Annotated in this window: 48 protein-coding genes and 1 pseudogene (2 of these 49 cut by a window edge); 29 read left to right on the top strand and 20 right to left on the bottom strand. The window is 73.9% G+C overall.

Going from position 1 to position 57,671, the window contains the following annotated elements; translation table 11 throughout:
* Positions 1–788, bottom strand: partial view of an enterochelin esterase gene (gene fes / locus OG937_12120; protein WUD72371.1) — the 5' portion only. 565 nt of this gene lie to the left of the window's left edge; the window shows 788 of its 1,353 coding nt (coding positions 1–788); the start codon lies at positions 786–788; the stop codon falls past the left edge of the window.
* A gap of 172 nt (positions 789–960) precedes the next feature.
* Between fes and OG937_12115 the strand changes: the two genes are divergently transcribed.
* The 3 genes from OG937_12115 (at position 961) to OG937_12105 (ending at position 4,532) form a co-directional block, all read left to right on the top strand.
* A complete protein-coding gene (locus OG937_12115) occupies positions 961–2,886 on the top strand; it encodes a DUF5107 domain-containing protein (GenBank protein ID WUD72370.1) in 1,926 nt (641 codons plus the stop codon).
* Positions 2,887–2,959: 73 nt separating this feature from the next.
* Complete coding sequence (locus OG937_12110) at positions 2,960–4,030, top strand: RNA ligase (ATP) (GenBank protein WUD72369.1); 1,071 nt, start codon at positions 2,960–2,962, stop codon at positions 4,028–4,030.
* A gap of 88 nt (positions 4,031–4,118) precedes the next feature.
* On the top strand, positions 4,119–4,532 hold the full coding sequence (locus OG937_12105) for an SseB family protein (protein ID WUD72368.1): 414 nt from the start codon (positions 4,119–4,121) through the stop codon (positions 4,530–4,532).
* A gap of 78 nt (positions 4,533–4,610) precedes the next feature.
* On the opposite strand, the gene OG937_12100 is transcribed toward OG937_12105, so the two are convergent.
* Both OG937_12100 and OG937_12095 read right to left on the bottom strand, forming a co-directional pair.
* A complete protein-coding gene (locus tag OG937_12100; protein ID WUD78718.1) occupies positions 4,611–6,080 on the bottom strand; it encodes a phosphatase PAP2 family protein in 1,470 nt (489 codons plus the stop codon).
* 101 nt (positions 6,081–6,181) lie between these two features.
* Complete coding sequence (locus OG937_12095; protein WUD72367.1) at positions 6,182–6,562, bottom strand: DUF2795 domain-containing protein; 381 nt, start codon at positions 6,560–6,562, stop codon at positions 6,182–6,184.
* A 152-nt stretch (positions 6,563–6,714) separates the two neighbouring features.
* Between OG937_12095 and OG937_12090 the strand changes: the two genes are divergently transcribed.
* Positions 6,715–6,975 carry a DUF6158 family protein gene (locus tag OG937_12090; GenBank protein WUD72366.1) on the top strand — a complete coding sequence of 87 codons (261 nt, stop codon included), beginning with the start codon at positions 6,715–6,717 and terminating at the stop codon, positions 6,973–6,975.
* A gap of 89 nt (positions 6,976–7,064) precedes the next feature.
* Here OG937_12090 and OG937_12085 read toward each other — a convergent pair whose 3' ends face one another.
* The gene (locus tag OG937_12085) at positions 7,065–7,226 is read right to left on the bottom strand and encodes a hydrophobic protein (protein ID WUD72365.1); all 162 of its coding nucleotides are present in this window, start codon (positions 7,224–7,226) and stop codon (positions 7,065–7,067) included.
* A 167-nt stretch (positions 7,227–7,393) separates the two neighbouring features.
* On the opposite strand from OG937_12085, the gene OG937_12080 reads away from it, so the two are divergent.
* Entirely contained in the window at positions 7,394–8,629 is a 1,236-nt protein-coding gene (locus OG937_12080; GenBank protein WUD72364.1) for an aminotransferase class I/II-fold pyridoxal phosphate-dependent enzyme, read from the top strand.
* A 751-nt stretch (positions 8,630–9,380) separates the two neighbouring features.
* Here the strand turns inward: OG937_12080 and OG937_12075 are convergent.
* The gene (locus OG937_12075; protein WUD72363.1) at positions 9,381–10,049 is read right to left on the bottom strand and encodes a VTT domain-containing protein; all 669 of its coding nucleotides are present in this window, start codon (positions 10,047–10,049) and stop codon (positions 9,381–9,383) included.
* Positions 10,046–10,828, bottom strand: coding sequence for an MBL fold metallo-hydrolase (locus tag OG937_12070; GenBank protein ID WUD72362.1), 783 nt, complete (start codon positions 10,826–10,828; stop codon positions 10,046–10,048). The genes OG937_12075 and OG937_12070 overlap by 4 nt, the downstream gene beginning before the upstream one ends.
* A gap of 154 nt (positions 10,829–10,982) precedes the next feature.
* Here OG937_12070 and OG937_12065 point away from each other — a divergent pair, with 154 nt between their 5' ends.
* A complete protein-coding gene (locus OG937_12065) occupies positions 10,983–13,199 on the top strand; it encodes a phage holin family protein (GenBank protein ID WUD72361.1) in 2,217 nt (738 codons plus the stop codon).
* A gap of 186 nt (positions 13,200–13,385) precedes the next feature.
* On the top strand, positions 13,386–13,817 hold the full coding sequence (locus OG937_12060; protein ID WUD72360.1) for a hypothetical protein: 432 nt from the start codon (positions 13,386–13,388) through the stop codon (positions 13,815–13,817).
* 11 nt (positions 13,818–13,828) lie between these two features.
* On the opposite strand, the gene OG937_12055 is transcribed toward OG937_12060, so the two are convergent.
* Together OG937_12055 and OG937_12050 are read right to left on the bottom strand one after the other, a co-directional pair.
* Entirely contained in the window at positions 13,829–14,932 is a 1,104-nt protein-coding gene (locus OG937_12055) for an ionic transporter y4hA (GenBank protein ID WUD72359.1), read from the bottom strand.
* A gap of 62 nt (positions 14,933–14,994) precedes the next feature.
* Positions 14,995–17,379 carry a SpoIIE family protein phosphatase gene (locus OG937_12050; GenBank protein WUD72358.1) on the bottom strand — a complete coding sequence of 795 codons (2,385 nt, stop codon included), beginning with the start codon at positions 17,377–17,379 and terminating at the stop codon, positions 14,995–14,997.
* 145 nt (positions 17,380–17,524) lie between these two features.
* Between OG937_12050 and OG937_12045 the strand changes: the two genes are divergently transcribed.
* Positions 17,525–18,535, top strand: coding sequence for a WYL domain-containing protein (locus OG937_12045; protein ID WUD72357.1), 1,011 nt, complete (start codon positions 17,525–17,527; stop codon positions 18,533–18,535).
* A gap of 88 nt (positions 18,536–18,623) precedes the next feature.
* On the opposite strand, the pseudogene OG937_12040 reads toward OG937_12045, so the two are convergent.
* A pseudogene (locus tag OG937_12040) lies at positions 18,624–19,754 on the bottom strand (MFS transporter).
* A 7-nt stretch (positions 19,755–19,761) separates the two neighbouring features.
* Here OG937_12040 and OG937_12035 point away from each other — a divergent pair.
* The 3 genes from OG937_12035 to OG937_12025 all read left to right on the top strand — a co-directional run bounded on the left by OG937_12035 (position 19,762) and on the right by OG937_12025 (position 21,700).
* Positions 19,762–20,265 carry a DinB family protein gene (locus OG937_12035; protein ID WUD72356.1) on the top strand — a complete coding sequence of 168 codons (504 nt, stop codon included), beginning with the start codon at positions 19,762–19,764 and terminating at the stop codon, positions 20,263–20,265.
* Positions 20,266–20,339: 74 nt separating this feature from the next.
* On the top strand, positions 20,340–21,194 hold the full coding sequence (locus tag OG937_12030; GenBank protein WUD72355.1) for a hypothetical protein: 855 nt from the start codon (positions 20,340–20,342) through the stop codon (positions 21,192–21,194).
* A gap of 107 nt (positions 21,195–21,301) precedes the next feature.
* Entirely contained in the window at positions 21,302–21,700 is a 399-nt protein-coding gene (locus OG937_12025) for an OsmC family protein (protein ID WUD72354.1), read from the top strand.
* A gap of 15 nt (positions 21,701–21,715) precedes the next feature.
* Here the strand turns inward: OG937_12025 and OG937_12020 are convergent, their stop codons facing one another.
* The 3 genes from OG937_12020 to rhaI all read right to left on the bottom strand — a co-directional run bounded on the left by OG937_12020 (position 21,716) and on the right by rhaI (position 26,619).
* Positions 21,716–23,203: a rhamnulokinase gene (locus tag OG937_12020; protein WUD72353.1), complete on the bottom strand. Its 1,488-nt coding sequence runs from the start codon at positions 23,201–23,203 to the stop codon at positions 21,716–21,718.
* Positions 23,204–23,340: 137 nt separating this feature from the next.
* The gene (locus OG937_12015) at positions 23,341–25,386 is read right to left on the bottom strand and encodes a bifunctional aldolase/short-chain dehydrogenase (protein WUD72352.1); all 2,046 of its coding nucleotides are present in this window, start codon (positions 25,384–25,386) and stop codon (positions 23,341–23,343) included.
* A 66-nt stretch (positions 25,387–25,452) separates the two neighbouring features.
* Positions 25,453–26,619: an L-rhamnose isomerase gene (rhaI, locus tag OG937_12010; GenBank protein ID WUD72351.1), complete on the bottom strand. Its 1,167-nt coding sequence runs from the start codon at positions 26,617–26,619 to the stop codon at positions 25,453–25,455.
* Positions 26,620–26,930: 311 nt separating this feature from the next.
* Here rhaI and OG937_12005 point away from each other — a divergent pair, with 311 nt between their 5' ends.
* The 5 genes from OG937_12005 (at position 26,931) to OG937_11985 (ending at position 32,759) form a co-directional block, all read left to right on the top strand.
* A complete protein-coding gene (locus tag OG937_12005; protein ID WUD72350.1) occupies positions 26,931–28,451 on the top strand; it encodes a sugar ABC transporter ATP-binding protein in 1,521 nt (506 codons plus the stop codon).
* A complete protein-coding gene (locus tag OG937_12000) occupies positions 28,448–29,503 on the top strand; it encodes an ABC transporter permease (protein ID WUD72349.1) in 1,056 nt (351 codons plus the stop codon). Before OG937_12005 ends, OG937_12000 begins: the two co-directional genes overlap by 4 nt.
* The gene (locus tag OG937_11995; protein ID WUD72348.1) at positions 29,496–30,527 is read left to right on the top strand and encodes an ABC transporter permease; all 1,032 of its coding nucleotides are present in this window, start codon (positions 29,496–29,498) and stop codon (positions 30,525–30,527) included. Before OG937_12000 ends, OG937_11995 begins: the two co-directional genes overlap by 8 nt.
* A gap of 107 nt (positions 30,528–30,634) precedes the next feature.
* Positions 30,635–31,720: a rhamnose ABC transporter substrate-binding protein gene (gene rhaS / locus OG937_11990; GenBank protein ID WUD72347.1), complete on the top strand. Its 1,086-nt coding sequence runs from the start codon at positions 30,635–30,637 to the stop codon at positions 31,718–31,720.
* 10 nt (positions 31,721–31,730) lie between these two features.
* Positions 31,731–32,759 (top strand): LacI family transcriptional regulator, encoded by a 1,029-nt coding sequence (locus OG937_11985; protein ID WUD72346.1) that lies wholly within the window; start codon positions 31,731–31,733, stop codon positions 32,757–32,759.
* Positions 32,760–32,924: 165 nt separating this feature from the next.
* On the opposite strand, the gene OG937_11980 is transcribed toward OG937_11985, so the two are convergent.
* Positions 32,925–34,277: a diacylglycerol kinase family protein gene (locus OG937_11980; protein ID WUD72345.1), complete on the bottom strand. Its 1,353-nt coding sequence runs from the start codon at positions 34,275–34,277 to the stop codon at positions 32,925–32,927.
* A 153-nt stretch (positions 34,278–34,430) separates the two neighbouring features.
* On the opposite strand from OG937_11980, the gene OG937_11975 reads away from it, so the two are divergent.
* Entirely contained in the window at positions 34,431–34,781 is a 351-nt protein-coding gene (locus tag OG937_11975) for a hypothetical protein (GenBank protein WUD72344.1), read from the top strand.
* Between the two features lie 28 nt (positions 34,782–34,809).
* On the opposite strand, the gene OG937_11970 is transcribed toward OG937_11975, so the two are convergent.
* Positions 34,810–36,012, bottom strand: a complete 1,203-nt coding sequence (locus tag OG937_11970; protein WUD72343.1) for a glycoside hydrolase family 3 protein — start codon at positions 36,010–36,012, stop codon at positions 34,810–34,812.
* A 63-nt stretch (positions 36,013–36,075) separates the two neighbouring features.
* Here OG937_11970 and OG937_11965 point away from each other — a divergent pair, with 63 nt between their 5' ends.
* The 6 genes from OG937_11965 (at position 36,076) to OG937_11940 (ending at position 45,700) form a co-directional block, all read left to right on the top strand.
* Positions 36,076–36,564, top strand: coding sequence for a TIGR00725 family protein (locus OG937_11965; protein WUD72342.1), 489 nt, complete (start codon positions 36,076–36,078; stop codon positions 36,562–36,564).
* Between the two features lie 359 nt (positions 36,565–36,923).
* Positions 36,924–40,793: a S8 family peptidase gene (locus OG937_11960; protein WUD72341.1), complete on the top strand. Its 3,870-nt coding sequence runs from the start codon at positions 36,924–36,926 to the stop codon at positions 40,791–40,793.
* 177 nt (positions 40,794–40,970) lie between these two features.
* On the top strand, positions 40,971–41,972 hold the full coding sequence (locus tag OG937_11955; protein WUD72340.1) for a LuxR C-terminal-related transcriptional regulator: 1,002 nt from the start codon (positions 40,971–40,973) through the stop codon (positions 41,970–41,972).
* A gap of 75 nt (positions 41,973–42,047) precedes the next feature.
* On the top strand, positions 42,048–42,887 hold the full coding sequence (locus tag OG937_11950) for a serine/threonine-protein phosphatase (GenBank protein ID WUD72339.1): 840 nt from the start codon (positions 42,048–42,050) through the stop codon (positions 42,885–42,887).
* On the top strand, positions 42,884–43,885 hold the full coding sequence (locus tag OG937_11945) for an MASE1 domain-containing protein (GenBank protein WUD72338.1): 1,002 nt from the start codon (positions 42,884–42,886) through the stop codon (positions 43,883–43,885). The genes OG937_11950 and OG937_11945 overlap by 4 nt, the downstream gene beginning before the upstream one ends.
* 87 nt (positions 43,886–43,972) lie before the next feature.
* A complete protein-coding gene (locus OG937_11940) occupies positions 43,973–45,700 on the top strand; it encodes a GAF domain-containing protein (GenBank protein ID WUD72337.1) in 1,728 nt (575 codons plus the stop codon).
* Here OG937_11940 and OG937_11935 read toward each other — a convergent pair whose 3' ends face one another.
* The 3 genes from OG937_11935 to OG937_11925 all read right to left on the bottom strand — a co-directional run bounded on the left by OG937_11935 (position 45,701) and on the right by OG937_11925 (position 48,349).
* Positions 45,701–46,594 (bottom strand): hypothetical protein, encoded by an 894-nt coding sequence (locus OG937_11935; GenBank protein WUD72336.1) that lies wholly within the window; start codon positions 46,592–46,594, stop codon positions 45,701–45,703. It lies immediately after the preceding gene.
* A gap of 383 nt (positions 46,595–46,977) precedes the next feature.
* On the bottom strand, positions 46,978–47,679 hold the full coding sequence (locus tag OG937_11930) for a response regulator transcription factor (GenBank protein WUD72335.1): 702 nt from the start codon (positions 47,677–47,679) through the stop codon (positions 46,978–46,980).
* 205 nt (positions 47,680–47,884) lie between these two features.
* Positions 47,885–48,349: a cyclic nucleotide-binding domain-containing protein gene (locus OG937_11925; GenBank protein ID WUD72334.1), complete on the bottom strand. Its 465-nt coding sequence runs from the start codon at positions 48,347–48,349 to the stop codon at positions 47,885–47,887.
* A 112-nt stretch (positions 48,350–48,461) separates the two neighbouring features.
* Between OG937_11925 and sulP the strand changes: the two genes are divergently transcribed.
* Positions 48,462–50,240, top strand: a complete 1,779-nt coding sequence (sulP, locus tag OG937_11920) for a sulfate permease (GenBank protein WUD72333.1) — start codon at positions 48,462–48,464, stop codon at positions 50,238–50,240.
* 91 nt (positions 50,241–50,331) lie between these two features.
* Positions 50,332–52,326, top strand: a complete 1,995-nt coding sequence (locus tag OG937_11915; protein WUD72332.1) for an ABC transporter ATP-binding protein/permease — start codon at positions 50,332–50,334, stop codon at positions 52,324–52,326.
* A gap of 57 nt (positions 52,327–52,383) precedes the next feature.
* Here the strand turns inward: OG937_11915 and OG937_11910 are convergent, their stop codons facing one another.
* Both OG937_11910 and OG937_11905 read right to left on the bottom strand, forming a co-directional pair.
* Positions 52,384–52,737, bottom strand: a complete 354-nt coding sequence (locus OG937_11910; protein ID WUD72331.1) for an OB-fold domain-containing protein — start codon at positions 52,735–52,737, stop codon at positions 52,384–52,386.
* Between the two features lie 49 nt (positions 52,738–52,786).
* Positions 52,787–53,491, bottom strand: coding sequence for a TetR/AcrR family transcriptional regulator (locus tag OG937_11905; protein ID WUD72330.1), 705 nt, complete (start codon positions 53,489–53,491; stop codon positions 52,787–52,789).
* A 103-nt stretch (positions 53,492–53,594) separates the two neighbouring features.
* On the opposite strand from OG937_11905, the gene OG937_11900 reads away from it, so the two are divergent.
* The 3 genes from OG937_11900 to OG937_11890 are packed head-to-tail and all read left to right on the top strand — an operon-like array spanning position 53,595 to position 56,564.
* Positions 53,595–54,746, top strand: coding sequence for an acyl-CoA dehydrogenase family protein (locus OG937_11900; GenBank protein WUD72329.1), 1,152 nt, complete (start codon positions 53,595–53,597; stop codon positions 54,744–54,746).
* A gap of 31 nt (positions 54,747–54,777) precedes the next feature.
* Positions 54,778–55,563: an electron transfer flavoprotein subunit beta/FixA family protein gene (locus tag OG937_11895; GenBank protein ID WUD72328.1), complete on the top strand. Its 786-nt coding sequence runs from the start codon at positions 54,778–54,780 to the stop codon at positions 55,561–55,563.
* 38 nt (positions 55,564–55,601) lie between these two features.
* A complete protein-coding gene (locus OG937_11890; GenBank protein WUD72327.1) occupies positions 55,602–56,564 on the top strand; it encodes an electron transfer flavoprotein subunit alpha/FixB family protein in 963 nt (320 codons plus the stop codon).
* A gap of 82 nt (positions 56,565–56,646) precedes the next feature.
* Here the strand turns inward: OG937_11890 and OG937_11885 are convergent, their stop codons facing one another.
* Entirely contained in the window at positions 56,647–57,279 is a 633-nt protein-coding gene (locus OG937_11885; protein WUD72326.1) for a TetR family transcriptional regulator, read from the bottom strand.
* Between the two features lie 90 nt (positions 57,280–57,369).
* On the opposite strand from OG937_11885, the gene OG937_11880 reads away from it, so the two are divergent.
* On the top strand, positions 57,370–57,671 hold the 5' portion of the coding sequence (locus tag OG937_11880) for a GH1 family beta-glucosidase (GenBank protein ID WUD72325.1). 1,075 nt of this gene lie beyond the right edge of the window; only the first 302 of its 1,377 coding nucleotides appear in the window; its start codon is at positions 57,370–57,372; the stop codon falls past the right edge of the window.

Here is a 57,671-nt window from a genome sequence, read left to right as displayed (position 1 = left end):
ACGAGCGGGGGCAGGGCGCCGGCCGCCACGAGCCCGTCGAGCAGCGCCGAGACGTCGAGGTGCTGCTGCCACACGTCCCCGTCGAGCAGCACCACCACCGGCAGCCCGGCGAGGTCCTCGTAGCCGGACGGGGCGTAGGCCCACACACGGCGCCAGTTGCGCAGGTGGGCGCTGCGCATGGTGTGGACGGATACCTCGCCCACCGGCGTCCCGGGCCGGTTCCGCCCCGCGCCGAGCGGCGCCGGTGCCGCGGGGAGGGCGACCACCGACAGCGGCTCGGTGCCCCAGCGGGTGGGGAAGTCCGTCCGGTTGAGCGGGTCGCGCCGCGGGTTCCGCCGCAGCCCGCGCAGGTACGCCTGGCCCTTGGGCCCCGAGGGGGCCACGCCCGCGCCGTCTCCCTCGTCCACGCAGAGCGCGTACGTGGCGCGCCAGTCGGCCCGCATCCTTATCGTCCAGTGCCACACGTCCGTGCCCGGCACGCGCGACATCAGGTTCCCGGCCAGGTCGTCAGGGTCGAGCACCTGGTTGGGCAGGGCCAGTACGGCGCGCGTCGCGGCGGTGCCGCGCCAGAGGAAGGTGACCGCGGCGTGTCCGGGGTCGCCGTCCAGGCGCTCCACCAGCGGTGTCCCCTCGGCCTCCACGGCCCGCCAGAACTCGGCCTCGCGCTCGGGGCGGGCGGCGAGCGCCGCCAGCCGCGGACTGTGCGCGCGTTCGACCGGGGCGGGACGCGGAACGCGGGGCGCGCGCGAGGGCGTGCCGTTCGGCGGGCTCCACAGCGTGGACAGCATGATCGGCAAACCCTCCCGGACCGGTCCGACGGCAAAAGAAGGCCAAAATGACGTTCACCATATATTGAAGTCCGCACGCGGCCCGTTCCATGAGGTCCAAACCCCTGACGGCGCAGGCCGAAAGGGGGTTCCATGTCCTCACCCGACCACCGGTGACAGAGAGAGGGACCTCTTGGCCACCACCGTGCGACGCACCACCCTCACCCTCCCGGCCAGCCCGCTCGGCCCGGAGAACCCCCTGCCCGCGCTCCGCGCGTCCGGGGACCCACACGTCCTCGACCCCGCCGAGAGCGCCGCGCTCCCGCCGGGCATGGCCCGGCGCATCGCCTACGGGCAACTGCGCACCCTGCTCCCCGTACCGCGTCTCGACGGCTACACCCGCGAGCGCGTGCCCACCGCGCTGGACGCGGTCGTCCTGGAGAACGACCGGTTGCGCGCCACCGTCCTGCCCGGCCTCGGCGGCCGCCTGTACGCGCTGCACCACAAGCCCACGGGCCGTGAACTGCTGCACGCCGACCCCGTCCTGCAGTACGCCGACTTCGGCCTCGCCGGCGCCTGGTTCTCCGGCGGCGTCGAATGGAACCCCGGCGCCACCGGGCACACCACGCTCAGCTGCGCCCCGCTCCACGCCGCCCGCGTCCCGGCCCCCGACGGCGGCGAGATGCTCCGCCTCTGGGAGTGGGAGCGGCTGCGCGACCTGCCGTTCCAGATCGACCTGTGGCTCCCCGAGGGCTCCGACTTCCTCTACGCGGGGGTACGCGTCCGCAATCCTCACCACCGGACCGTTCCCCTCTACTGGTGGTCCAACACCGCCGTACCCCAGACACCTGGCACCCGCGTCGTCGCACCCGCCACCCATGCCTGGCACTTCGGCGCCTCCCGCACCCTCCAGCGGGTGCCCGCCCCCGAGGCGCCCACCGCCTCCGAGCACCCCGCGGACTGGTTCTACGACCTGCCCGACGGCACCCGCCCCTGGATCGCCGCCCTCGACACCGACGGCCGCGGCCTCGTGCAGACCTCCACCGACGCCCTCGGCGGCCGCAAGCTCTTCGTCTGGGGCCGGGGTCCCGGCGGACGCCGCTGGCAACGCTGGCTCGCCGGGGACGAGGGCGACGCCCCGGGCTACCTGGAGATCCAGGCCGGACTCGCCCCCACCCAGCTGGAACACCTCCCCCTGGCTGCGGGCGCCGCCGTGAGCTGGCTGGAGGCCTATGGCCCGCTGGAGACCGCTCCCGGCGCCGGCTCCCGCGCCGTGGCGGAACGGCTGGAGGCGGTCCTGCCGCGCGAACACCTGCGCGCCGCCCACGAGGCGTGGCTGCCGGCCGCCGACACCGAGCCCAAGGACGTCCTCGCCACCGGCTCCGGCTGGGGCGCGCTGGAGGTCACCCGCGGCCGCTTCGACCTGCCCGGTACGCCCTTCGCCGCCGACACCATGGGCGAGCGGCAGAAGCCCTGGCTGGAACTCCTGCTCGCCGGGGTCTTCCCGCGGCTCGGCGAGGACTCCGTCCCCGGCCCCGCGCTCGTCTCCCCGGAGTGGCGGGAACTGCTGGAGACCGCGGCCACCTACGAGGGCAACGGCTGGGCCCTGGACTACCACTTGGGCCTCGCCCAGTGGCACGCAGGTGACCGCGCCCAGGCCGTGCTCAGCTGGGAGCGGGCCGCCGCGGGGTCGGGTTCGTGCCTGCCGCTGCACTGCCTGGCCGTCGCCGACCAGACCGACGGCAATCCGGAGCGCGCCGCCCAGCGCCACCTCGACGCCTTCAGGGCGGTCCCCGGGGGCGACGCCTGGGCCACCGCCGCGGGCGCCCTGGCCCGCGAGGCCGTCCCGGCCCTCCTGGCCGCCCGCCGCCCCGGCGACGCCGCCGCCGTGCTGGAAGCCCTGCCCGGCACCCTCCGCGCCCGCGGCCGCTTCCGGCTGCTGCACGCCCAAGTCCTGCTCGCCGCAGGCGACATCGCGGCCGCGCGGGCCGTCTTCGACGAGGGCTTCACCGTCGACGACCTCAGGGAGGGGGAGGAGTCGCTGCACACCACCTGGCAGGCCCTCACCGGCGAACCGCTGCCCCGGGCGTACGACTTCCGCATGGCACCGGCACCCTGAAAAACCGTTCGCCCGCGACGCGCGGCACCCCGCACAGTGGTGCGATCCACGCACCACCACGAGGGGGAACCCGATGTCGACGCTGCGCGTCACGGCCGAACGGCTCACCGTCCACGACCACCCGAACGCGGACGCCCTGGAACTCGCCCAGGTCGGCCTCTACCGGGCGGTCGTGGCCAAGGGCGCCTACCGGACCGGCGATTTCGCGCTGTACATCCCCGAGCAGTCCGTGCTGCCCGCCGCGCTCATCGACGAGCTCGGCCTGACCGGACGGCTCGCCGGCCCCGCGGCCGACCGCGTCAAGGCGGTGCGGCTGCGCGGCGAGCTGTCCCAGGGCATCGTCTGCCGCCCGGCCGCGCTCGAGGGCACGGACCTGGCGCGGGCCGCCGGCGACGCCACCGACTTCGCGGAGCTGCTCGGCATCAGCAAGTGGGTGCCGCCGGTCCCGGTGTCGATGAGCGGCGACGTGGAGTCGGCGCCGGACCTGCTGCCGTGGATCGACATCGAGAACGTCAAGCGCCACCCCGGGGTGTTCGGCGAGGGCGAGCCGGTCGCGATCACCGAGAAGCTCCACGGGACGGCCTGCTGCCTGACCTACCTCGCCGGCCCGGGACGTGTGCTGGTCACCTCCAAGGGGCTGGGCGCCCAGCGCCTCGCCCTGAAGGAGGCCGACGGCAACCTCTACTGGCGCGCCGTCCGCGGACACGGCCTGCCCGACGTTGCCGCGGCCCTCGCCGGCCGGCTCGGCGCCAGCCGCGTGGCGATCTTCGGCGAGGTCTACGGCGCCGGTGTCCAGGACCTCGGCTACGGCGCCGACGCGGGCCGCGACACGCCCGGCTACGCGGCCTTCGACGTCGCCGCCGAGATCGACGGGGCGGTCCGCTGGCTCGACCCCGCAGAGGTCCTCCCGGCCGGGAGCGTGCCGCTGGTGCCCACGCTCTACCAGGGCCCGTACGACCTCGACGTCGTCCTGGAGCTCGCGCGGGGCGCCGAGACCGTCTCCGGCCGCGGCCTGCATCTGCGCGAGGGCGTCGTGGTCCGGGCGGCCCCCGACCGGCACAGCCCCGAGCTCGGCGGACGCGCCGTCCTCAAGGCGGTCAGCGACGCCTACCTCACCCGCAAGGGCGGCACCGAGTACGAGTGACACCCGCGGAGCACGCATGACCGTTCCCTCGGTGGGTACGCGCAGCCCCCGAGCCACCCCGTACGCAAGCAACGGAAAGGGAACGGCCATGACCGATTTCACCACTCCGAACGGTGCGCAGCCCCCGGCACAGCGTGCCCTGCACGAGATCGCCACCGGCGGTGACAACGCGGCCGCGCTCAGCACCCTGGCCGCCAGCGACATCCTGCTGCCGGTGCCGGTGGCGCCGGAGGAGTCCGCGGGGGAGGAGGCGGAGCAGGAGACGATCAGCCTGCCGGTCTTCGAGCAGGAGGACGGGACGAAGCTGGTCCCGGTCTTCACCTCGGAGGTGCGCCTGGCGCACGCCCTGCCGAACGCGCGGGGGTACCGCATCCTGCCCCTCGCGGCGCTGAGCAGCGGCTGGCCGTCGGACGAGCTCACGCTCGCGATAGACGCGGGATCGCCGGACACCCTCACCATCAAGGGCGAGGGCGTCCGTGCGCTGGCGGGCCTGTCGGGCTGACCGACGGCGGTCCGCCCACCCGCGCGTGCCACGCGGGCCGCGCCCCCCGGGAGCGCGGCCCGCGTCGTGCTGCCGGGGTCAGAGCGGCCGGTAGACGGTCAGGGCCTCGTTGGCCTTGTCGATGACCAGGTCGCGCGGCGCGGGCGCGACCTCGCCGTCGAAGGCCAGGCGGGTGCCGGGATCGACGTCGCCGATCCGCAGCCGCCGCAGCAGGGCCGTGGTGGAGCCGGTGAGGGCGGCCGCGAGCAGGCGGGTGCGGGCGTAGGGGCTGCCGGGGACGATGCGGACGTCGAGCTGCCCGTCGGAGAGGGCTCGGCGGCGCAGCGGCGCCGGGCCGATGCTGCGGTAGGCGCCGTTGCCGGCGAAGAGCATCCACACCGAGTGGCGCCGCCCGTTGATCTCCAGGTCGATCGGGGCGGACGTGCGCAGCACGTGCAGCGCGGCCAGCACCCCCGCGGGCCAGCTGCCCACGCGCCGCGACCAGCGTTCGCGGTAGCGGACCAGGTCGGGGTAGACGCCGATGCTGAAGGTGTTGAGGAAGACCGTGGACCGCGCGGACCCGTCCGCCTCGCCCGCGGCGTCGCCGGTCGGGGAGACCCGCGCGACGTCGACGGCGATCGCGGTGCCCTCCCGGGCCGCCCGTGCGGCGTCGTCGATGTTCTCGATCGACAGGTCGAACGCGAAGTGGTTGTACGTGCCGCCGGGGGAGACGAGCAACGGCACACCGTGCCGCAGCGCGACCGACGCGGCGAGGCTGACGCTGCCGTCCCCGCCGTGGATGCCGAGCGCGCCGCCGGCCTCCGCGGCCTGCTGGGCGGCCTTCTCCAGCATCTCGGCGAGGTCGTCGTCCTCGGAGCACTCCTCGACCACGGCCTCGGGCAGCGCGCCGCGCAGCCGCTCGGCCGGCGGGCCGAGCAGCGGCGGAGGGCCCGAGACCTCGTTGACCACCGCGTACAGCCCGCGGCCGTCGGGCAGGGCCGGGGCGTCGGCCCGGGGAGTGGGGGGCACCGCCAGCTGCCGCCCGGTGGGGACCAGGCCGCGTACGGCCAGGGCCGCGCCCGCGCCGAGGGCCATCCCGGCGGCGACGTCGCTGGGGTAGTGCACGCCGGTGTAGATCCGGGAGAACGCCACCGACCAGGCGACCGGCAGCACCGCGGCGCCCCAGCGGGGCGCTTCCAGGGCGACGCCCGCGGCGAACGCGGCGGCCGACGCGGCGTGGCCGGACGGGAAGGACGTGGTGCCGGGCTGCCGCGACAGCCGGCGTATCACCGGCACGGCGTCGAGGACCGGGCGGTTGCGGCGCACCGCGCCCTTGCCGACGGTGTTGACCACCGCCGACGCCACAGCCAGCGACGCGGCGCCGCGCAGGGCGGCGCGCCGGCCGGTGCGGCCGCCGACGGCCGCGATGCCGGCCGCGACCCCGAACCACAGCAGCCCGTGGTTGGCGGCCCTGCTGAGCCGCGGCAGCACCGGCTCGGCGGCCGGCCACGAACGGGTCGCCACGTTCAGGAACAGGTCCTTGTCCCATGCGCTCAGGATCCGGCGCACAACGGCTACCTCCACGATCGATCGATTCCCGGGCGGTGCGGTCGGTGCGGGCGCGCGGGGCCGGTGGACCGGCCCCGTGGCCCGCGTCGCGGTGCGGCCCGTCAGGCCTCCGGGCGCATGCCCAGCGTCCGGACGACTTCCTGGACGTTGGCGTACCGCCGGTTGTCGCCGGGGAGTCCGTCCACCAGGTCGGTCAGGGGGTCCGGCGCGTGCCGGTCGCGCAGGGCCCGCAGCAGGTCGCCGCGCCGGGCGGGGAACGGCTCCCGGGTCAGATGCCTGCCGAGCTCGAACCGCACCGCCGTGCCCTCGGGGGCCCCCGCCCAGGCCGGCCCGGTGCCGACCTCGGGGTCGTCGTCGGCGCCGGGTTCGGGGTCGTGCCACTCCTCGACCCGGGTGGAGTGCCCGGAGCGCAGCAGCTCGCGCAGCTCGTGCTTCATCTCGTCGTCACGGTGGACGCTCAGACGGTCGCTTCCTCGTTGCACGGTGGCTCCTTTCCTCAGGGGTCAGGTCTCTCCATCGTCTACCCGGACCAGGGATCCGATGCCTGTTGAATGCCCACAGAAGCGGATGAATCCCCGCACCGGGGGTACCAAACGGGCGAGGTGACAGGAGGCGAAAGGAAGGTGCGCGACCCATGAGCCGCTACCCCGGCGGGGTCGACCCCGCAGACCTGGACGAACGACAACTGGTGCAGGAACTGGAGTCGGTCCACCGGACCCGCCACGAGACGCTGCTCTACGGCTCCGGGGCGGCCCTCGACGCCCACAACTCGCGGATGGCGGCCCTGGAGGGCGAGTACCTGCGCCGCCATCCCCAGCGGATGGTCTCCTCCGGCCGTACGCGGGCCGGGGCGAGGGCCCGCACCCTGCGCATGCCGGTCCAGGCGCAGCAATAGCGGACCGGGGGAGGAAACCTCGCGAATCCGGGGCGCGCGGCCCCCCGACGGCCGCCGCACGCCTCTCCTGCCGCTCGCGGTCGCGTCCACTACCACCGGTACCAGCGCGAGCCGGCGGAACCGCTCCGTGCCACGAATCCGAGCAGCCACAGCACCAGGACGACCAGGGCGGCCCACCACAGGACGTCGACCGCGAAAGCCGCGCCGAACAGGACGAGGGCCAGCAGCAGGACGACGAGCAGCGGGACCATGGGAACACCTCCTGGATTCCGGTTGCCCTGGATTCCCGGTGGCACGCAGCGGGATTCGCGCGCCCCGGCGGCGGGAGCGCGGAGCGCGTGCGAGGGTGGCGGCGGGGGCCGGGCCGTGGGCCCGGTCGCCGGATCCCGCCGGTCACCCGATCCCACCGGAGGTACGGATGCAGCGGACCTCACCGCCGGCCCCCGCCGGGCGTCTCGCGCGGGCCGGTCTGCGCCCCGACCCGGGGCTGCCGGTGCCGCAGTACTGGGCGGAGCGGCTGTCCGCAGGTCTGCCGGGCGGTGCCGTGCCGGAGCCGCCCGGGGGCGGCGAGGCGGTGCGCGCGGCCGCGGCGGGCCACTGGGAGCGGCGCGGGCTCGTCACGACCGCGGCCGACACCGTCGCCGCGCCGGGCGCGGAGCCCCTGCTGCTGGCGCTGCTCGCCGCGGTGGACGGCGACGTCGTGCTCGCCAGGCCCGCCGCCGCCTGGCAGGCCCCGCTGGTGCGGACCCTGGGCCGGCGCGCCACGACCGTGCAGACCCCCGCGGTGGGCGGCGGCGCACCCGACCCCTTCGCCCTGCTGGAGGCGGTACGCCGGGCCCGCGCGGAGGGCACCGACCCGCGCGTGCTGCTCATGTCGGCCGCCGACGACCCCAGCGGGACGGTGACGCCCCCGGAACTGCTGCACGAGGTGTGCGAGGCCGCCGAGCAGTGCGGGCTGCTGCTGGTCTCCGACGAGACGTACGCCGACACGGTGCACCATCCGCACGAGACCGTGCTGCTCACCCCCGCCGAGACGCTGCCCGGCCGGACGATCGTCGTCGTGGACCTGTGCGCCGCCCTGGCCCCGCCGTCCTGGCCCGTGGCGATCGCCCGCTTCCCGGCCACCGCCGAGGGCGCACGCCTGCGCGCCGCCGTGGCGGACCGCTGCGCCGGGCTGCGCGCGGTGCTCCCGGAGCCGGTGGCCGCCACGGCCGCCCACGCGCTCGCCGAGGGCGCCGACGTCCGGGCCCATCTCGCCGCCGCCACCCGCCTGCACGCCGCCCTCGGCGCCGCCTCGTACGTGGCGGTCGCCCGAGCGGGCGCCCTGTGCCGCCCACCCGAAGCGGGCTTCCACCTCTACGCCGACCTCGGCCCCCTGCGGCACGCCCTGGCAGCCGCCGGCGTCACGGACGCGCCCACCCTGGAGACCGCCCTGTCCGCCCGCCTCGGCCGCCCCGTCCCCGGCGGCCACCGCTTCGGCGACGACCCGTCCGCCCTCCACGTCCGCATCGACACCGGCCCCCTCCACGGCACCGACGACCCCCAGCGCCACGCCGCCCTCACCTCGCCGGCCCCTCTCGAACTCCCCCACGTCGCCGCCGCGTTGTCCGACCTCGAGTCCGCGATCGCCGGCCTGGCCAAGGGCGCCGCCTGAGCCCCGCCCCATGCCGATGCCATGCTGCGAAAGCGGGGCCGTCCGGGCCGGGTTCTCCGAAGCGGTTGCCCCCGGGGCCACGGTGTGCGTGGGCGGGTTCGGCACGGAGGCGCTGCGGGCGCGATGAGGCCGATGAGGGGCTGATGCGATCCGTGGGCGCCGACCCTAGGTGCGTCGGTGCTTCCCGGGGCGGACCTGGCACCGGCTGCATGGGAGCCGGCGGCGAACTGCACCGCGTGCCCGCGGTCGTAGAGGCGCCGGCTGCGGGACGGCGCCATCCGCCTTTGCAGGCGCCCCGGTTGCGCACGCGCGCAACTTCCGCAGTCCCGGTGCCTGACGGCGGCGCGTACCTGGGCCCCTACCGGGCTCTCCGGCCGGTGGGCTGCGAGCAGCACCCTGAAGTCGGGGGCGGACGGCGGGGCTCCATCCGCGGGCGCCGGTGCCTGTCGTCGGGGGTGGCGTGAGTGACTTCGGCACGGAGCCGGCGCGGGCGCGGTGAGGCCGGCGCAGGGCGCGCGTGGCTCCCGGGGTGGTGTCGTCCGACCTGACGACGAGTGGCGTTCGGGCCGGATCGTTCGGGGATCCGCGAGCACCGTGTGCCCGCGTGGGCTGCCAGTCCCCGGGCGGCCGGGGTGAGGCCGATGAGGGGCTGGTGCGGCCCGTGGGTGCTTTCCGGGCGGAGCCGGCGGGTGCGCCCGGCCTGGCGACGGGGCGGCCGCGGGTCCGGGGCGCGACCTCCGCCGGGAGGTGGTCAGTGGCCGGGGTGTTCGGCCGGGGTGTCGTCGGGGGCGGCGGGGGTGGTCGTGAGGCCGCGCAGGCGGCGCCAGAGCTGGGGGGCGGTGGCGATGAGGAGGGTGAGCGTGACGGCGAGCAGGACGCCCTGCCACGGCTCCGGGAAGAGGGTGCCGCCGAGGATGCCGATGAGCTGGTAGGCCGCCGCCCAGGCCAGGCAGGCGGGGACGTCGCCGCGGGCGAAGCGGCGGACGGGCATCTCGGCGAGCAGGCAGGCGACCATCACCGGGATGCGTCCGGCGGGTATCAGGCGGGACAGGACGAGGACGGCGACGCCGTGGTCGTCGAGCCGGCGTTGCGCGTCGGCGAGGCGTGCGGGGTCGGCGCGTTGCTGGAGCTGCCGCAGCCAGCGCGAGCCGTTGCGGGAGCGTACGCCGCGGTGGCCGAGCAGGTAGAGGCCCATGTCGCCGAGGAAGGCGGCGCCCGCGGCGACGACGAAGACCAGCGCGAGGGAGAAGGGGGCGGTCTGGTGGAAGGCGACGACGGCGGCACTGCTGACGAGCGCGCCGGTGGGCACGACCGGCACGAGCGAGCCGAGTACGACCAGCAGGAAGAGCGAGGGGTAGCCGACCACCTGGCCGGTGGACTGGGAGGAGGTCTGCTCCGCGAGCAGGGTGAGTCCGCTCACCTGGCGGCCTCCAGCAGCATGCTCTCGCCGTGCTCCAGCCGGTGCACCGCCACCGCCGGTGCCAGCTGCCCGGCGAGCCGGACGAACTCCTCGCCGGGGGAGTGGAATTCGTGCGGGCGGACGGCGTCCATGCCGATCGGCCAGTACGTCCCGTAGTGGATGGGGACGGCGGCGCGCGGGGCGAGCCGCGCCAGGGCCCGGGCGGCGCGCCCGGCGTCGAGGTGGCCGGTGCCGAGGAAAGGTCCCCAGCCGCCGACGGGCAGCAGGGCGGCGTCGCAGGGGCCGACCTCGTCCGCCATCCCGTCGAACAGCCCGGTGTCCCCGGCGAAGTAGGTCCGTTCCTCGCCCACCAGCACGTAGCCCAGCGCGGGGGAGCGGCGCGGCCCGTACGGCAGGCGCCGTCCGTCGTGCGCGGCGCTCACCACGCGTACCGTCAGCGCGTCCACCTTCACCTCGTCACCGGGGGCCACCTCGGTCAGCTCCAGTCGCCGGTCCGCGGCGAGCCGTCGCAGCCGGGGCACCGCGGCGGGGGCGCCGCGCGGCACCAGTACCCGGGTACCCCGGGAGAGCCGGGCCAGCGAGCCGGTGTGCAGGTGGTCGGCGTGCAGGTGGGAGATGACGGCGACGTCCGCCAGGGCCGCGCCCGGCGGCGGGACCGCGCCGCGCCGCCTGCGCAGGTGGGCCAGGCGCGGGGCGAACAGCGGATCGGTGAGCACGCGCACCCCCGAGTCCCGCACGGTCACCGTCGCGTGTCCCCACCAGGTGATCTCGACCGCCACTCGCGCCTCCTCGTCTCGCCCCGAGCCTATGCTCCGGCGCGCCCGCCGTGTGCCCCGGTGCGCCGCGGGGCCCAGGGGGGACTGTGACAGTCTGGGGGTATTCGTGTTCGGGGACGCGCGGGGACGTGCGCAGACGTGAGGAGACGAGGAGAGGGTGGGCGTGCTGCGTCGGTGGCGGGCCGCCGGGGGCGCGATCGTCCGCGTGCTGGTCGTGTGGGCGGTGGTGACGGCGACGATGGCCGTGCTCGCCGGGATCCTGCCCGACTTCCGCATCCAGTCCCCCGGCGGCGACAGCCCCACCCGCATCGCGGTGACGGCGGCCGCGGCCGCCGGTGCCTTCGGTCTGCTGAGCGCGCTGGTCTGGCCGGTGCTGGTCCGGGCCGTGCTGCTGGTGCCCGCGCTGGTGCTGGGCCTGCTGGTGTTCTTCCTCAACGGCTCGCTGCTGCTGCTCGCCTTCCGCTTCACCCCCGACTGGCAGGGCGACATCGCCCCGGCCACGGCCGTGGTGATCGCCGCCGTGATGTCGGCGGCGTCGTCCGCGACGAGCACGACGCTCGCCATGCGCGACGACGCGGCGTACGGCCGGCGCCTGGCGCGTCTGGCCGGCCGGCGTCGCGGTGGCGCGGGCCACGACACCGCCGGCGCCGACGGCACGCGGGAGCCGGGCTTCGTCTTCGTCCAGCTGGACGGCGTCGGGCACGACGTGCTGCGCGAGGCCGTGCGCCCGGTGACGCGCAAGGGGCGGCTGCGCCCCCCGGCGATGGAGACCGTCGCCGACTGGCTCGACGGCAGCCACCGCCTGGTGCCGTGGACCACCGACTGGAGCAGCCAGACCGGCGCAAGCCAGCTGGCCATCCTGCACGGCAGCAACGAGGACGTGCCGGCCTTCCGCTGGTACGAGAAGGAGACCGGGCAGGTCATGGTCTGCAACCGGCCCTCCTGCGCGGCCGAGCTGGAGCGCCGCGCGGTCGCCCGTACCGGGCGGGCGGGGCTGCTGGCGCCGGACGGCGCCAGCCGGGGCAACCTGTTCAGCGGCGGCGCCGAGCAGCTGGCGCTGGTGATGTCGGTGTCGACCCGCCGCCGGCGCTTCTCCGCCGACCGGCTCGCGATGGCACGGCTGCGGTCCCGGGCGGTCGGCGCCCCGGAGGGCGGCGATCCCGCGGCCGTCCTCGCCCGGGTCGGCGCCACCCGTTCCCGGACCGGCTACTTCGCGTACTTCTCCGACCCGGCCAACGCTGTGCGCACCGCCGCGTCCTTCTTCGCGGAGGTCGTCCGCGAGATCACCGAGTCCACCTCGGCGCTGGTGCGTCACGAGCGTCCCCGGGTGCGGCGCGGCGGCCTCTACCCCTTCCTGCGGGCCTTCGCCACCGTCGTCGAGCGCGACGTGGCGGTGGCGGCCGTCGTCGGCGACATGCTCGCCGGGCGCGGCGCCGTCTACGCCGACCTCGTCGCGTACGACGAGGTCGCGCACCACTCGGGGCCGCGCAGCCGGGACGCGATGCGGGTGCTGCGGCGTCTGGACCGCGCCATCCGCCTGATCGCCGACGCCTCCCGGTACGCGCCGCGCCCCTACCGGATCGTGCTGCTGTCCGACCACGGCCAGAGCGAGGGCGAGACCTTCGAGTCCGCGTACGGGCTGACCCTGAGGGACCTGGTCCGGGCGGGGTGCGGGCTGCCGGTGCGCCGCCGCGTGCGGGGCACGGCCAGCGGCGCCGAGGCGCGCGCGGCCGCCCGTGCGGCGCTGCACCGCCCGGAGCACGGGGGCCGCGCGGGCGAGGAGCAGGAGACGGCCGGGCCGTCCTCGGACCCGGTGGTGCTGGCCTCGGGGAACCTGGCGCTGATCTCCTTCCCCGACCTCCCGGGGCGGGTGGACCGGCAGGGCGTCGAGGCCCGCCACCCGGCCCTGCTGCCGACGCTGGCCGAGCACCCGGGGGTCGGCTTCGTGCTGGTCCTGGACCGGGAGCGCGGGCCGCTGGTGCTGGGCGGGGACGGCGGCGAGCACGAGCTGGAGACGGGCCGGGTCACCGGCCGCGATCCGCTGGCGCCGTTCGGGCCGGGCGCGGCGGCCGCGGTGCTGCGCACCGCCCGCTTCCCGCACGCCGCCGACATCATGGTCAACTCGGCGTACGACCCGGTCACCCGGACCGTGCACGCCTTCGAGGAGCAGGTGGGCTCGCACGGCGGCCTGGGCGGCGACCAGAGTCGCGCCTTCCTGCTGCACCCGTTCGACCTGGACGGTCCCGATCCGCTGGAACGCCTGGTGGGCGCCGGGGCCGTGCACGAGCTGCTGGGCGGCTGGCTCGGCCGCAAGCCCCTGGCGCAGGCGCCCCCGGTCGAGGACGGCAAGGACGAGCAACCGGTCGTCGGCTGACGCGCCGCGCACGGGACTGGTGTCCGGCGCGGGTCTCCTTCGGGTGGAGCGCACGGCCGCCGAGGGCGCACCGGCGGAGGCCCGCCACGTACGGGTGATTGACCTACGGGCGCCGCTGCTGGACGCTTGCCCGCGATCGATCGGACGGTGCGCGCGGGCGGGGGCCCGCGGGTGGGAGAGGCTGCGATGCCGTACTACGAGGACCTGAGCCCGTACGCCTACTTCACAGAAACGATTCCGCCGGACGTCTCCGCCCGTGCCGTCGGCTGGCTGGACCCCGCCCGCCCCTACCCGCGGGCGGAGCCCTCCGAGGAGTTCGCCGACCGCCTCTTCGCCCTGTGCCGCGACCACCTGTGCGCCATCACCCACGGCTGGTACGGCTGCACCCTGTGCCGCCGCAGGCTGATCGGGGGCGGTCGCTTCAACCCGGTGAGCGTGTCCCGCGGCGGCGAGCGGATCCTCGTGGGCCACGGCGAGGTACGGGTGGAGGGCGGCGCCGGCACCTGGCTGATCGCGCCCGACCTGGTCGTCCACTACGTCCTGGCCCACCGCTACGCCCCGCCCGAGCCCTTCGTCGAGGCCGTCCTGGCCGGCCGCGTCGTCGCCGGCTGCCGGTAGGCCCCACCGGCTCACGGGCTGATCGCGAGCACCATGTACGCCGCCAGCAGGGCCAGGTGCACCGCGCCCTGCAGCGGCGTGGCGCGTCCCGGTATCACCGTCAGGGTGCCCACGGCGACGGTGATCGCCAGCAGCACCATGTGCGTGGCGCCGAGCCCCAGCAGCAGCGGGCCGGACATCCACACCGAGGCCACCGCGACCGCCGGGATGGTCAGCCCGATGCTCGCCATCGCCGAGCCGAGCGCCAGGTTGAGGCTGGTCTGCACACGGTCGCGGGCGGCCGCGCGCACCGCGGCGATGGTCTCGGGCAGCAGCACCAGCAGGGCGATGACGACGCCGACGAAGGAGGACGGCAGGCCGGCGTACTGCACGCCCCGCTCGATCGTCGGCGACTCCACCTTGGCCAGTCCCACGACCGCGATCAGCGCCACCACCAGCAGCGCCAGGCTGAACATCGCGGCGCGGACGGTGGGCGGGACGGAGTCGTCCTCCGAGACGTCGATCACCTCGCCGCCCGGCTTCACCGGCAGGAAGTACGCGCGGTGCCGCACCGTCTGCGTCGCGACGAACAGGCCGTACAGCACCAGCGACGCCATCGCGGCGAAGGTGAGCTGGGCGGTGGAGAAGCGCGGGCCCGGGGTGCTGGTGGTGAACGTCGGCAGCACGAGGCTGAGGGTGGCGAGCGTCGCCACCGTCGCCAGGGAGGCGCCCGTGCCCTCCGGATTGAAGACCGCCACCCGCCGGCGCAGCGCCCCCACCAGCAGGCAGAGCCCCATGATGCCGTTGCACGTGATCATGACCGCGGCGAAGACGGTGTCGCGGGCCAGGCCCGCGCTCTTCGGGCCGCCGTCCGCCGTCAGGGTGAGGATCAGGGCCACCTCGATGACGGTCACCGCCACCGCCAGCACGAGCGCGCCGTACGGTTCGCCCACCCGGTGCGCCACCACCTCCGCGTGGTGGACGGCGGCGAGCACCGCGACGGCCAGGAAGACCGCGACGACCACGACCACGGCCACCGGCAGCGCCCGTCCCCACGTCAGGGCCAGCAGGACCACCGAGAGCACCGGGACGAGGACCGTCCAGTGCAGGGCGGACACGGGGAAGCGAGCGGTCATGCCTCCGAGACTGACAGCTCGTCAGGGTCGGCGCGACGCGGGGAACCCGGACGTGCCGCCGCTCATCGCCCGGCCGGGGGAAACGCCTGTTCGGCCCAGATGGTCTTGCCGGCGGAGGTCTGCCGGCTACCCCAGGCCTGGCTCAACTGCGCCACCAGCAGCAGGCCGCGGCCGCCCTCGTCGTCGGACAGGGCACGCCGCAGATGCGGGGCGGTGCTGCTGCCGTCGGACACCTCGCAGATCAGGGTGCGGTCGCGGATGAGCCGCAGCTGGATCGGCGGAGCGCCGTACCGGATGGCGTTGGTGACCAGCTCGCTCACCACCAGCTCGGTGACGAACACCGCGTCCTCCAGGCCCCAGGCGACCAGCCGCTCCGCCACCGCCTGCCGGGCGTCCGCGACGTGCGCGGGGTCACCGGGCAGGTCCCACACCGCGACCTGGCCGTCGTCGAGCGCCCGGGTACGGACGAGCAGCAGCGCGACGTCGTCGACCGGACGGTCCGACGGGAGGGTCTTCAGGACGGTGTCGCAGGCCGCCTCCATCGTCGGGGCCGGGGCGGCCAGCGCGGCGCGCAGCCGCGCCAGGCCGGCGTCCAGGTCGAAGTCCCGGCTCTTGACCAGGCCGTCGGTGTAGAGCGCGAGCATGCTGCCCGCCGGCAGCTCCAGCTCGACCGCCTCGAACGGCAGCCCCCCGACGCCCAGCGGCGGGCCCGCGGACATCGGGACCATCTCGACTCTGCCGTCGGGGAAGCGCACGGCGGGCGGCGGGTGCCCGGCGCTGGCGAGGGAACAGCGGCGCGCGATCGGGTCGTACACGGCGACCAGGCAGGTCGCGCCCAGCTCGCCGCTGGTCTCGGCGGGCGACACCTCCCGGCCGTGGCCGTCCTCGGGATCCAGGTGCGAGACGAGGTCATCGAGGTGGGTCAGCAGCTCGTCCGGCGCCAGGTCCACGTCCGCGAGGGTGCGCACCGCCGTCCGCAGCCGGCCCATCGTCGCCGAGGCGTGGATGCCGTGGCCCACGACGTCGCCGACGACCAGGCCCACCCGCGTGCCGGACAGCGGGATGACGTCGAACCAGTCGCCGCCGACCCCCGCCCGGGCCCCGGCCGGCAGGTAGCGCGAGGCGACCTCCACCGCGGCCTGCTCGCGCAGCCGCAGCGGCAGCAGACTGCGCTGGAGGGTCAGTGCCGTGGAGTGCTCCCGCGTGAAGCGGCGGGCGTTGTCGACGCATACCGCGGCCCGCCCCGCGAGCTCCTCGGTCAGCGCCAGGTCGTCCTCGGTGAACAACTCCGGACGCGCCCAGCGGATGAACACCGCCACCCCGAGGGTGATGCCGCGCGCCCGCAACGGCACCGCCAGCACCGAATGGATGCCGTACTCCTGGACCTTGGCGTCCCGCAGGCTGTTCTGCGCCAGCCACAGCGTGAAGTCCGGGTGCCCCAGCCGGCTGAGGACGGGCCGGCCGGTCGCCAGGGCCCGGGACGGCGGGGAGAACTCCGGGTAGACGTCGAGCTCGCCGAGGTCGACGGCCGCGTCCGGGGCGCGGCCCGACGCGGTGCGGTGGGCGACCCGGCGCAGCTCCACGCCGAGGCCGGGCGGTCCCGGCGGGGGCTCCTCGCCGTGCAGCACCGAGTCCAGCAGGTCCACGCTGGCGAAGTCGGCGAAGCGCGGCACGGCCAGCTCCGCCAGCTCGTCGGCGGTGTGCACCACGTCCAGGGTGGTGCCGAGCCGCGCGCCGGCCTCGTTCAGCAGGGCCAGCCGCCGGCGCCCCCGGAACTGCTCGGTGCTGTCGAACGCCGCGCTCGCCACGCCCCGGATCCGGCCCTGCGGGTCCCGCACCGGCCACATCTCGGTGCTCCACGCCCGGTCGCCGACCGTGGCCCCGGCGGCGGCCGGGCTCTCGTAGTGCGCCGGCCGGCCGGTCTCCGCGACCTGCCGCAGGTGGTCGTTGAACCCGCGGCGACCCGCGTCGTCCAGGAGCGCCCCGGAGAAGGGCCGGCCGGTCAGGTCCGCCGCCGGGACACCGATCATGTCCGCCGCGGCGTCGTTGACCCGGTGGTAGCGCAGCCCGGTGTCGTACGTGGCCATGGCGACGGACGACTGCTGGAAGGCCCACAGCAGGAGCGCGGTGTCGGGGTCGGCGCAGGAGGCGGTCACGACGCAGCCGCCGGCCCGGTCGTCGGCGTCCAGCGCGGGGGAGACCCGTACGTCGAGGTCGAGTTCCCGCCCGTCCCGCCGGTGCGCCCGCACCCGGCCGCGCCACTCCCGGTCGAGCGCGATCGCCTGCGCCTGCGCACCGAACACCTCGGCGACGGGCCGTCCCACCGCGTGCGCCGCCGCGTGTCCGAGCAGCCGTCGTGCCCCCGCGCTCCATCCCGTGACCACCCCCCGCGCGCTGACGGTGACCACGGCCGTGGCGGCCGGGTCCCCGGGGTCACTCGTGTTCATCGTCGGCGATCACACACCCGTCGCAGTCCCTACCTCCCCAGGGTGCGCGCTCCGCAGGACACCATCAAATCGGCCGAGGCCGTCCCCGCGGCCGACGTGATGGTGCCCTGCGGCCACTGTCGGTGGCGGCGGCGATACTGCCGGCATGCGCGCGAGCCGGCTGGTCTCCCTCCTCCTGCTCCTCCAGTCGCGGGGGCGGATGACCGCCGCGGAGCTGGCGGAGGAGCTGGAGGTGTCCGTACGGACGATCTACCGCGACGTGCAGTCGCTGCACGAGGCGGGCATCCCGCTGTACGGCGACGCCGGGCACGAGGGCGGCTACCGGCTGCTCGACGGCTACCGCACCCGGCTGACGGGCCTGACCGCCGACGAGACGCAGGCGTGGTTCCTGGCCGCCCTGCCCGATCCGGCCGCGCAGCTGGGGCTCGGGGAGGCCGCGGCGGCGGCCCGGCTGAAGTTCAGCGCCGCGCTGCCGCCGGCGCTGCGGGAGCGGGCGGAGCGGGTGCGGGGGCGGTTCCTGCTGGACGCGCCCGGCTGGTACAGCTCCGAGGAGCAGGTGCCGCACCTGCCCGTGGTGGCCGACGCCGTGTGGAACCGGCAGGTCGTACGGGTGCGGTACCGCCGCTGGCGCGAGCCCGCCGAGACCGACCGCAGGCTCGAACCGTACGGTCTGGTGCTCAAGGCGGGCCGCTGGTACGTGGTCGCCCACGACGGGAGCGACCCGCGCACCTACCGGGTCGACCAGATGCTCGAGGTGCGCGCCCTCGACGAGACGTTCGCGACCCCGCCCGGCTTCGACCTCGCCGCGTACTGGCGGGAGTACCTCGCCGGGTTCCACGCGCGGCTCCACCGGGACGAGGCCCTGATCCGGGTGTCACCGCGCGGTGCCGAGCGGCTGCCCGCGCTGCTGTCGCGCCCTGTGGCCCGGGCGGTGGCCGAGGGCGGCGAGCGGGAGCCGGACGGCTGGGTCCGCGCCCGCGTGCCCATCGAGTCGGTCGCCCACGCGCACGGCGAGTTCCTCAGGCTCGGCGCGGACCTCGAAGTCCTTGCGCCGGCTCCGCTGCGGGAGATGCTGGCGGAGTCGGCGCGGGCGCTGGCCGCCCTCTACGGGCCGCCGCGATCCACACCGCCGCCCCCGCGGCCGCCAACGCGCTGAGACCGGCGACCGCCGCGAAGCCGGTCAGGAGCCCGGCGCGGGCGCTGACCGCCGAGGTCCCGAGCATCACGGCCACGGTCGCGGCGAGCCCGTACGCGTTCGCCGCCCCGAAGGCCCGCCCCACGCGGCCCTCGTCGACCGCGGCCATCAACAGCGTCCGCGAGGCGATGCGCGCCTGCCCGAAGACGAAGGCCCCGGCCGGCACGAGCAGCAGCAGCCCCGTCACCCCGAACCGGGGCTGCAGCGCGAACAGCACGGCGCAGAGCGCGAAGCCGGTGAGCGCGAGCCGCAGGTCCCCCAGCCGGGCACCCGTGCGCCGGTACGCGGCCGCCGCGAGCAGGAAGCCCGCACCGCCGAGCGCGTCCACCGCACCGACGACGGCGGCGCCCCGGTGCAGCTCGGCGATGACCAGCACCGGCAGCAGGGCGTTGAAGACGGTCACCACCACGCTGCCCTGGGCGTACAGCAGGACCAGCGGGCCGAGCGGCGCCCGCGACGGGACCGGCCGTACCGCGGCCGAGGCGGCGGTGCCCGAAGTGACGGGCCTGCCCGCCCCACGGCCGGTCGCCAGGACGAGGACCGCGGAGGCCACGAAGGTCGCCGCGTTGAACACGAACAGGGGGGCAGGGCCGGCGAACTGCAGCGCGAGACCGCCCACCGCCGCCGACAGCAGCATCCCGCTCTGCAACGCCATCTCGTAGTGGGCGTTGAACCGCCGCAGCCGCCCCGCGGGCACCCGCTCCTTGATCAACGCCGCGCTCACCGGCACGAAGAGCGCGGCCGTCACGGCCAGCGCGAAGTTGCTGCCGTAGACGACCGCCCCCCGCGGCCAGCCCAGGACCGTACCCAGCGCGGGCACCAGGGCCACGGCGGCGCTGAGCAGGTCGCAGCCCGCCCACAGCGCTCGGCGGTCGAAGCGGTCGGCGACCCGGCCGAACAACGGCGACAGCACGGCCTGGGGGACGGCGACGGCGATGAAGAGCCAGCCCACGTCGAGCAGCGAGCCCTGGGCGCGCACCATCAGCAGGGCCGCGGCGATGAGCTGGATGTTGTTGCCCAGGGAGGTGATGAACACGGCGGGCAGCAGGAGACGTTGCGTTCGTTCGGTGGTGGTCACGGGGAACGATGGTCCGGCTCTCCGCTGACGTCTGCTGTCAGGGGGTACGGCGGGGCGGCCCCGGTTAATCGGTGGACGGGCCGCCGTCGTTCCCGACAGCATTCCGCCGATGACACGAACAGACACACCCACCGCATGGGACGAGCGCTCCGCGCTGACGACCCTCCTCGACTACGCCCGCGACACCGCCCGCGCCAAGTGCGAGGGCGTCACGCCCGAGCACGCCCGCAGCGCCCCGCTCCCGGGTTCGCCGCTGATGACGCTCAGCGGACTGATCAACCACCTCCGCTGGGTTGAGTACTACTGGTTCGAGGTGGTGTTCCTCGGCGGCGAGGACGAGGGCCCCTGGACGGAGGAGGACCCCGACCGCGAGATGCGGATCGCCGTGGACCTCCCCCTCGCCGACCTGCTGGCGGACTACGAGGCGCACACCGCCCGTTACCGCGAGCTCGTCGCCGGGCTCGACCTGGACGCCGTCGCCAAGCGCCCCATCCGCGACGGTCGCCACCCCAACCTGCGCTGGATCCTGCTGCACCTCGTCGAGGAGACCTCCCGCCACAACGGCCACCTCGACCTCCTGCGGGAACTGGTCGACGGCACCACGGGCGTGTAGCGGTGTCAGTCCTCCGAGATACGGTCCACAGCGAACACACAAGATCGACCACGAACGACCCAGGGGTGGGCAGCATGAGCGAGACCAAGGACACGAGGGAGAAGCGGCGGATACGCGTCGCCGCCACGGTGGGGGCCGCCGCCGTCGCGCTGACCGCGACGGCGGGCTGCAGCGCCGCGCGTGACACGGCGGACGCGGTGGGCAAGACGGACTCGATCGCCCAGATCCTCGCCCGCGTCACCAGCCACACGGAGAAGACCGGTTCGGCCATGGTCGACATGTCGACCGACCTGGGTCAGGGCACGCCCATCACCATGAAGGGGACCTACTCCTGGGGCAAGGGCGTCGCGTACGACGTCATGATGGACACCTCGGCGGCGCAGATGCAGCCGCTGCAGGACGACCCGGAGCTGCGGGCGCTGATGGTGGACGGCGCCTACTACTACAACGTCGACCCGCAGCCCGCCGGCCTGCTCAAGGGCAAGCACTGGCTGCGCGTCGACGTCTCCGCGGTCCTCGGCAAGGAGGGCGCTGCCGCGGTCGCGAAGGGCGGGGACCCGACAGCGGGGCTGCGCTACATCGAGCTGACCGAGGACGTCGAGGACCTCGGGGAGCAGACGATCCGCGGCCGCGAGGCCCGTCACTACCGGGCGACCCTCGACAAGAGCCGACTGGGCAACCTGGGGAAGTCCCTCTCGCCCTCCGAGGAGAAGAGCATCTTCAACTCCGCCACCGGGCCGGTGGACGAGATCACGATCGATGTCTGGGTGGACGGCAAGGACCTGCCGGTCCGCATGGTCCAGGTCATGGGCAAGGCGAAGGTGACCATCGACTTCCTCAAGTTCGGCGGAACCAAGGCCGTCACCGCGCCCCCGGCTTCCGACACGGCCGACTTCAGCTCGCAGTTCCCCTCGCAGCAGCAGGGCTGAGGAACCCGACGACCGCCGAAGTCCCCGCCCACCGAACCGGGTTGCGCCATCATGCAAGAGGATCTGGGGCGGGCTGCGGCCGCGCGGGCGGCGACGGGAGGCAGGGTATGGACGAGCGGTTCGCGGTGTTGGCGAGCGCGGGATCGTTCTTGGAGGAGGACGGCGACGACGTCCGGCTCCCGCACCGCTGGACGCCCGGCGGCGTCGGGGTGCGGTCGGCGTTCACCGGAGGCCACGTGCTGAACCTCGCGGTGGCTGCCTGCGTGCTCAACGACCTCTACCGCGAGGCTGCGGCCGGCGGGCTGGAACTGCGGGGCGTCCGGGTGCGCGCGGAGGGCGGGTTCGACACCGGCCGATGGCGTTCGACCGGCATCTCCTACACCGTCGAGATCGACAGCGACGCGCCCCGGGAACAGGTCGCGGCACTGATCGCGACCGTCGACGAGGTCGCCGAGATCCCGCGTGCCCTGCGCCAGGGCGCCTCCGTCAGCCGCTCCGCGGGCTGAGCGGCGCGGCGCGCCTCAGGGCTGCCGCGCCGCGGCGAGCCCGGCCAGTCGGGCGGCCGCCGCGTCCCAGGCCCGGCCGTCCGCGGCCGGCTCGTACGTCCGCAGCGGCTGGGTGGCCGCCACCAGCGCCCGCATCGCCGCCAGGCCGTCGGGACCGTCGCCGAACGAGCCGGCGGCGCGGGCCTGGACGAGGATGTTGCCCAGGGCCGTGGCCTCGGTGGGGCCGGCGACGACGGGGAGCCCGGTGGCGTCGGCGGTGAACCGGCACAGCAGTTCGTTGCGGGAGCCGCCGCCGACCAGGTGGACGCGGTGGATCTCGCGGCCGGCGAGTTCGGCGGCCTCGCGGAGGGTGCGGCGGTGGGCGAGGGCGAGGCTCTCCAGGATGCAGCGGACGACCGCGCCGTGCGACGCCGGGGGCTTCTGGCCGGTCCCGGCGCAGAAGGCGCGGATCCGGGCGGGCATGTCACCGGGCGCCAGGAAGAGCGGGTCGTCCGGGTCGATGAGGGCGGCGAAGGGCTCCGCGGCGGCGGCCGCGGCGAGCAGTTCCTGCAGGGGCAGGCCCTCCTGCCGCTGCTCCCAGGTGCGGCGGCACTCCTCCAGCAGCCACATGCCCATGATGTTGCGCAGGTAGCGGATGGTGCCGTCGACGCCGCGCTCGTTGGTGAAGTTGGCGAGCCGCGAGGCCTCCGTGAGCACCGGGGCGTCCAGCTCCAGGCCCGCCAGCGACCAGGTGCCGCACGAGATGTACGCGAAGTGCGGCCCGGTGGCCGGGACCGCGGCCACCGCGGAGGCGGTGTCGTGCGAGGCCACGGTGACGACGGCGGTGTCCGCCGGCAGCCCCGTGTACGCGGCCACGTGGGGCAGGAGCGTGCCGGCGTGGGTGCCCGGGCGGCGCAGCGGCGGCAGCAGGCGCGGCTCGATGCCGAGCCGGCCGGGGAGTTCCTCCGCCCAGGTCGCGGTGCGCGCGTCGAAGAGGCCGGTGGTGGAGGCGTTGGTCTCCTCGGCGCCGATGCCGCCGGTGAGCCAGTGGGTGAGCAGGTCGGGGATCATCAGCAGCGTCCTCGCGGCCGCGAACTGCGCGCCGTCACGGGCCGCCGCCAGCTGGAAGACCGTGTTGAAGGGCAGGTGCTGCAGGCCGGTGACCGCGTACAACTCCTGCGGGCCGATGTCGTCCCTGACCCGGTCGGCGACGTGCTCCGTCCGGCTGTCGCGGTAGTGGTGGGGGATCCCCAGCAGGGCGCCGTCCGCGTCGAGCAGTCCGTAGTCCACCGCCCAGCTGTCGATGCCGACCGACGTGACGCCGTCCCCTGCCCGGGCCGCCAGGCGCAGGCCGTCCAGGCTCTCCCGGAACAGGGCGAGGACGTCCCAGTGGAGTCCGGTGGGCAGCCGTACGGGGGTGTTGGCGAAGCGGTGCACCTCGTCGAGGACGAGGTGGTCCGGGCCCACCCGGCCGAGGATGACGCGGCCGCTGGTGGCGCCGAGGTCGATGGCGGCGAATGGCACGTGGGCCCCTCGTGTTCTGGTCGTTCGGGTCGGAGCGACGGGTGCGGTCGGTGCGGCGCGGCGCGCCGCGGGGGTCGGTGGGTCGTACGGGTGCGGGGGAGCCGGTCGGCCGGCTCCCCCGCGCGGTGCGGTCGGCGTCAGCGCAGGAACGCCGCGGCCACGCCGGCGTCGACCGGGACGTGCAGACCCGTGGTGTGCGTCAGTTCCCCGCCGGTCAGCGCGAAGACCGCGTTCGCGACGTGCTCGGGGAGCACCTCGCGCTTGAGGATGGTGCGCTGGGCGTAGAACTCGCCCAGCTTCTCCTCCGGCACCCCGTACGTCGCGGCGCGCTGGGCGCCCCAGCCGGAGGAGAAGATGCCCGAGCCGCGGACGACCCCGTCGGGGTTGACGCCGTTGACGCGGATGCCGTGCTCGCCGAGCTCGGCCGCCAGCAACCGGACCTGGTGCGCCTGGTCCGCCTTGGTGGCGGAGTAGGCGATGTTGTTGGGCCCGGCGAAGACCGCGTTCTTGGAGGCGATGTAGACGATGTCGCCGCCGAGCTTCTGCGCGATGAGCACCCGGGCGGCCTCGCGGGAGACGAGGAAGGAGCCGCGCGCCATGATGTCGTGCTGGAGGTCCCAGTCGCGGGCGGTGGTCTCCAACAGCGGCTTGGAGACGGAGATGCCCGCGTTGTTGACCACCAGGTCCACCCCGCCGAAGGCCAGCAGGGCCTCGTCGAAGCCGGCCCGGATGGCCTCCTCGCTGGTCACGTCCACGGTGATCGCGACCGCCCGGTCGGGACCGCCGAGTTCCTCCGCGACGGCCCGCGCGCCGTCGGTGTTGACGTCGGCGACGACCACGCAGGCGCCCTCCGCCGCCAGGCGGTGCGCGATGGCCCTGCCGATGCCCGAACCGGCCCCGGTGACCAGGGCGATCCGGGTGGCCAGCGGCTTGGGCTTCGGCATCCGCTGGAGCTTGGCCTCCTCCAGGGCCCAGTACTCGATGCGGAACTTCTCCGCCTCGTCGATGGGGGCGTACGCGGAGACCGCCTCGGCGCCGCGCATCACGTTGATCGCGTTGACGTAGAACTCGCCCGCCACGCGCGCGGTCTGCTTGTCCTTGCCGTAGCTGAACATGCCGACGCCCGGGACGAGGACGATCGCCGGGTCGGCGCCGCGGATGGCGGGGGAGTCCTCGGTGGCGTGCCGGTCGTAGTACGCCTGGTAGTCGGCGCGGTAGGCGGCATGCAGCTCCTCCAGGCGGGCCACGGCGTCCTCGAGCGGCGCGGTGGGGGGCAGGTCGAGGACGAGCGGGCGGACCTTGGTGCGCAGGAAGTGGTCGGGGCAGGAGGTGCCCAGCGCGGCCAGCCGGGGGTGCTCCGCGTGCGCGAGGAAGTCCAGCACGGGCGCGGAGTCGGTGAAGTGGCCGACCTGCGGGCGGTCCTGGGAGGCGATCGCCCGCAGGACCGGGGCGAGGGCGGCGGCCCGGGCCCGGCGCCCGGCCTCCGGCAGCGGCTCCCAGCCCGGCAGCGGGGCGCCGAACGGGTCCTGCTTGCCGTGACGTTCCAGGAACTCCTCGGCGGTGCGGATGATCCACAGGGCGTTGCGCTCGCACTCCTCGGAGGTCTCGCCCCAGGCGGTGATGCCGTGACCGCCGAGGATCACGCCGACGGCCTGCGGGTTGGCCTCCTTGATGGCGGCGATGTCCAGGCCGAGCTGGAAGCCGGGGCGGCGCCACGGCACCCAGGCGACCTTGTCGCCGAAGCACTCCTGGGTGAGCTTCTCGCCGTCGGCGGCGCAGGCCAGCGCGATGCCCGAGTCGGGGTGCAGGTGGTCGACGTGGGCGGCGTCGACGAGGCCGTGCATGGCCGTGTCGATGGAGGGAGCGGCGCCGCCCTTGCCGTGCAGGCAGTAGTCGAACGCCGCGACCATCTCGTCCTCGCGCTCGGGGCCGGGGTAGACGGCGGTCAGGGCGCGCAGCCGGTCCAGGCGCAGGACGGCGAGGCCGGCCTCGGTGAGCGTGCCCAGGTCGCCGCCCGAGCCCTTGACCCACATCAGGTCCACGGCTCCGCCGGTGACGGGGTCGGTGGCGGTGGCCTTTGCGGAGGCGTTGCCGCCGGCGTAGTTGGTGTTGCGCGGGTCGGCGCCCAGGCGGTGGGCGCGCTCCAGCAGCGCGGCGACTTCCGGATGGGTGGCGGGTGCCATGGGGGTGTCCTTCGGGAGGGGAGGAACGAGGAGGGGCGGGGAGGGCGGGCGTCAGGCCGGCACGGCCTACGCGCCCCAGCCGGCCTGGGTGCCGCCGACGCGGTCGGCCACGATGTGCTCCTGCCAGCCGGAGGCGCGGTACGCGGCGACGGGGTCGGGGGCCAGGCCGCGCTCCTCGCGCACCTCGCGCAGCAGCGGGCGCACGTCGGTGTTGTACGCGTCCATGAGCACGGCGTTGGCGGCGAGGACGTCACCGGAGCGCTGCGCCTCGCCCAGGGCGTCGAGGTCCACCAGGAGCGCCTTGGCGGTGGCCTCCTGGACGTTCATCACCGAGCGGATGACCGCGGGGATCTTGGCCTCGATGTTGTGGCACTGGTCGAGCATGAAGGCCACGTTGGTCTCGGCCTCGAAGCCGCGGTTCTTGGCGACCTCGTGCAGGATCCGGAAGAGCTGGAAGGGGTCGGCGGCGCCGACCATCAGGTCGTCGTCGGCGTAGAAGCGGGAGTTGAAGTCGAACCCGCCGAGCTTCCCCTGGCTGAGCAGGAAGGCGACGATGAACTCGATGTTGGTGCCCGGCGCGTGGTGACCGGTGTCGACGACGACCTGCGCCTTGGGGCCGAGCTTGAGGCAGTGCGCGTAGGCGGTGCCCCAGTCCGGGACGTCGGTGGTGTAGAACGCCGGCTCGAAGAGCTTGTACTCCAGCAGCATCCGCTGGTCGTCGCCGAGCCGCCCGTAGACCTCGGTGAGGGCCTCGGCGAGACGCTCCTGGCGGCCCACGATGTCGTCCTGGCCGGGGTAGTTGGTGCCGTCGGAGAACCAGAGCTTGAGGTCGGCGGAGCCGGTGGCGTCCATGATGTCGACGCACTCCAGCAGGTGGTCCGTGGCCTTGCGGCGGACCTGCGGGTCGGGGTGGCACACGCTGCCGAGCTTGTAGTCGTCGTCCTGGAAGACGTTGGAGTTGATCGCGCCCAACTCCAGGCCGCGCTCCTTGGCGTGGGCGCCGAGCGCGGTGTAGTCGTCCACCCGGTCCCAGGGGATGTGCAGGGCCACCTTGGGGGCGACGCCGGTGAACTCGTGCACCTTGGCCGCGTCGTCGAGCTTCTCGTACGGGTCACGGGGCACCCCGGCCTGGGCGAAGACCTTGAAACGGGTGCCGGAATTGCCGTAACCCCAGGACGGCGTCTCGATCCGCTGGGCTGTGAGTGCGGCCTTGACGGCTGCGATGTCAGGCATGTCCACCTCGGATGGCTCGGTGAATCGGCTCAGTGAACCGGCTTCAGTGAATCGATTCATTCGCCTGTGAAGCTATCCACGTCCACCGGTGGCCGTCAAGAGGTCTGCTGGTCTCGATCCCCGTTATTGAATCGTGTCATCCATGCTGCGAAAGCGCGTTGTTGCTGTTCGTGCGGTGTTGTCAGGCCTGTTACCTGCGGGTTTCGCGAGGGTGCAGGTCAGGAGGGGGAGGTGGCGGCTCTTGACGCCTTCGCAGGGCGGGGCTAGCTTCCCGGCAACTCCGTTGAAACATTTCATAGCAGGAGGGCGCAATGACGCACCCCGAACCGGAGACCACTCCGGTGCTCGCGCTCGAGGGGGTGAGCAAGTCCTTCGGTGCCGTTCGCGCTCTGCGCGGTGTATCGCTCCGGCTGCACGCCGGCGAGGCCCATGCCCTGGCGGGCGAGAACGGCGCCGGCAAGTCGACACTGATCAAGACCCTCGCGGGTGTGCACCGCCCGGACACCGGCACGGTGCTGCTCGACGGCCGGCCCGTGGAGTTCCACGGCCCGGGGGACGCCCGTGACGCGGGGGTCGCCGTCATCTACCAGGAGCCGACGCTCTTCCCCGACCTGTCGGTGGCCGAGAACATCTTCGTCGGCCGCCAGCCCCGCCGTTCGCTGGGTAGGGTCGACCACAAGGCCGTGCGCGAGGCCGCGGCCGATCTCTTCCGCCGCCTCGGCGTGGACCTCGACCCGGAACAGCCGGCGCGCGGACTGTCCATCGCCGACCAGCAGTTGGTGGAGATCGCCAAGGCGCTCTCCTTCGACGCCCGCGTCCTGATCATGGACGAGCCGACCGCCGCGCTCACCGGCAGTGAGGTCGCCCGCCTCTTCGGCGTCGTCAAGTCCCTGCGCGAGCAGGGCGCCGCGGTGCTCTTCATCTCCCACCGCCTCGAGGAGATCTTCGCCCTCTGCCAGCGGGTCACCACCCTGCGGGACGGCGCGTGGATCGCCAGCGAGCCCCTCGACGGGCTCTCCGAGGACGACCTGGTGCGCCGCATGGTCGGCCGCGACCTGGACGAGCTCTACCCCAAGCAGGACGCCGAGATCGGCGAGGTCGCCCTCAGCGTGCGCCGGCTCACCCGCGAAGGCGTCTTCACCGACGTCTCCTTCGAGGTGCGCCGCGGCGAGATCGTGGGCCTGGCGGGCCTCGTCGGCGCCGGGCGCAGCGAGGTCGCCCGGGCGATCTTCGGCGTGGACCGCAGGGACGCCGGGGAGGTCGTCGTCGACGGCAAGCCGCTGCGCGGCGGCGCACCGAGCCTGGCCATGGCCGCGGGGATCGCGCTGGTCCCCGAGGACCGCCGGGCCCAGGGCCTGGTGATGGACATGTCCATCGAGCGCAACATCGGCCTCACCGGCTTCGCCGCCACCACCAAGGGCGGTCTGATGAGCCGTGGCGCCGAGCGCAGCCGCGCGCTGGACTGGGCCGTCCGGCTCCAGGTCAAGTACGCCCGGCTGGGCGACGTCGTCGGCACCCTCTCGGGCGGCAACCAGCAGAAGGTCGTCCTCGCCAAGTGGCTCGCCACCGCGCCCGGGGTGCTGATCGTCGACGAGCCCACGCGCGGCATCGACGTCGGCACCAAGGCCGAGGTGCACCGGCTGCTGTCGCGGCTCGCGTCCGAGGGCGTGGCCGTACTGATGATCTCCTCCGACCTGCCGGAGATCCTCGGCATGGCGGACCGCGTCCTGGTGATGCACGAGGGACGACTGACGGCCGAGATCCCCCGGTCGGAGGCGACCGAGGAATCCGTGATGGCGGCGGCCACCGGCCGCGTGAGGAGGGCGGCGTGACCGTGACCGCCGACACCCCGCAGCAGATCGCCGCGGACGAACCGACCGCGTCCCGCCGCTTCCTGGACCGGGTGCTGAAACTGCGGGCGCTCGCCGTGCTCGCCGTGCTCGTGGTCATGCTGGCCGCGACCCAGATCTACAACAGCGAGTTCCTGTCCCAGCAGGGCGTCAAGGACCTCCTGCTGAACGCCACCATCCTGGTGCTGGTCGCCGTCGGCCAGGCCATGGTCGTCATCACCCGCAACGTCGACCTGTCGGTCGGCTCGGTGCTCGGCATCTCGGCCTTCGCAGCCGGCACCTACCTGCACGGCGGCGGCAACCCGCTGGTCGCCGTGCTCATCGCGGTCGCGCTCGGCGTGCTCTTCGGCCTGCTCAACGGCCTGCTGGTGAGCCTGGGTCAGGTCCCCGCCCTCGTGGTGACGCTGGGCACGCTCTACATCATCCGCGGCATCGACTCCATCTGGGTCGGCTCCCGTCAGATCACCGCGGGCGACCTGCCGGCGAGCTTCGTCGACTTCGGTCACGACGGCCTGTCGGTGATCCCCTACCTCGCGCTCCTGACGCTCGCGGTGCTGGTCGCGGCCGGGTACTACCTGCGCAGCTACCGCGGCGGCCGCGACCTGTACGCGCTGGGCTCCAGCCCGGAGGCCGCCCGGCTGGCCGGCGTGCCGGTCCGCAAGCGGATCCTGACCGCGTACGTGGTGTGCGGGGCGCTCGCCGGACTCGCCGGCGCGCTCTACCTCGCCCGGTTCGGCAACGTCGACTCCGGCACCGGCAACGGCTACGAACTGACCGTCGTCAGCGCCGTGGTGGTCGGCGGCGTCGCCTTCACCGGCGGCTCCGGCACCGTGTACGGCGCCGCGCTCGGCGCCCTGCTGCTGACCTCGATCAACAGCGTCCTGCCCTCCATCGGCGTCAGCTCGGTGTGGGTGCTGGCCATCGACGGCGTCCTGCTCCTGCTCGCCATCGCCGTCGACCGGATCGTGGCGCTGCGGGTGGCCGGCGTCCTCCGCAAGCGGGCCGCACAGATGAGGAGTGCCCACCATGCCTGAGACCACCAAGGCCCCCGCCCCGCTCGCCCGCCTCGGCGGCGCGGTGCGCTGGGACACCGCGGTCGGCGCCCTGCTCGTCGTCCTGCTGATCTGCTCCTTCTCCTTCGTGGACAACTTCGGCAACGCCCTGAACGTGTCCTTCCTGATCGGCAACACCCTGCCGATCGCGCTCATCGCGCTGCCGATGACCATGCTCGTGGTCTCCGGTGAGATCGACCTGTCCGTCGGCTCCACCGCCGGCCTGTCCGGGGCCGTGATGGGCGCGCTGTGGAACGGCGGCATGGCGATCGAGACGATCATCCCGCTCTGCCTGCTCCTCGGCGCCCTGTGCGGCCTGGTCAACGGCCTGCTCGTGACCCGGCTCGGCCTGCCCTCGCTCGCCGTCACCATCGGCACGCTGGCCGCCTACCGCGGCATCGCGCAGATCGTGCTCGGCGCCGACTCCGTCACCGACTTCCCGCAGCAGTACCTCGACTTCGGCGCCGGCCGGATCGACGGCACCTTCATCCCGTACGCGGCGATCCCCTTCGCCGTGCTGCTGCTGATCGCCGTCCTCGTGCTCCACGCGACCCCCGTCGGGCGTTCCCTGTTCGCCGTCGGCGCCTCGGAGGAGGCGGCCCGGTTCGCGGGTGTGCGCGTGCGGCGGCTGAAGCTGGCGATGTTCGTGACGACCGGCCTGGTCTCCTCCCTCACCGGAGTCTTCTGGGCCCTGCACTACGCCAGCGCGCGCTACGACAACGCCACCGGTCTGGAGCTGTCCGTCATCGCCGGCGTCCTGCTCGGCGGCATCGACTTCGACGGCGGCAAGGGCACCCTGGGCGGCGCGATCGCCGGGGTGTTCCTGCTGGGCGCGGGCCAGAACGTCATGAGCCTGCTCAACGTCTCGGCCCAGTCCCAGATCGTCGTCACCGGCGTGCTCCTGGTGATCTCCGTCCTCGCCCCGAGGATCGGCCGTCAGGTCGCGCAGGCCAGGGCGCGCAGGAGGTCGGCCGACCAGGCCCCGGCCGCGCTCGCCGCCTCGTGAACCCCCACCTCCCCCCGCACACGTCACACGGCACCACCAACCGCACCACCACCCGCACCCCGTCCCGTCCTCACTCCGGCACCCGCTCCGGAGGCGAAAGGATCACCATGTCCAGCAGAACCCTCACCCGTCGTGCCACCGTCGTCGTCGCCGTGACCGCGGCCGTCGCGCTCGGCGCCACGGCCTGCGGCGGCACCACCAAGAACTCCTCCAAGGACAGCGGCGGCGGAGCCAAGGCGACCGCGTCGGCCGACCCCAACGCGGCGACCAAGAAGGGCCTGACCGTCGCCTTCCTGCCCAAGCAGGTCAACAACCCGTACTTCACCATCGCCGACGGCGGCGGCAAGCAGGCCCTGGACACGCTGGGCTCCACCTACAAGGAGGTCGGCACCAGCAGCGGCACCGACACCGCCGGCCAGGTGAGCTACGTCAACACCCTGACGCAGCAGCAGGTCGACGCGATCGCCGTCTCCGCGCAGGACCCGGGCGCGCTGTGCACCTCGCTGAACCAGGCCCGCAAGAACGGCATCAAGGTCGTCACCTACGACTCGGACACCAAGCCGGAGTGCCGCGACCTGTTCGTGTCGCAGGCCAGCTCCGAGGACCTGGGCCGCACCGAGGTGCAGCTGCTGGCCGAGCAGATCGGCTACAAGGGCGAGATCGCGATCCTCTCGGCGGCGCAGACCGCCACGAACCAGAACACCTGGATCGACTTCATGAAGGACGAGCTCAAGGACCCCAAGTACAAGGACGTCAAGCTGGTCAAGGTCGCCTACGGCAACGACGACGCCCAGCAGTCCTTCCAGCAGACCCAGGGCCTGCTCCAGCAGTACCCCAACCTGAAGGGCATCATCTCCCCGACCACGGTGGGCATCAAGGCGGCCGCCCAGTACCTGGCGGGCTCCAAGTACAAGGGCAAGGTCAAGCTGACCGGCCTCGGCACGCCCAACGACATGCGCGCCTACGTCAAGAACGGCACCGTCGAGGCCTTCGAGCTGTGGGACCCGGCCAAGCTCGGCTCGCTCGCCTCGTACGCCGCGGTCGCCCTGTCCTCCGGCCAGATCTCCGGTGCGGAGGGCCAGACCTTCAAGGCCGGTGACATGGGCAGCTACACCATCGGCAAGGACGGCGTGGTGGTGCTCGGCAAGCCGACCGTGTTCACCAAGGACAACATCGACCAGTTCAAGTTCTGAGAGCCGGGGCGTGGCGGAGAAGGGCCGCACGGTGGGGATCAAGGACGTCGCCCGTGAGGCGGGGGTGTCCGTGGGCACGGTCTCCAATGTGATCAACCGGCCGGACGCGGTCCCCGAGGCCACCCGGGTCCGTGTGCAGCGCGCCATCGCCCGGCTGGGGTACGTACGCAGCGAGTCCGCCCGGCAGTTGCGGGCGGGCCGCAGCAGGATCATGGCCCTGCTCGTGCTCGACATGGGCAACCCGTTCTTCGTCGACGTGGCACGCGGCGCGGAACGGGCGGCCCGGGCGGCGGGGCTCGGCGTGATGGTCTGCAACAGCGCGGAGAACCCGCAGGAGGAGGCCGCGTACCTGTCGCTCTTCGCGGAGCAGCGGGTGCGCGGGGTGCTGGTGACGCCGGCCGACGCCGACGGCGGCAACCTCGCCGCGTTCCGGCGGCACCGCATCCCCTTCGTCCTCGTCGACCGGGTCGCGGCGGGCACCGCCGAGTGCTCGGTGTCGGTGGACGACGTGGCCGGCGGCCGGATGGCCGTCGGCCACCTGGCGGCCGCCGGGCACCGGAGGATCGCGTACGTCTCCGGCCCCGGGCACCTGCAGCAGGTCCGGGACCGGCGCGCGGGGGCGCTCGCCGCCCTGGCGGAGGCCGGACTGCCGCCGGAGACCCTGCGTGAACTGCCCACCGAGCGGCTGGACGTCGCGGCCGGACGGGACGCCGGCCACCGGCTGCTCGGCCTCCCGGAGCGGCCGACCGCCGTGTTCTGCGCCAACGACCTGCTCGCCCTCGGGGTGCTGCAGGCGCTGTACGCGGCGGGGGTGGACGTCCCCGGCGAGATGGCCATCGTCGGCTACGACGACATCGAGTTCGCGGCGGCGGCGGCCGTGCCGCTCACCTCCGTGCGGCAGCCCGCCACGAACATGGGCGCGCTGGCCGCCGGGATGCTGCTGGAGGAGACCGGGCCGCAGGCCCGGGAGCACCAGCATCGCCGGGTCGTGCTGCAGCCGGAGCTGGTGGTCCGGGACTCCAGCCTGATCAGGCGCTGAGCCGGCCCGGCCGGTCCGGTGTCCGGCCGCCGGCCGCCGCGGGTTTCCGCCGTGCGGTCGCCCGGTGGCGAGCGTGGCCGCGGTGGCGGCCGGGTCGCCGGGGGAGCGGTCGGCATCGGCGGGTCTTGCTCCGGCCGGAGCCGGTGGTCCGGGACGCCGGCCTGATCAGGCGTTGGGCCGGTCCGGGCGTCCGGCCGCGGTGCGGCCCATGGTCAGCGCGAGCTTGCGCAGCCGTCGCCAGTCCGTGCGCACGCCCGCGGCAGGTACCCCCGGGCGGCCGCGGGGCACCCGGACCCGCAGCGCGCCGGGGCGGATGCGGCAGCGCACGGGGGTGGGCAGCACGAGCGCCTCGCCGTCCACGCCCGCGTCGATCTCGTCGGCGTCGGCCGTGGTCACCACCTCCCGCGCCGTCGCCACGGTGAGCCCGGAGGCGACCCGCGGGCCCATCAGCAGCCCCGCGGCCTGGGCCGCGTTGTCGACCTTGACGCCGAGCACCCCGAGCAGACCGGTGTCGAGACGGTCCCGGCGGCCGAGCCCGGCCGGGTCGTCGGTCCGGTACGGGTTGTTGCTCACCAGCACGGCCTGCGGCTCGTCGACGACGGTGTCCCCGGCCGTGGCCGTCAGCCGGGGCCCGGCGCGATGGGTGAGCAGGTCGGGCAGGAGCTCCAGGATGGTGCCGACCTTGTCGTCCCGGTACGCGGGACTCTGCACGACGGCAGCGTAGGCGCCGAACGACACGTTGTTGACGAAGGGCCGGTCGCCCACGTAGCCGAGGTCGACCCGCAGCTCCACGCCGTCCCTGAGCGCGTCCAGGCAGGCCGCGGGGTCGGCGCGGTCCAGACCCAGGTCCATGGCGAAGTGGTTGCGGGTGCCCGCGCAGATCACCAGGAACGGCAGTCCCCGTTCGGCGGCCACCCCGGCCACCAGCGCCTGCGTGCCGTCCCCGCCGGCCACGCCGAGCAGGTCGGCGCCCTCGTCGGCCGCCTGCCGGGCCAGCTCCGTGACGTCCTGCGGGTGGTCGGGGTCGAGCAGCACGACCCGGGCGCCGAGCGCCTCCGCCTTCTCCTTCAGCCCGAAGGCGCCGACCTTGCCGCCGCCGGAGCGCGGGTTCATGATCAGGAACGGTCGCCGCGGCCGGGCCGCGATCCGCTCCCGCAGCCGTGCCTCATGGGCCCGGGTGGCGCGCACCGCGTTGCGCCCCGCGACGACGGCCAGCGCCCACAGCGCCAGCGAGGTGACCACGACCCAGAGCAGATTGGCCCGGTCGTAGAAGGCGAGGACGGCCAGCGGGGTCACCACGGTCAGCAGCACGGCCAGCGCCCGCACCACACCGCGACGGGTCAGCACCCACCACGCCCCCGCCGCCGTCACCGCGGTGCCGCCCAGCGCGGCGGCCACCAGCGCGATGCTGCGCAGCCCCGCGACCACCAGCGGCAGCGCCACGGCCGCCCCCGCCGCGGTCAGGGCCAGGCGGGCGAGCCAGTGCTGCGCGACGTGCCTGCGGGAGAGGTGCTCCATGCTCTGACAGTGCCACCGCACGGCCCCGGCCCGCCATCCCGGCCGTTCCCCCGGGTGGCGAACCGGCCCCGTCCCCGGGTGCTACGGTCCCCGGACATCCGGCGGCGGACCTCACGTACCGTCACCGTTCCCCTCCCGAAGGAGTCCGGGCCCGTGACCGAAGGTGACGCCGCCGCTTGGGACTTCACCCGTAGCGACGGCTTCTGGAAGCCCACGCGTACACCGCCGGCGGACGAGAACCTGCTGTGGGCGGTGGAGACGCTGGCGATCTCGTTCGGCAAGCGGGCCCACAGCGTCCGGCTGTTCCTGGAGGCGGTGGAGCGGGTGGTGTCCGGGGATTCTCCCGGCTCGTCGGTGAACACCACGACGGCGTTCGTGCGCAGACGCGACGACGGCGCGTTCGAGCTCTGCGACAAGTACGGCCAGTTCGAGAACACCGTGGTATCCGCCGGGGAGCTGACCTCGATGCTCTCCGCGCTGGCGGCGCGGATCGAGGCCGGCTGACCTGCGGCCCGGGGCCGGTGCCGCGGCGTCAGGTCGTGCAGCGCAGCACGCCCGCGGCCTGCTTGGCCGTGAGCACACGCCGCACGCTGTTCGCGACCAGCGTCCGCACCTTCGGCTCGTGGCGCATGGCGTAGCGGATGCCCTCGGCCATCGTGGGGATGCCCTTGGGGGAGACGGTGAGGGTGAGGTCGCCGCCGGCGCGGAGGAAGGACAGGGCGCGCTGGCCGAGGGCGACGGACTGGGCAGAGGCGGCCTTGCCGAGGTCGTCGGAGATGATGACGCCCTTGAAGCCCAGGTCGCGGCGGAGGGTCTGATCGACGATCAGCGAGGAGAAGACGGCCTTGTGCTTGGGGTCGATGCGCTTGTACGTGGCCAGTGAGACCATCACCAGCCCCGCGCCCGCGGAGATGCCCGCGCGGAAGGGGGCGATGTTGCTGCCCGTGCGGGTCAGCATGGTGTCCGTCACCGAGGCGGTCGTGTCCGTGTTGCCCTTGACGCTGCCGAGGCCCGGGAAGTGCTTGGGCGTGGTCAGCACCCCGGCCGTCTTCGAGCCCTGGACGTACGCCGTGACGTGCGGGGACACCACGCCGGACGTCGCGCCGAACTGGCGGCCGTAGCGGCCGATGGGGGCGTTCGCGGTGCCGATCGAGGTCGGGACGATGTCGGCGACGGGGGCCAGGTTGACGTTGACGCCCGCCTTCTTCAGCTCCTTCGCCCAGCCCTCCGCGCGCGAGCGCAGCGTGGCCGTGGACCAGGTGCCCTGCGTCTTCCCGCTGGGGATGGTGGAGAAGCCGGGGCCCTTGAGGACCTGCACCTGGCCGCCCTCCTGGTCCGTGGAGACCAGCAGGCCGACCCGCTGCCCGGCCACCGTCTGCCCGAGCGACTTCTGCAGCCCGTCCACCAGGGTCCGGGTCTTCGTCACGCCGGCCGTGCTGCGGCCCGCGAGGAACACCGACCCGACGGCGTACGACCGCATCGCGTCCTGGTCCGCCTTCGGCGGCGAGGGCAGCTGGGCCGCGCCCATGAAGAGCTGACCGACGCGCTGGGTGTCGTTCATCGCGGCCATGACCCGGTCGACGCAGGACGCCTTCGGGGTGGCGGTGGCCGCCGCGCGCCCCGTGGCGACCATGGACTCCGGGGCGGACGGCGCCCCCTCGCAGGCAGCCAGGGCCAACGTCGTGGCCAGCAGGGCGAGGGACACGCGTCGGGGGGTGAGGGCGTACGAGGTCACACCTGCAGCGAATATCCTGATTGTCCGTCGTGTCAATCGGAGCGGGACGCCGGGGGAGGGGTCATGACGAGCCGTTACGTCGCCGTGGTGGGGCCCGCCGAGGCCGGGGAGCCGGAGCGCGAGGTCGCCCGCAGGGTCGGCGAACTCCTTGCCCGGCGCGGCGCCGTCGTCGTCTGCGGCGGCCTCGGCGGGGTGATGGGCGCCGCGTCCGAGGGAGCCCGCGCGCACGGCGGGACCACCGTCGGACTCCTCCCGGGCCGGGACCGCCGGGCGGGTGACCCGTCCCTCTCGGTGGCGATCGCCACCGGCCTCGGCGAGCTCCGCAACGGCCTGGTCGTCGCCGCCGCCGACGCCGTGGTGGCGGTCGGCGGCAGCTGGGGCACCCTGAGCGAGGTGGCGCTCGCCCTGCGGACCGGCAAGCCCGTCGTCGTGGTCGACGGCTGGGACGTGCAGGGGCCCCCGGTCGGGGAGACGTTCCTGCGGGCGGCCTCCGCGGAGGAGGCCGTCGAGGCGGTGGAGGCCGCGCTGGCGGAGACCTCCCCCGGCGGCTGAGCGGCAGGGGAGGACACGCGCGGGTCGGACCGCGACGGTCTTCAGCCCGGTGTAGTGGGCCGGCCCCGCCGCCCAGTCCGTACGGGGAGCGATGCGGACGGCCTCGTCCTCCTCGTCGAAGGGGATCACGACCGGCACCGGCCCCGGCGCCCACGGGCGGCCCTTTGGGGGTGGTTCGTACCGTCACCGGGTGGTTCGCCGTGCCCTGGCGGGGGTCGTCGCCGGTTGCCCGAACCGCGCCGTGTCGCCGTTGGGACATGTCACAGCTGTGACAGCTGATACCCGGTGACACCTCCCCGGCATCAGCAGATTCTGTCGGACAGCGCGTGACCCGGAGCTGTACGAAAGGTGTTTGGCTGATGGCATGGTTCCGCCTCACGGCGGCGATATCGACAGTGCTGGTGGTGACGCTCGGAGGCACGACGACCGCCTCCGCAGGGACCACCCCGGACGGCCCGGCGCGATCCGCCGACCGTGACGGGACGTCCTCCTCCACCACCGTCCGGCTGGTGACCGGTGACCGGGTGACGGTGACGTCGCTGCCCGGTGGGCGGAGCACCGCCTCGGTCCAGCCCGGACCTGGCCGCGAACACATCCCCTTCCGCACGCTGGAAGCCGACGACAAGTCGCTGACCGTCATGCCGTTCGACGCCGAGGCACTGGTGTCCGCGGGCACCCTTGACCGCCGGCTGTTCAACGTGACGGCACTGATCGCCGCCGGATACGACGAGGCGCACACCTCCACGCTGCCGCTGATCGTCTCCTCGCGGCCCGAGCCGTCACGGGACGGGGCCCGCGTGGCGTCGCAGGCGGCGAAGACCGCCGGGGCGACCGCCGACCGGCTGGTGGCGCTCCGCGCGGACAAGACGTCCACGCGCACCCTGGAGAGCATCGACGCCCGCTCCTTCCGGGTCGCCGGCGACGAACTCGGCGCCTTCTGGAAGACGCTGAACCCCGGCGGCGGGACCTCGGACGCCGCCCGGGCCGCGGTGACCCCGCGGGTCTCGCTGGACGGCAAGGTCAAGGCGGTCCTGGACCGCAGCACCGCGCAGATCAACGCGCCCGCCGCGTGGAAGGCCGGGTACGAGGGCCAGGGTGTGAAGGTCGCGGTGCTGGACACCGGTGTCGACGCGAACCACCCCGATCTCGCGGGGCGGATCGCGGAGGCCAGGAACTTCTCCGACAGCGCGAACACCGACGACCACTTCGGGCACGGCACGCACGTCGCCTCGACCGTCGGCGGCACCGGTGCGGCGTCGGCGGGGACCCGGCGGGGCGTGGCGCCCAAGGCCGACCTGCTGGTCGGCAAGGTGCTCGGCGACGACGGCTCGGGCTCGGAGTCGCAGGTCATCGACGGTATGGAGTGGGCGGCGGGCGAGCACGCCAAGGTCGTCAACATGAGCCTCGGTGCGGACATCCAGACCGATGGCACCGACCCGATGAGCCAGGCCGTCAACACCCTGACCGCGTCGACGGACACGCTGTTCGTCATCGCCGCGGGCAACGCCGGCCCGGGGCCGTCCACCGTCGGCTCGCCGGGCGCTGCCGACGCCGCGCTGACCGTCGGCGCCGTGGACCGGGACGACTCCCTCGCCTCCTTCTCCAGCCGCGGCCCGCGCTTCGGCGACGGCGCCGTCAAGCCCGACGTGACCGCCCCGGGCGTGGGCATCGTGGCCGCCCGTGCCGCGGGCACCACCATGGGCGACCCGATCGACGCGAACTACGTCGCCGCCTCGGGCACGTCGATGGCGACTCCGCACGTCGCGGGCGCCGCGGCGCTGCTGGCGCAGCAGCACCCGGGCTGGGGCGCGCAGCAGATCAAGGACGCGCTGATCAGCACTTCGCGCACGGTGCCCGGCACCAAGGTGACCGAGCAGGGCGGCGGCCGGATCGACCTGGCCACCGCCATCGGCCCGATCACCGCGACCGGCACGGTCGCGCTGCCCTCGGTCCAGAACGGCGGGACGGCGGGACGGCAGCAGGCGGCCACCGTGCGCTACACCAACACCGGTGACAAGACGGTCGATCTGAAGCTGGCCGTCAAGCTGTCCACCGGAACCGGGCGCGCGCTGCCCGACGGGGTCGTCACCCTCGGCTCCGGCACCGTGAGCCTCGCGCCCGGTGCCACCGCCGACGTCCCGCTGAGCACCGACGCGGCCCACGCCGCGCGCGGGAAGTACTACGGCTACGTCACCGCCGCGGCGGCCGACGGCACGGTTGTCGCCCACACCACCGTCAGCCTCAACGTGCACGCCCCCAAGCACAAGTTGACCGTGGTCGCCCGCGACCGCGACGGCAAGGTCATCGAGGGCGCGGCGCCGACGATCTGGGGCGCCGACGGGTTCGTGCAGTACAGCGGCGTCGAGCCCGCCGTCGCCGAGGTGGAGGAGGGCACCTACCAGCTCAGCTTCGGGACGCTGGACAGGGCCGCCGACGGCCAGGAGCTCCGCGAGGTGGTCAACCCGGAGGTGAAGGTCACCAAGGACACCACGGTGACGCTCGACGCCTCCAAGGTCACCGAGGTGAAGATCCGCACGCCCCGGCCCGCCGAGCAGCGCGGCATCCTCAGCTACCAGACGTACCGGAAGATCGACGGCAACGGCCTGATCCAGGGCGTGATGTTCTTCGACATCGCCAAGCGGATCTACGTCAGCCCCACCGCGCGCGTCACCGACGGCGACTTCGAGTTCGCCTCGCGCTGGCAGCTGGTCGCCCCGCAACTGCGGGCGAAGGTCTCCGGTACGTCGCCGGCCTTCACCCCGTACTACGTGCCCGCGTCCCCGGCCTTCGGCGACAAGGGCGCCAAGCTGACCGCCGTCGACGCCGGCACCGGCACCGCGGCCGAGCTGAAGAAGGCCGGCGTGCGCGGCAAGCTGGCCGTGGTCCGCTGGGACTTCTCCGACGACCGGCAGCTCGCCAAGGCGGCCAAGGAGGCCGGGGCCAAGGCGCTGATGCTGGTCGTGGAGGAGGGCTTCTACCCCTGGACTCGGTGGAGCCCGACCGGTGACCGGATGGCCCTGCCCACCATGCGCGCCGGCACGGCGGAGGGCACCGCGCTCCTCAACCGCATCAAGAAGCGCACCACGACGGTGGAGTTCTCCGGCACGGTGCGCAGCCCGTACCTGTACGACGTGATGCAGGTGTCCAAGGGCTTCGTTCCGAAGAACCTGGTGCACACCGTCTCCGAGCGCGAGAGCGCCGTGGTCCGCAGCACCTACACCCGTACCGGCGCCTCGCAGTGGGCGAGTGAGCAGCGCTTCGGGTGGCGTCCGTACCAGGACACCGCCTGGAACCAGTACAGCCGTGAGGTGCCGACGGGCCGGGAGCGTGTGGAGTACGTGACCGGCGGGGACACCCTGTGGCGCCACACCGTGCACCACAACGTCGTCTTCGGCATGGACACCCCGCTCGGGGCAGGCATGCGGAACGTGCCGCGCACCTACCGGCCCGGTCAGAAGGCCACGGAGCGCTGGTTCGGGGCCGTGGTCCGTCCGTCGATTCCGCGCGGCGCGGCCTGGCCGTCGGTGCGCAACGGCAACACCCTGTCCGTCTTCGTTCCGGAGTTCAACGACTCCGGCACCGGCCACTATTCGTTCTACGAGCTCAACGGCCTCGGTGGCGGCATCGGAACCGGCGCGGCCCGCGCCGGCGACGGAGCGCCGGTGGACGACACCGCCACCGCGGTGCTCTACCGCGACGGGAAGCAGATCGCCGCGTCCGACCAGGGCGCGTGGGGCGACTTCGAGGTGCCGGCGGGCGACGCGAAGTACCGGCTGGACCTGGCGACCACCCGGGTGTCGGACGACTGGCGCTTCGGCGCCGGCACCCGCACCTCGTGGTCCTTCCGCTCCGGTTCCGCCGCCGACACGACGCTGCTGCCCCTGCTGCAGGTCGACTACGCGGTGCCGGTCGACGCCCGCAACGCGGTGGGCCCCGCCCGCCGGTACCAGCTGGGCCTGAACGTGCGGATGCAGGACGGCATGGCCGCGCCGCGCGGGGTGACCCTGCGGGTCGAGACGTCCTACGACGACGGGCGGACCTGGACCCGGGCCGGCACGGCCCGCAAGGGTGGCGGCTTCACCGCCACCGTGGAGCGTCCGTCGCGGGTGCGCGGCGACGCCTACGTGACGCTGCGCGTGACCGCGACCGACGCGGCGGGCAACAGCGTCCGGCAGACGGTGGACCGCGCGTATCTGCACAGCGGCGCACGGGCCTCCGGAGGACGGTGACGGTGGGGCGTCACCGTTGACACAGCGGCGGGTGCAGGGGAGTGTGGGCCCCGGCACCCGCCGCGCCATTGGCACGAAACATTTCCCGGGTATAGTCCGGCCTTTAACGAAATGTACGGCTTGTGCCCGCCCTGTGCGCATGCTGTGCGGACCCGTTCGGACCCGGAGGAACGCGGCATGCTCGAGGCGGCTGGCCTCACCGCGGTCGAGGAGACCGTCTACCGGCTTCTGGTCACCACCGCGACCGCCTCGGCGGACGACGTCGCGGTGCAGACGGGCCTCCCGCCCGGGCAGACGGAGGGCGTCCTCGCCTCCCTCGCCACCAAGGGGCTCGCCAGCCCCACCGACAACCGCCCCCGGCACTACGCCGCCACCCCGCCCGACGTGGCCCTGCTGCCGCGTCTGCAACGCCAGGCCGACGCCCTCGACAAGGCCCGCACCGCGGTCACCGACCTGCTGGACAGCTACCGCAGCACGGCGCGCCGCCAGGACGCCGGCCAGCTCATCGAGGTCATCACCGGCAGCCAGGCGCTGCGCCAGCACCTGCGGCAGATGCAGGAGAACGCGCGCCACGAGATGCTCTGGTTCTGCAAGGCGCAGTACGTCGCCATGCCCTCGGGGAGCAACCGCGCCGAGTACGACGCCCTCGCCCGCGGCGTGCGGTACCGCGTCCTGTACGAGCGGGCGTTCTTCGACGACGACGGGGCCATTGACAACGTTGTTGAGGGCGTCCAGGCCGGGGAGATAGCCCGCTCCGTGCCCCATCTGCCGCTGCGGCTCGCGGTCGCCGACCGCACCATCGCCATCTGCCCCCTGGTCCCCGGCGGCCCGCACGGCAGCCCGAACGAGCCGACCGCGGCGCTGCTGCGCGACAGCAGCCTCCTGGAGGCGCTGACCGCGCTGTTCGAACGCTACTGGGAGGACGCGGTACCGCTGCACGTCAGCGCGTCCGGCGCGATGAGCGGCGCCGACGACGCGGACGGCTCCGACCCGCTGAGCGAGACCGACCGCCGGCTGCTGTCGCTGCTCGTCGCGGGCGTCGCGGACAAGGCCATCGCCAGCCAGATGGGCCTGAGCCGGCGCACCGTCCAGCGCCACATCCAGCACATGATGACGCTGGCCGGCGCCGCGACCCGCATGCAGCTCGCATGGCAGGCGGCCCGCCGCGGCTGGCTCTGACCAGGGGTGCGGGAGGGGCCGCGGGCGTAGGGTGACAAGTGGCGCGAGTGCCCAAGGCCCCGGAGCGTTGGTGCCATGTCCCGACGTCACACCGCTCCCTCCAGCAGCAGCGCCGAGGAGCTGTTGAACACACTCGGGCAGCTCACCGGCCGCATCCTGGAGCGGATCAAGATGCAGCAGGCTCGGGTGGAGCTGGCGGCCGCCCTCCAGCGGCACACCCTCCGCGCCGCCCTCCCGGCCGTCCCGGGGCTGCGCGTGGCGGGCCGGTACGCCCCCGCGCGTGATGGGCTCGACATCGGCGGCGACTGGTACGACGTGTTCCCCATGCCGGACGGCAGCGTCGGCTGCGCGATCGGCGACGTGCAGGGCCACGACGTCGAGGCCGCCGCCTACATGGGCCAGGTGCGCACCTGCCTGCGCGCCGTCGCCGTCGCGACCACGGAGCCGGCGGAGGTGCTCGCCCGTACCAACGACCTGCTGATCTCCATGGGCTCCGGGCTCTTCGTGACGTGCACCTTCCTCCGCTTCGACCCCGCGACCTGCGAACTGGTCGACGCCCGCGCCGGGCACGTCCCGGCGGTGTGGGCCACCGACGACGGCCGCTGCGAGGTCGTGCTCGACGAGGGGGGCCTGCCGCTGGGCATCCTCGACGGCGAGAAGTACCCGTCGACCCGCCGCGTCCTGGCCGGCACCGGTGCCTTCGTGCTGGTCACCGACGGCGTGGTGGAGGGGCCCGGCCATCCCCTCGACGAGGGGCTGGCCCGCGTGGCGGACCTGGCCACCGCCGGCTGCACCGCCGACCCCGACGAACTGGCCGCCCGGGTGATCGCCGTGGCCGACCTCACCGGGCACAGCGACGACGCCGCCGTGCTCGTCCTCGGACACGGCGGCCCCTGCGGGACGGCACCGCGGTGACCGCCGACGGCCACGGCGAGGGGCTCCGGCGGCACCGGGCCACGGCCCTGTGGATCCTGGTGATGGCCGCCGCCTACTACGGCGGGGCCCGCATCGGCCTGGAGCAGCAACTGGTGCGCGGTCAGGTCACCCCGATGTGGCCGCCGACCGGGATCGCCCTGGTCGGCCTGCTGCTCGGCGGGATCCGGCTGTGGCCGGGCATCGCGATCGGCGCGTTCGCCGTGAACATCGCGATCGGGCCGTCGTTCCTGCCCGTGCTGGGGATCGTGGCGGGCAACACCCTCGCTCCGGTGTGCGCCTGCCTGCTGCTGCGCAGGGTCGGGTTCCGCGTCGAACTCGACCGGCTGCAGGACGCACTCGCCCTGGTGTTCCTCGGTGCGCTCGGCGGGATGCTGATCAGCGCGACGATCGGCAGCGGCGTGCTGGTGGCCTCCGGTGCCGTGCCGGTGGGCGCCTTCTGGTCCACCTGGTCGGTCTGGTGGACCGGCGACGCGATGGGCGTGCTGGTGATCGCGCCGCTGCTGCTCGTCCTGCGCACCGTCCGGGCGCCGCGCGGGGTCCCGCCGTACCGCTGGGCGGAGGCGGCGACGCTCGTGGCGGGCACCGCGCTCGTCACGTTCGTCGCCACGCACAGCACGCCGGGGCTGCTCTTCCTCGTCTCCCCGCTGCTGATCTGGGCCGCCTTCCGCTTCCAGTTGGCCGGCGCCGCGCCCTGCGCCCTGATCACCTCGCTCATCGCGATCGAGGCCGCGGCGGACGGGTCCGGACCGTTCGCCGGACTCGACCTGTTCGCCAAGATGGTGACCCTCCAGGCCTTCAACGGGTCCGCCGCGCTGACCGCCCTGCTGCTGTCGGCGACCGTCACCGAGCGGGAGCACACCCGCCGCGAGATCGAGCAGGTCTGCCGCAGGCTCGGCGAGGCCCTGACCCGGCTCGCGCCCGACGAGAAGATCGAGCACTGGGCGGCTGCCCCGCCCGGCGAGCGCGGCCACGAGTAGCAGGGCCGTTCCGCGCGTCCTCCCGCCGGGGTGGCGCTACTTTGAGAGGGGGCCCCACGAGGGCCGCCACAGCGGACGGAGGTGCCGGTGGGGACTGACGGCGGCAAGGACGCCGAGGGCCTGCCACGGCTGCAGCTGGACGAGTTGCTGGACGAGCTGCAATCGCGCATCGACGCGGTGCGGGGGACACGGGACCGGGTGCACAGCCTGCTGGAGGCGGTGCTGTCGGTCGGCCGGGAGCTGGACCTGCCGCAGGTGCTGCGGCGGATCGTGGAGGCCGCGGTCCTGCTGGTGGACGCCGAGTACGGGGCGCTGGGCGTGATCGGCGACGACGCGCGGCTGGCCCAGTTCCTGACGGTGGGCGTCGGCGACGAGCAGATCAAGGCGATCGGGCCGCTGCCGTCGGGCCACGGCATCCTGGGCGAGCTGATCCGCCACCCGGCCCCGCTGCGCCTGGAGGAGATCGCGCAGCACCCGGCCTCTCACGGCTTCCCGGCGAACCACCCGCCGATGCACTCCTTCCTGGGGGTGCCGATCCGGATCCGCGACGAGGTGTTCGGCAACCTGTACCTGACGGAGAAGCGGGGCGGCAAGGAGTTCGACGGCGAGGACGAGACGGTGCTGTCCACCCTGGCGGTGGCGGCCGGGGTGGCGATCGACAACGCCCGGCTGTACGAGGAGGCCAGGTCGCGGCAGCGGTGGCTGGAGGCGAACGCGGAGATCACCGGCGGTCTGCTGTCGGGCATCGACGAGAACGCGGTGCTGGAGCTCATCGTGGAGCACGCCCGGAGCATCCTCGGCGCGGACCTGGGCGTGCTGGCCCTGCCGGCCGGGACCGGCGACGGGATCACGATGGCGATCGCCACCGGCATCGACGCCGACACCCACCGGGGGCTGACGCTGCCCCGCGAGGGATCGTTCACCGGGGCGGCCATGGCCGCGAACGAGCCGCTGACCAGCGTCGACATCCAGCGCGATCCGCGGGTGGTGGCGGGCCCGCCGCGGTTCGGCGGTCTGGGCCCCGCGGTGGCCGTGCCGATGGCGACCCCGCAGGGGGTGCGCGGGGCGCTGCTGCTGGCCCGCGCCGAGGGGGAGCCGCCCTTCACGGAGGCTGAGACCGCGCCGCTGCTGGGCTTCGCCGGCTCGGCGGCCCTGGCGATGGAGCTGGCCGAGCGCCGCCGGGCGGCCGAGCAGCTGGTCCTGCTGGAGGACCACGACCGGATCGCCCGCGACCTGCACGACCTGGCGATCCAGCGGCTGTTCGCGACCGGGATGACGTTGCAGAGCGCGATGCGGTTCGTGGACCACCCGCAGGCGAGCGAGCGGCTGCTGCGGGCGGTGGACGACCTGGACGAGACGATCAAGATCATCCGCTCGACGATCTTCGGACTGCGCAGCCACGACATCGGCCCCGGCCGCCAGGGGCTGCGGGTGCGGACGGCGAAGGCGGTGGAGGAGGCGGTGCCCGCCCTGGGCTTCACCCCGTCGCTGCGCATGGAGGGGCTGATCGACACCGATGTGCCCGCCGCGGTCGCCGAGCACGTGGTGGCGGTGCTCGCCGAGGCCCTGTCGAACGTGGCCCGCCACGCCAGGGCCGGTGCCGCGGAGGTCTCCCTGGTCGTCGGCTCGGGCACGCTGACCCTCACGGTCAGCGACGACGGCGTGGGCGTCCCCGAGGACGGGCGCCGCAGCGGACTGGCCAACCTCGAGCGGCGCGCGAAAGAGCTGGGCGGCACGATGACGCTCGAGACGCCTGACCACGGTGGCACCCGCCTGGTGTGGCGGGTGCCGTTCGACGGTGGCCGTACGCGCTGATCAGCCCCGCTCCGCGGCCTCGTGGGCCGGCACCCGCGACGCATCGGCCCCGGACGCCGCGCTGCCGAACCGGATGAGCATCTGCACCAGGCCCGGACCGCAGTCCGTGGTCCGCATCGCCGCCCGCAGGTCAGGCCACTCCATCGCCTCGTGCAGCAGCGTCGCGTGGACGGTGTGTGCCGTCGCCAGGAGCACCACGTGCTCCATCGCCTGCCCCGCCCGCAGCCAGTCCGCGCACGAGTCGTGGGGCGTGCACAGCGCCGCGACCAGGGGCCGCCGTTCGGGATCGACGGAGGCGGCCGCTCCGGCCCCCGCGTCCTCGTGGACCCGGCCCCCGGAACCCACGGCGCGGCCCGTGCCCGTCGTGCCGCGCTGCTCCGCCTCCGCGGTCAGCCGCAGCAGCCGCAGGGCCTCCTCGCTGCGCGGCAGGGTCAGCGACGCGCCCTCCGCGTGCGCGGCGTCGATCAGCTCCAGCACGACCGCCCCGGTCGGGCAGTGCGCGAAGTACGGCGTGTGGCAGCTGTGCCGGCGCCAGATCGCGTCGTACAGGTCCCGGTACGGGCGGTCGCCGACGCGGAGCGGGCCGATCGGGCGCACGGCGGCGAGCAGGTCGGCGTCGCCGGGTACGGGCAGCAACTGCACGGCCGGCTCCCAGCCGAAGTGGGCCAGCGCGACCCGCAGGTTGAACACCGCGGCGCCGACGGACACGTGCAGGGCGCGCGCCGCCGCCTCGGACTCCGGCACCCCCGGCTCGGGGACCGCGCGGACCTGGAACGTGCCGGTCTCCGGATCGAGGCGGTACCGCCAGGGCCGGCTCCCGCGGAACGAAGGGGCCGCCACGGCGGCGGAGATCAGCTTCTCCAGGGTCGCCCCGTTGAGTGTGGTGGGATTCATGGCGCGCTCCCTCCGGACGACGCGTCTCCCACCCTGCACGTCGCGACCCCCCCACGGGGAGGGCCGACCGGCCCCACCGCCTGGGCCCGCCGGGGCATCCTCGCGGGGCCCCGCGTCCCCGGCCGACCGCACAGCCGACCGCACCGCGGACCGCACACGACAGCGCCGCCGCCCCGAGGCGAACGGCGGCGCCCGCGCGGTGGGGGACGCCGCTCACGGGCGCGCGGTCTGCTCCGCCTCGGTACGCGCCAACGCCGCGAGGCGGCGGCCACGGGCGCTGCCCAGCAGGACCGGTGCTGGCCGACGGTGGCCACTCGGCGCGGGGAAACGGCGGTGCCCACGCCGAGCGGTCGCCGCTCACGGGCGCGCGGAGTCCCGGCGTCTCAGGGGGCGGAACCCTGTGGGCCGCCGGACGGCTGGTGCTGGGTGGCGAGCACGGCGGCCTGGATGCGGCGCTCGACGCCGAGCTTGCCCAGCATCCGGGAGATGTGGTTCTTGACCGTCTTCTCGGACAGGAACAGCCGCTGCCCGATCTGCCGGTTCGTCAGTCCCTCGCCGATCAGCTCCAGGATCTCCCGCTCGCGCGGGGTCAGCCCGGCCAGTGCCTCGTCCTGGGGCTCCGGCGGCTGCTCCTGCTCGCGCAGGCTGTTCATCAGGCGGGCGGTGGTCGCGGGGTCGAGCATCGACTGGCCCGACGCCACCGTGCGGACGGCGGAGACCAGGTCGGAGCCCTTGATCTGCTTCAGCACGTAACCGGCGGCACCGGCCATGATCGCGTCCAGCAGGGCGTCGTCGTCGTCGAAGGACGTCAGCATCAGGCAGGCCAGCCCCGGCATGCGCGAGCGCAGCTCCCGGCAGACGCCGATCCCGTCGCCGTCCGGGAGGCGCACGTCGAGGATCGCCACGTCCGGCCGCAGTGCCGGGGCGCGCGCCAGGGCGTGGTCGACCGTGCCGGCCTCCCCGGCGACCTCGATGTCCGGCTCGGCGTCGAGCAGATCGTGCAAGCCGCGCCGTACCACCTCGTGGTCGTCGACCAGGAACACCCTGATCGGCGCCCGCTCCGTGAACTCCCGTGCCTCACTCATCCCGGCCCCCAGCGTCTCTTCCCGATCCCGCGGCCTCGCGCCGCCCGGCCCGCGCACCCGCCGCGCCGGCGTTCCTCCGTCCACAGGGATCAAGAAGACACGCCCGCGCGCTCCGCCGCCACCGCTGCCGCCCGATCCCCCGGTCACTCCCGGATCATCCCCCGGGCGGCCCCGCGGCGACAGGGCCGAACGGGCCACGCGCCCGTCAGTGCACCGTGCTGCCGCTGCCCTGCGGACCGTACAGGTCGAGGAGCCGGGTGCGGGCCCCCTGCAGCCGGTGCGCGACGATCTGCGCGACCCGGCGCGCGACGGCGCGACCGAACACCGCGTCGGCCTCGCACAGCGCCCGTATGACCGTGGCGTCGAACTCGTCGGCCCGCACCGGGCTCTGGGTCCGCGCGCCGAGGTGCCAGGAGTAGGGCGGGAAGAGCCACGACCAGCCGAGCAGGTCACCCGGGCCGAGGGTCTCGACCACGGCGGGCTGCCGGCCGGGCACGTGCAGGTCGAGGGCGACCGAGCCGGTGCGGATGATCCAGAAGCGGTCGGCCCTGTGCCCCTCCTCGAAGATCCGGGCCCGGGCCGGGAAGGACACGTCGCGCGCGAGTTCCAGCAGTCGCCCTCGGGTCTCCGGGGGCAGTGCGTCGAGCAGGCCCGTCGTGGTGGTGGTCATCGCCGTCCTCCCTCTCGTCCGGTACGACGTCACCTCCAGGGTCCTCCGCCACCCGGGAGCGCGAGGAGGGGCCGACCGGCCCCAACACGGGGTCGTCGGGGAGGATGGGCCCATGCCGTCCGCCGTCTCCAAGCCCGCCCCGCCGCCCGCGAGGTCCGCCGCGAAGCGCGGTTGGCGCGGACTGCTGCCGGGCCTCGCCACCCTGGCCGGCTACCGCAGGGCATGGCTGCGCGGCGACCTGCTCGCCGGCGTCACGGTGGCGGCGTACCTGGTGCCGCAGGTCATGGCGTACGCCGAACTGGCCGGGCTGCCGCCAGTCGCCGGGCTGTGGGCCGCCCTCGCCCCGCTCGCGCTGTACGCCCTGCTGGGGTCGTCCCGGCAGCTGTCGGTCGGCCCGGAGTCCACCACCGCGCTGATGACGGCTACCTCGGTCGCGCCCCTGGCCGCGGGGGACCCCGGCCGCTACGCCGTGCTCGCCGCTGCGCTCGCGGTCGTGGTCGGCCTGCTGGCCGTGGTGGCGTGGGCGGTACGGGCGGGCTTCGTCGCCGACCTGCTGTCGCGCCCGGTGCTCGTCGGCTACCTGGCCGGGGTGGCCTGCATCATGATCATCGACCAGCTGCCCAAGCTGACCGGGGTGCCGGTCACGGGAGAGGAGTTCTTCCCCCAGCTGGTCTCCTTCGTGACGCACCTGCCGCAGGCGCACGCGGGGACGGTGGCCTTCGCCGCGTCCGCGCTGCTCTTCCTCTTCCTCGTCCAGCGGTACGCCCCGCGCGCGCCCGGTCCGCTGCTCGCCGTGGTCGCCGGCACGGTCGTCGTCGGCGTCTTCGGGCTGGAGGGGCACGGCATCGCGGTCATCGGCGAGGTCCCCTCCGGACTGCCCCGGCCGGCCCTCCCCACCCCCGGCGACCTGGCGCACCTGCTGCTGCCCGCGGTGGGCGTGCTGCTGGTGGGCTACACCGACTTCGTGCTCACCGCACGGGCCTTCGCCGGCCAGGACGCCGACCGCCTCGACAGCAACCAGGAGTTGCTCGCCCTGGGCGCCGCCAACCTCGGGTCGGGCGTCCTGCACGGCTTCCCGGTCAGCAGCAGCGCCAGCCGCACCGCGCTCGGCGTCTCCGCCGGCAGCCGGACCCAGCTGTACTCCCTGGTGACGCTGGTGGCGGTGGTCTGCGTCCTGCTGTTCCTCAACCCGGCGCTGTCCGCGATGCCATCCACCGTCCTCGGCGCCATCGTGGTCTTCGCCGCCTGCCGGCTGATCGACCTCGCCGGTTTCCGCCGCCTGGCGTCGTTCCGCCGCCGCGAGCTGCTGCTGGCCCTCGCGTGCCTGGTGGGCGTGCTCGCCCTGGACATCCTGTACGGCGTCATGGTCGCCGTCGCCCTGTCGGTGGCGGAGATGCTGGTCCGGGTGGCCCGCCCGCACGACGCCGTCGAGGGCCTGGTGCCGGGCCTGGCCGGCATGCACGACGTGGACGACTACCCAGAGGCCCGCACGATCCCCGGTCTGCTCGTCTACCGCTACGACTCGCCGCTCTTCTTCGCCAACGCCGAGGACTTCCGCCGCCGGGCCCTCGCCTCCGTCGACCGGCAGCACGACCCGGTGCGGTGGTTCGTCCTCAACACCGAGGCCAACGTCGAGGTCGACATCACCGCCCTGGACGCCCTGGACGCCCTGCGCCGCGAACTCGCCGCCCGCGGCATCGTCCTCGCGCTCGCCCGCGTCAAGAAGGACCTGCTGGACGACCTGGACGCGTACGGCCTGACCGGGTCGGTGGGCCGGGAGCGCGTCTTCCCCACCCTGCCGACGGCGGTCGAGGCCTACCGCGCCTGGGCGGAAGGCGGCGCCGACGGGGGCGGGAACGGGGCCGCCGGGAGCGGGGACGGGGCGCACTGACGGGAGCGGGCCACACGGCGCCGCCGTGAGGAGCACCCTGTGGGAAGGCCGCCACGGCACCGTGCCGCGGCCGCCGCCGAGGGGGACGCTCATGACCAGGCGGAAGCGGCAGGAAGCCCCGGGAAACCCGGACGTCCTCGCGCCGGAAGAGGTGTCGGAGTCCGAACGGCTGCTGTTCGGCGGGCCGTTGCGGTACGACATGGGCTGGAACAAGCACGACGGCTCCTTCCTGGAACTGGGGCTGCGGGCGATGCTCCGGCGGCTCCCGCAGCTCGTCGGGACCACCGTGCGTCTGGCCCACCGGGCCGATCCGCGGGCCCTGCGCGTCGTGGCGCTGGCCGAGGCGGGCCGCGGCGTCGCCCAGGCGGTGGGCCTGGTCGCCGTCAACTGGGTGCTCGCCCGGCTGCTCGTGCCCGGCGGGACCGCCGAGCGGCTCACGGGCGCCGCCCCGGCGCTGGTGCTCGTGGCCGCGGCCGCACTGACCGGGGCGGTGCTGCGCTCGGCCTCCACGGCCGGCACCGGAAAACTGGAGCCGACCGTGGAACGGGCGGCCACCGAGATGTACCTGGAGCGCGTCGCCCGCGTGGAGCTCGCGGCCGTGGAGGACGACGAGTTCCACAAGCTGCTCGACTCGGCGTCCTGGGGCGCCGCGTCGGCCCGGCGGATGATCAACTTCTGCTCGTCGGTGGTCAACGCGCTGATCTCGCTGGTCGCGGCGGCCGGCGTGCTCACCGTCCTGCACCCCGGGCTGCTCCCGCTGCTGGCGGTGATGACCCTGCCCAGTGCCTGGAGCGCGCTCACCATCGCCCGCCGCCGGTACATCTCCTTCCACAACTGGGTGCAGCACGCCCGCGCCGGGCAGCTGCTGGGACGCCTGCTGATCGAGACGCAGGCGGCGCCCGAGGTCCGCGTCCACGACCTCGGGCCGTTCCTGCTGGGGCACTTCAGGGCGATGGCCGAGAACGGCGAGCGGGAGCAGACCCGGCTCGCGCGGCTCGCGGCGCGCACCGGACTGGTCGCCTCGGCGTGGACCGGGGTGGCGACGGCGGCCACGTACGGCGCACTGGGCGCGCTGCTGTGGAGCGGGGCCATGGGGCTGTCCGTGGCCGGCACGGCGGTGATCGCCATCCGCACCGGGTCCTCCGCCCTGGACCGGCTCGTCGTCCAACTCGGCTACCTGCACGAGGAGGCGCTGTTCGTCGCCGACCTGGAGCGGCTGTGCGCCGAGGCGGACCGCCGGGTGATCCCGCGCGGCGGGCTCGACCTGCCGGAGCGGGTCGAGGCCGTCCGCTTCGAGAAGGTGACCTTCAGCTACCCGGTCACCGCCGCCGCGGCGCCCGGCACCCCGCTCGTGCGGCCGCCGGCCCTGTGCGAGGTCGACGTCACCATCCCCATCGGCCAGGTCGTCGCCCTCGTCGGACGCAACGGCAGCGGCAAGACCACCCTGGCCAAGCTGCTGTGCGGGCTCTACACGCCGGACTCCGGACGGATCCGCTGGGACGGCGTCGACGCGGCCGAGGCCGACCGGCGGCAGATCACCGACCGGATCGCCCTGGTCTCGCAGGACGCCTACCGCTGGCCGTTCACCGCGCGGGTCAACGTCGGGATCGGCCGCCCCGACGCCCTCCTGACGGACGAGCGCCTGGACGCCGCCGCCCGCTACTCCGGCGCCGACGAGGTCGTCGCGGGCCTGCCCCGCGGCTGGGACACCCTGCTGGGCCGCGGGTACAAGGGCGGTCACGAGATATCCGGCGGCCAGTGGCAGCGGCTCCAGCTCAGCCGGGCCCAGTACCGCGACGCCCGGATCCTCATCGTCGACGAGCCGACCAGCGCCCTGGACGCCCAGGCCGAGCAGCGGGTCTTCGACCTCATCCGGGAGCTCGCCGCCGACGGGCAGACCGTCGTCCTGATCACGCACCGCCTGCACAGCGTCCGCCACGCCGACGTGATCTACGTCCTGGACGGGGGACGCGTCGTCGAGCACGGCGCCTTCGCCGACCTGATGCGGCCGGGCGCGGGCACGGGCGACTTCCGCGAGATGTACCTGCTGCAGTCCCGGCAGTACCAGCACCCCGAGCACAACTGACCCACGGGACCGGCCCGTCGGGGGCCCGGCCGGTGGCGCGTCGCGGGGCCGGGGCGACTACCAGGTGTACGGGGACACCGGCGGCTCGCAGAGTTCGAAGACGAGCTCGCCCGCATCGGCGCGCTCCGTCCGGGCCACCCGCACGCGCGCGCCGCTGCGCACCTGCATCGGCAAGGCGCCGACGATCCGGCCCCGTACCGAGAACCCCTCGGAGAGGTCGACGAGGGAGGCGTCCCGCATCGAGCGGACGATCACCCCCGTACCGTCGCTGCGCACCTCGTCGAGCTCCGTGGAGGCGCAGGTGGGACAGAGGAGGCGCTGGAAGGCGGTGTTGCCGCACCAACGGCAGCGCTGGACCAGCAGCCCGCCGTCAACCGATTCGTCGTGCGCGTCGAGAGTCCGGTCATTCATGGCGCACACGATATGGCACTGAGTGCACTTTGAAAAGGCACTGAGTGCCTTACGTGGGGGAGCCCTCCTCCGTCAGACCCGCCTCGATCTCCCGGACGACCCGCCACATGGGCGTCCGCCGCTTGGTGATCACGATCACCACGTCGTCCTCCGCCTCCGGGGTGCCCTGCCGGGCGGCGCCGTCCCCGTTCCAGGCGGCGCGGACGAACTCCATCGCGTGGTCCACGGCCGCGCCGGCGTCGCCCTCCGCGCCGGAACGCAGCCATGTGCGCAGGCCGTTGTTGTGGGCGGCGACCACGGCCGCCGCGATCACGTCGGCCCGGAGCTTGCCGTCGGGGCGGTCCGCGTAGCGGGCCCCGAGGTAGTCGGCGATCGCGCGCTCGTAGCGCCACACGACCGAGAGTTCGTACGCCCGCAGCCCGGGCACCTGCTTGGTGAGGCGGTAGCGCTGCACGGAGAAGGTCGGGTTCTCGGCGTACATGGTGAGCACCAGGCGGGCCGCGTCGCAGACCCGCGTCACCGGGTCGTCCGTGTCGGCGCTGGCCTCCAGGAAACGGGTCATGTCGGCGAGCGCGCCCTCGTGGTCGGGGAAGACCACGTCCTCCTTGGAGGGGAAGTAGCGGAAGAACGACCGGCGCCCGACGCCGGCGAGGGCGACGATGTCGTCGATCGTCGTCGCCTCGTAGCCGCGTTCGAGGAAGAGCTGGAAGGCCGCTGCGACGAGGGCGTCCCGCATCGGGGGCTTCGTGGTCATGGAGGCGAACCTAACACCGGGGGTCAGTCGATCGATGGCACTGAGTGTGCATAATTGAGGGTACTCGATGCCATGGAAGCTGACGCGGACTGGAGTAACGGACGTGAGTGACAATTTCGACCTCTTCCGGACGTCGGAGGAGCACGACATGCTCCGGGACGCGGTGCGTTCGCTGGCCGAGGCGAAGATCGCGCCGTTCGCGGCCGAGGTGGACGAGCTCGGGCGGTTCCCCCAGGAGGCGCGGGACGCGCTGGAGGCGAACGACCTGCACGCGGTGCACGTGCCGGAGGCCTTCGGTGGCGCGGGTGCGGACGCCCTGTCGACGGTGATCGTCATCGAGGAGGTGGCGCGGGTGTGCGCCTCCTCCTCCCTGATCCCGGCGGTGAACAAGCTGGGCTCGCTGCCGGTGCAGCTGTCGGGCTCGCAGGAGCTGAAGGCCAAGTACCTCGGGGCGCTGGCGCGTGGCGAGGGGATGTTCTCGTACTGCCTGTCGGAGCCGGAGGCCGGCTCGGACGCGGCGGGGATGAAGACGCGCGCGGTGCGCGACGGGGACTTCTGGGTGCTCAACGGCGTCAAGCGGTGGATCACCAACGCGGGCGTGAGCGAGTTCTACACCGTCATGGCCGTGACCGACCCGGAGAAGCGCTCCAAGGGCATATCGGCCTTCGTGGTGGAGAAGGGCGACGAGGGCGTGTCCTTCGGCGCCCCGGAGAAGAAGCTGGGCATCAAGGGGTCGCCCACCCGCGAGGTCTACTTCGACAACGTGCGGATCCCCGCGGACCGGATGATCGGCGCGGAGGGCACGGGCTTCGCCACGGCGATGCGCACCCTGGACCACACGCGGGTGACGATCGCCGCGCAGGCCATCGGCATCGCGCAGGGCGCGCTCGACTACGCCAAGGGCTACGTCAAGGAGCGCAAGCAGTTCGGCAAGGCGATTGCCGAGTTCCAGGGCATCCAGTTCATGCTGGCGGACATGGCGATGAAGCTGGAGGCGGCGCGGCAGCTCACGTACGCGGCGGCGGCGAAGTCGGAGCGTTCGGACGCGGACCTGACGTTCTTCGGTGCGGCGGCCAAGTGCTACGCGTCGGACGCGGCGATGGAGATCACCACGGACGCGGTGCAGCTGCTCGGTGGTTACGGGTACACGCGGGACTACCCGGTGGAGCGGATGATGCGCGACGCCAAGATCACCCAGATCTACGAGGGCACCAACCAGGTCCAGCGCATCGTCATGGCCCGCAACCTGCCGTAATCAGCAAACCGAGAGTGTGGAGGGACATCAAGTGAGCTTGAGGATCGTTGTCGCAGTGAAGTACGTGCCTGATGCCACGGGTGATCGTCACTTTGCGGGGGATCTGACCACGGATCGGGATGCGGTGGATGGTCTGCTGTCGGAGCTGGACGAGTATGCGGTGGAGCAGGCGCTGCAGATCGCGGAGGCGGTGGGTGACGCCGAGGTGACCGTGGTGACGGTGGGTCCGGAGGATGCGAAGGACGCGTTGCGCAAGGCGTTGTCGATGGGTGCGGACAGGGCGGTCCATGTCGAGGACGACGGTTTGCACGGCAGTGATGTGATGGGGACGTCGCTGGTGCTGGCGAAGGCGGTCGAGCATGCGGGGTTCGATCTGGTGGTGACGGGGATGGCGTCCACCGATGGGACGGCGGGTGTGGTGCCGGCTTTGCTGGCGGAGCGGTTGGGTGTGCCGCAGGTGACGTTGCTGTCGGAGGTGAAGGTCGAGGGTGGTGTGGTGTCCGGTCGCCGGGATGGTGACACCGCCAGTGAGCAGCTTGAGGCGTCGTTGCCGGCGTTGGTGTCGGTGACGGATCAGTCGGGTGAGGCGCGGTATCCGTCGTTCAAGGGGATCATGGCGGCGAAGAAGAAGCCGGTGGAGTCCCTGGATCTGTCCGACCTGGGTGTCGAGGAGGGGCAGGTGGGTCTGGCGGGTGCGTGGTCGACGGTGGATGAGGCGGTGGCGCGTCCGCCGCGGACGGCCGGTGTGATCGTGAAGGACGAGGGCGAGGGCGGCAAGCAGCTCGCGGAGTTCCTCGCGAGCCAGAAGTTCATCTGAAGCCCCCTTTCATCGAGTGCGCAGGAGTAGGTAGTCCCATGGGTGAAGTCCTGGTTTATGTCGATCATGTGGATGGTGCGGTCCGCAAGCCGACGCTGGAGTTGCTGACGATCGCGCGTCGGCTGGGTGAGCCGGTGGCGGTGGCGCTGGGTGCGGGTGCCGGTGCGGCGGCGGGTGTGCTGGGTGAGCATGGTGCGACCCGGGTGCTGGTCAATGAGGCTGGGGAGTTCGGGCAGTATCTGGTGGTGCCGAAGGTGGATGCGCTGGAGGCGGCCGTGCGTGTGGTGAGTCCGGTGGCGGTGCTGGTGCCGTCCTCGGGTGAGGGCAAGGAGGTCGCGGCGCGGCTGGCGTTGCGGTTGGGGTCGGGCATCATCACCGACGCGGTGGATGTGGTGGCCGGTGAGCAGGGGCCGGTGGCTACGCAGTCGGCGTTCGCGGCGTCGTTCACGACGAAGTCGCGGGTCACGACCGGCGTGCCGGTGATCACGGTGAAGCCGAACTCGGCGCCGGTGGAGGCTGTTTCGGCCGGGGGTGCGGTGGAGGAGTTGGCGGTGGTCTTCGGTGCGCTGGCCACGGGTACGAAGGTGGTGGCGCGTACGCCGCGGGAGGCGACGGGGCGTCCGGATCTGACCGAGGCGGCGATCGTGGTGTCCGGTGGTCGGGGTGTCAATGGTGCGGAGAACTTCGTGGTGATCGAGGCGCTGGCGGACTCGCTGGGTGCGGCGGTGGGTGCGTCGCGTGCGGCGGTGGACGCGGGTTGGTATCCGCACACCAATCAGGTGGGTCAGACGGGTAAGTCGGTGTCGCCGCAGTTGTACATCGCGGCGGGTATCTCGGGTGCGATCCAGCACCGGGCGGGTATGCAGACCTCGAAGACGATCGTGGCGGTGAACAAGGACCCGGAGGCGCCGATCTTCGAGCTGGTCGACTACGGCGTGGTCGGTGACCTGTTCCAGGTCGTACCGCAGCTGACCGCGGAGGTCACCGCCCGCAAGGGCTGACCCCGGCACACCAACCGGCCGGCAGCACGCACCGGAGCCCCGTGACGCCCCCTGACGGCACCACGGGGCTCCGGCGTGTCCGTCAGCCTCCGAGGTAGCCCCGCAGCAGCCGCTTGCACTCGGCGATGAGCACCGGATCGCCCTCGGGGTCCCGGCGGAAGGCGAGTCGGAGGACCGCGTCGGCGGACTCGAGGGCGACGTGCAGCCGCACGCGCGCGGCGGCCTGGTCCTGGTCGCCGAGCAGCCCGCCGACGAGGAACCAGAGCCGGTCGGCGACGGCCGCGTTGTTCTCCAGCACCGCGTCGAGGAGGTGGACGCTGCGGGGGTCCTCGCGGCCGATCGCCCCGAAGTCCACCACGCCGAAGCCCGGTACGGCGCGGCGCATCGCGACGTACTCCTCGATCGCCAGGTCCACCATCGCCCCGATCCGCGGCGGGCGTTCGGCCTCCACCCGGCGGGCGAGCCGGTCGGCGAAGTGCCCCAGGTTCCGTCCGGCCAGCGCGCCGAGCAGCCCGTCGACGCCGGGGAAGAACTGGTACAGCGTCCCGATCGGGACCTCCGCGCGCCGGGCCACCTCCTTGGTGGTGAGCGCCGTGTAGCCGACCTCGTCCAGCAGGTGTGCGCAGGCGTCCAGGATCCGGTCGAAACGTTCCTGGCTGCGCTGCTGCACGGGGCGGCGGCGGAGGGGACCGGACGGGTTCGCACGTGCCTGCATGGTCCCACTCTGCCGGATCGGGTGTACGTTGGCGAGATCCAACATGAGCATTCCTCATGTTCATCGCGTTCCGCAGAGGAGAGGATCCCGATGTCCCCGCTTCCCGCCTCCTTCAGCTGGGGTGCGTCCACCGCCGCGTACCAGATCGAGGGCGCCGTCGCCGAGGACGGCAAGGGGGCGTCCGTGTGGGACACCTTCAGCGCCCGGCCCGGCGCGATCCGCGACGGCCACACCGGTGAGGTCGCCTGCGACCACTACCACCGCCACACCGCGGACGTGGCGCTGATGAAAGGCCTCGGGCTCGACGCCTACCGCTTCTCGATCTCCTGGCCGCGCGTCCTGCCGGAGGGCCGGGGCCGCGTCGAGCCGCGCGGACTCGGCTTCTACGACCG

The sequence above is a fragment of the Streptomyces sp. NBC_00510 genome (genome assembly GCA_036013505.1).
Lineage (GTDB): Bacteria > Actinomycetota > Actinomycetes > Streptomycetales > Streptomycetaceae > Actinacidiphila.
This window is presented reverse-complemented; position numbering and strand designations above follow the sequence as displayed.

Coding starts and splice junctions, on each gene's coding strand:
- OG937_12035 (WUD72356.1), top strand. CDS start 19,762: ATGACACGAACAGACACACCCACCGCATGGGACGAGCGCTCCGCGCTG.
- sulP (WUD72333.1), top strand. CDS start 48,462: ATGCCGTCCGCCGTCTCCAAGCCCGCCCCGCCGCCCGCGAGGTCCGCC.
- OG937_11910 (WUD72331.1), bottom strand. CDS start 52,737: ATGAATGACCGGACTCTCGACGCGCACGACGAATCGGTTGACGGCGGG.
- OG937_11885 (WUD72326.1), bottom strand. CDS start 57,279: ATGCAGGCACGTGCGAACCCGTCCGGTCCCCTCCGCCGCCGCCCCGTG.
- OG937_12060 (WUD72360.1), top strand. CDS start 13,386: ATGCCGTACTACGAGGACCTGAGCCCGTACGCCTACTTCACAGAAACG.
- OG937_12055 (WUD72359.1), bottom strand. CDS start 14,932: ATGACCGCTCGCTTCCCCGTGTCCGCCCTGCACTGGACGGTCCTCGTC.
- OG937_11980 (WUD72345.1), bottom strand. CDS start 34,277: ATGGAGCACCTCTCCCGCAGGCACGTCGCGCAGCACTGGCTCGCCCGC.
- OG937_11890 (WUD72327.1), top strand. CDS start 55,602: ATGGGTGAAGTCCTGGTTTATGTCGATCATGTGGATGGTGCGGTCCGC.
- OG937_12080 (WUD72364.1), top strand. CDS start 7,394: ATGCAGCGGACCTCACCGCCGGCCCCCGCCGGGCGTCTCGCGCGGGCC.
- OG937_11915 (WUD72332.1), top strand. CDS start 50,332: ATGACCAGGCGGAAGCGGCAGGAAGCCCCGGGAAACCCGGACGTCCTC.
- rhaI (WUD72351.1), bottom strand. CDS start 26,619: ATGCCTGACATCGCAGCCGTCAAGGCCGCACTCACAGCCCAGCGGATC.
- OG937_12005 (WUD72350.1), top strand. CDS start 26,931: ATGACGCACCCCGAACCGGAGACCACTCCGGTGCTCGCGCTCGAGGGG.
- OG937_12015 (WUD72352.1), bottom strand. CDS start 25,386: ATGGCACCCGCCACCCATCCGGAAGTCGCCGCGCTGCTGGAGCGCGCC.
- OG937_11950 (WUD72339.1), top strand. CDS start 42,048: ATGTCCCGACGTCACACCGCTCCCTCCAGCAGCAGCGCCGAGGAGCTG.
- OG937_11925 (WUD72334.1), bottom strand. CDS start 48,349: ATGACCACCACCACGACGGGCCTGCTCGACGCACTGCCCCCGGAGACC.
- rhaS (WUD72347.1), top strand. CDS start 30,635: ATGTCCAGCAGAACCCTCACCCGTCGTGCCACCGTCGTCGTCGCCGTG.
- OG937_11930 (WUD72335.1), bottom strand. CDS start 47,679: ATGAGTGAGGCACGGGAGTTCACGGAGCGGGCGCCGATCAGGGTGTTC.
- OG937_11960 (WUD72341.1), top strand. CDS start 36,924: ATGGCATGGTTCCGCCTCACGGCGGCGATATCGACAGTGCTGGTGGTG.
- OG937_11955 (WUD72340.1), top strand. CDS start 40,971: ATGCTCGAGGCGGCTGGCCTCACCGCGGTCGAGGAGACCGTCTACCGG.
- OG937_12030 (WUD72355.1), top strand. CDS start 20,340: ATGAGCGAGACCAAGGACACGAGGGAGAAGCGGCGGATACGCGTCGCC.
- OG937_12105 (WUD72368.1), top strand. CDS start 4,119: ATGACCGATTTCACCACTCCGAACGGTGCGCAGCCCCCGGCACAGCGT.
- OG937_11935 (WUD72336.1), bottom strand. CDS start 46,594: ATGAATCCCACCACACTCAACGGGGCGACCCTGGAGAAGCTGATCTCC.
- OG937_11995 (WUD72348.1), top strand. CDS start 29,496: ATGCCTGAGACCACCAAGGCCCCCGCCCCGCTCGCCCGCCTCGGCGGC.
- OG937_12090 (WUD72366.1), top strand. CDS start 6,715: ATGAGCCGCTACCCCGGCGGGGTCGACCCCGCAGACCTGGACGAACGA.
- OG937_12050 (WUD72358.1), bottom strand. CDS start 17,379: ATGAACACGAGTGACCCCGGGGACCCGGCCGCCACGGCCGTGGTCACC.
- OG937_11905 (WUD72330.1), bottom strand. CDS start 53,491: ATGACCACGAAGCCCCCGATGCGGGACGCCCTCGTCGCAGCGGCCTTC.
- OG937_12085 (WUD72365.1), bottom strand. CDS start 7,226: ATGGTCCCGCTGCTCGTCGTCCTGCTGCTGGCCCTCGTCCTGTTCGGC.
- OG937_12110 (WUD72369.1), top strand. CDS start 2,960: ATGTCGACGCTGCGCGTCACGGCCGAACGGCTCACCGTCCACGACCAC.
- OG937_12025 (WUD72354.1), top strand. CDS start 21,302: ATGGACGAGCGGTTCGCGGTGTTGGCGAGCGCGGGATCGTTCTTGGAG.
- OG937_11965 (WUD72342.1), top strand. CDS start 36,076: ATGACGAGCCGTTACGTCGCCGTGGTGGGGCCCGCCGAGGCCGGGGAG.
- OG937_12045 (WUD72357.1), top strand. CDS start 17,525: ATGCGCGCGAGCCGGCTGGTCTCCCTCCTCCTGCTCCTCCAGTCGCGG.